Origin of the sequence: Pseudomonas frederiksbergensis, from assembly GCF_003732705.1 — a bacterium.
GTDB classification, from domain to species: Bacteria; Pseudomonadota; Gammaproteobacteria; order Pseudomonadales; family Pseudomonadaceae; genus Aquipseudomonas; species Aquipseudomonas frederiksbergensis_F.
Map to the genome: position 1 here is coordinate 206,281 of NZ_MOBR01000006.1, position 56,621 is coordinate 262,901.

The following is a 56,621-nucleotide window of genomic DNA, read 5'->3' on the forward strand; positions in this document are numbered from 1 at the left end:
ACTCAGGCCCTGAAAGCAATATAGATCGGCTCCCTTTCCCCTCTCCCCAAGGGGGCGAGGGGACTGACCGAGGTGTCCTTGGTGCTACATCGACCTGAATTACTGAGTTGAACTCAGGCCTTGAAAGCAATATAGATCGGCTCCCTTTCCCCTCTCCCCTATGGGGAGAGGGCTGGGGTGAGGGGTGGCTTTTAAATTCACCGCATCATCCCGGCCTCTGCTACCAACCAATCCCGAAACGCCGCAATCCTCGGCTTCGCCGCACATTCCGGCCGATAAACCACGTAGTACGCCAGATCAATCGGACACGTCAGGTCGCCGAACGGCCGCACCAGACGCCCCGCCGCCAGATCGTCGCGCACCATCTCGCTACGCCCCAGCGCCACGCCCCGACTGTCGATCGCCGCTTGCAGTACCGCCGCCGAATTGTTGATACGTAAGCCGTGCCCGGTTTCAATATCGGGAAAACCGGCGGCATCGAGCCAGGTTCGCCAGGTCGGAAATCCGCTGTTTTGTTCCAGGGTCAGGTCGTGGAGCAGGGTATAGCGGGCCAAATCCCCGGGTTCCGTCAGCGCTGGCAATTGATCGCGCAGTGACGGCGAGCACACGGGGTAGATCTCCTCATCCATCAACCGCACGGCGGTCAAACCGGACCAGACCCCGGCGCCATAGCGCACGCCGACATCAATGCCATCTGCCAGGAAGTCCACGGACCGCTGGTTGGTGTCGAGCCGCAAGTCGGTGTCGGGACGCGCCTGCTGGAAACGCTCGATCCGAGGCAGCAGCCATTTGGCGGCGAACGCCGGGCTCACGGTGACGGTCAGCACGCCACTGTCGGACGCATCTTTGAGTCGCGATAGACCCATGCTCAAGCGATCGAACCCGGCGCGGATGTCCGGCAGCGCGGCGCGGGCGGCGTCGGTCGGCACCAGGCGAGTGGTGCCGCTGCTGGCGCGGTGGAACAACGGTACACCCAGCCAAGCTTCCAATACCCGTACCTGCTGGCCCACGGCGGCGGCTGTTACATTCAGTTCTATTGCCGCTTCGGAAAAGCTCTGATGTCTCGCTGCAGCTTCAAATGCCCTGAGTGCATTGAGGTAAGTGGGATATTTCATGGTTATCCACTAAAGCTTTTCTTTGTCGGGCTCAAAGATTATCTGGTTTGTCGGGGAATGTCGCGAGGCTGAAAATCAGTGCTCTTCTTCACTTCCCAAAGAGCGCATCCCATGTACGACTTTTCTTCGAAGGTAGCCATCATCACTGGCGGCGGTTCAGGTATCGGCAAAGAAGTGGCCGAGCAATTGGTCGCTGCCGGCGCCTCGGTGGTGATCGGTGGTCGTGATCAGGCAAAACTGGCCCAAGCTGCCGAAGCCATTGACCCGAGCGGTACCCACGTGCGTTTCGTCGCTGGCGACATCGCCGACCCTGCCACCGCCCAGGCACTGGTGGACGAGGCGACCCGCGCCTTTGGCGGCGTCGATATCCTGGTCAACAACGCCGGGGTGTTCAGCCCCAAACCGTTCCTTGAAGTCGATGAGCGCGAGTACGACGGTTTTCTCGACATCATCCTCAAGGGCAAATTCTTCATGGCCCAGGCCGCCGCCCGGGCGATGCAACTGCGCGGTGGCGGCGCCATCGTGCAAACCGGTTCCCTGTGGGCGATTCAAGCCATCGGGGCGACACCGTCGGCGGCCTATTCCGCAGCGAATGCCGGCGTGCACGCCTTGACCCGCAACCTCGCCCTCGAACTGGCCTCGCTCAACATCCGCATCAACACCGTCGCCCCAGCCGTGGTGGAAACCCCGGTGTACGGCACGTTCATGACGGCAGAACAGGTCAAGGAAACCCTGCCGACGTTCAACGCCTTCCACCCATTGGGGCGCAACGGTCAGCCGGCGGATGTGGCGCAAGCGATTCTGTTCCTGGCGTCGAACCAGGCGTCGTGGATCACCGGCACCGTGCTGCCGGTTGACGGCGGCGTCACTGCCGGTCGTAACTGAAAAAGGGGAGCGATCAATATGATGGATTGGAACGGTTACCGAGATCAGCTACTAGCCCGGGTCGGCGACTTCGCCAAACTGAGTCCGGACACCATTCGCGGCTTGCAGGTCATGGACGGTGCCGGCGCGAAGACCGGGCACCTGGACGCAAAGACCCGCGAGTTGATTGCGTTGGCGGTCGGCGTGACCACCCGCTGCGACGGTTGCATCGCGGTGCATACCCAAGCGGCAGTCAAGCATGGCGCCAGCCGTGAGGAAATCGCCGAAGCGCTGGGGGTGGCGATCGCGCTGAATGCGGGGGCGGCGGTGATCTATTCCGCCCGCGTGCTCGACGCCCACGCCGCCCTCAGCAATCTGTAAACCCAATCCCCTGTGGGAGCGGGCTTGCTCGCGAAGAGGCCCTGTCAGTCAGCATTGATGTTGAATGACACACCCCATTCGCGAGCAAGCCCGCTCCCACAGGGGATGCAGGTTGGACGGTAGAAACCGGGGACATCCTTTACGTTTTAAACCGGAGACATCCTTTACAGGTGTGAAATACGGTCAGGAGGTACCTGACCATGTCCTGGAATCGAGAGTCCCCAATGAATCAGAGAGTCAAACTCATCGGCGACTGGTTGACCGGCGCCTACTCCAAAAGTGAGCTGGCTCGGCACTACGGTGTCAGCCGGCCGGCAGTCATGCGCGGTTTTGCGCGGGTGCGAGCGGGGCGGTGTTCTATCTCAAGTCGGGCCATCTGAGGAGCGTGATTCATGAATAACCCTGAAAACAAGCCGCTCATGGTGTTGGCCGGTGTCGGCGAAGGCCTGGGGGCAGCGCTGGCGGCACGGTTTGTCGCGGGCGGCTATCGGGTTGTTGGCCTGTCGCGCTCGGCTCGCGAATGGGCGCTGCCCGGCTACTTCGCCATGACGTGCGACCTGACGAAAGAAGCCGAAGTGCAGGCGACCTTCGAGCAGATCGAACGCCAACATGGTCATCCGGCGGTGGTGATTCATGTCGTTGGCGACCTGCTGATCTCGCCGTTTCTGGAATTGTCCGCTGACGCCTTTGAAGGCGTTTGGCGTTCGATGGTGCTGTCGGCAATGCTCGTCAGTCAGCAAGCCATCGCTCGGATGTTGCCTGCCGGGCACGGCGCATTGTTGTTCGCCGGTGCCACCGCCAGCCTGCGTGGCGGCGCCCGGTTTGCGGCGTTCGCGTCGGCCAAGTTTGCCTTGCGCGGGTTGGCCCAGTCATTGGCGCGGGAGTTTCAATCGCAGGGGATTCATGTGGCGCACGTGGTGCTCGACGGAATAATCGGCGTTGCCGATGGCGCAGAACTGGACCCGGCCGCCCTGGCGGAAAGCTTCTGGATACTGGCTCACCAGCCACGCTCAACCTGGACCCACGAACTGGATCTGCGTCCGCAACTGGAGCGGTTTTGATGGGGCAGACTCAAGTAGTGATCGTCGGCGCAGGCCTGAGCGGTTTGTACGCCGCGCGACTGTTGGCCGAGGCGGGTGTGGACTTCATCGTCGTTGAAGCGCGTGAGCGGGTGGGCGGACGCATTCTATCGGCGGACTCGTTCGATCTCGGTCCGTCTTGGTTCTGGCCGGATTTTCATCCGCGCATGACGAGCCTCGTGGAACAACTGGGTTTACGCACCTTTGCGCAACCGGTCGAAGGCGACATGTTGGTCGAGCGCTTCAGGCTGGAGCCGCCACAGCGCCTGGCCGGGTATGAGTCGGGCAATGAGTCGATGCGGATTGTCGGAGGCACCGGCGCGTTGATCGAAGCGCTGGCGACACCGCTGTCCGCCAGTCAGTTGCGTCTCGGTCAACGGGTTGTCTCGGTGCAGCAAGTGGACGGCGGTATTCGCCTGCTGAGTGAAAGCACTCATGGGCAAACGACGGCATTGCACTGCGCCCATGTGATTCTCGCCATGCCGCCAAGGATCATCGCGCAAACAGTCTGCTTCGAACCGCCCCTGAACCCGCTGGATCAGCAGCGCTGGACCAATACGCCGACCTGGATGGCGCCACACGCCAAATACGTCGCCGTCTACGACGAAGCGTTCTGGCGGGATGACGGCCTGTCGGGCATGGCGCAGAGCATGGTCGGTCCGCTGGTGGAGATCCACGATGCGTCCGGTGAGGTGGGCAGGGCAGCGCTGTTCGGGTTTATCGGCATCGCGGCGGTTTCGCGGCGCAATCTCGGCGAGGTCGCGTTGATGCAGCAGTGTCTCGATCAGTTGATTCGTCTATTCGGTACCCAAGCGGCCACGCCATACGCCGAATTCTTCAAGGACTGGGCGGCAGACGAAATGACGGCGACTGGCGCCGATCAAGTCTCCGGGGCCCACGGTGCAGGTGTTGCGGGATTGGACCGGGTTCAGGGCGACTGGTCGCCTTACCTGACACTGGCCGGCAGCGAGGTGGCGAGGGAGCATGCCGGGTACATGGAAGGCGCGCTGGAAGCGGCGCAGTGGGCCGTCAGTCAGTATCGGCAGCTGACGGACGGGGTTCACGCCCAAATCATTCACCCCTAAAGCCGCCAGGCGGGCTGCCGTGACAGCTTGATTACGTTATACTCGCCGGCTTTCAAAAGTTCGCCAACGAGTGCTGCCCGCCATGGAAATCAACCCGATCCTTAACAGTATCAAGGACCTGTCCGAGCGCTCCGAAACTATTCGGGGGTATCTTTGACTACGATCAAAAGCATGAGCGTCTGACTGAAGTCAATCGCGAGCTTGAAGATCCGGCTGTCTGGAACAACCCGTCGTACGCTCAGGAACTCGGTCGCGAGCGTTCGCTGCTGGCGCAGATCGTCGAAACCCTCGACGAAATGCACACCGGCCTGGCCGATGCCAAAGAACTGCTGCTGATGTCCGCCGAAGAAGAAGACCAGGCCGCCGTCGATGACGTCGCGACCGAAGTCGAGCGTCTTCGCGAATCCCTGGAAAAACTCGAATTCCGTCGCATGTTCAGCGGTGAGATGGATGCCAACAACGCCTACCTGGACATCCAGGCCGGCTCCGGCGGCACCGAGGCCCAGGACTGGGCCAACATCCTGCTGCGCATGTACCTGCGCTGGGCTGACAAACGCGGTTTCGACGCGACCATCATGGAGCTGTCCGCCGGTGAAGTCGCCGGGATCAAGGGCGCCACGGTCCACATCAAGGGCGAATACGCCTTTGGCTGGTTGCGTACCGAGATCGGCGTGCACCGTCTGGTGCGCAAGAGCCCGTACGACTCCGGTAACCGTCGCCACACCTCGTTCTCGGCTGTGTTCGTGTCGCCGGAAATTGATGACAACATCGAAATCGACATCAACCCGTCGGACCTGCGCATCGACACCTACCGCTCCTCCGGTGCCGGTGGCCAACACGTAAACACCACCGACTCGGCTGTACGGATCACCCACGTACCGTCCAACACCGTGGTCAGCTGCCAGAACGAACGCTCCCAGCACGCCAACAAAGACACCGCGATGAAAATGTTGCGGGCGCGCTTGTACGAGCAGGAAGTGCAGAAACGCAACGCCGCCTCCCAGGCCCTGGAAGACACCAAGTCCGATATCGGTTGGGGTCACCAGATTCGCTCTTACGTGCTCGACGCGTCGCGAATCAAGGATTTGCGCACTAACATCGAACGCAGTGACTGCGACAAGGTGCTCGACGGCGATATCGACGAATACCTGGTAGCCAGCTTGAAACAAGGGCTTTAAGGCACGCCCTGCAGGATCATCCTGCAGGCGCGAGGCTCGCCCGCGAACCCCGGCGAATGCCGGGGGCAACGAACCTGTGATGGAATTTTTAAAGACATGAGCGACCTAGAACTCGACCCGCAAGCCCTGCAACAGGAAGAAAACTCCCTGATCGCCCTGCGCAAGGAAAAGCTGGCTGCCGAGCGCGCCAAGGGCAATGCCTTCCCGAACGACTTCCGCCGCGAAAACTACTGCGATGAACTGCAGAAGAAATACGCGGACAAGACCAAGGAAGAGCTGGCAGAGGCTGCAATCCCGGTCAAGGTTGCCGGTCGCATCATGCTCAACCGTGGCTCGTTCATGGTGATCCAGGACATGACCGGTCGCATTCAGGTTTACGTCAACCGTAAAACCCTGTCCGAAGACACCCTGGCCTCGGTGAAAACCTGGGACATGGGCGACATCATCGCAGCCGTTGGCACCCTGGCGCGTTCCGGCAAAGGCGACCTGTACGTCGAAATGACCGAAGTACGCCTGCTGACCAAGTCGCTGCGTCCGCTGCCGGACAAGCACCATGGCCTGACCGACACCGAACAGCGCTACCGCCAGCGTTACGTTGACCTGATCGTCAACGAAGAAGTGCGTAATACCTTCCGTGTGCGTTCGCAAGTGATTGCCCACACCCGCGCCTTCCTGATGAAGCGTGACTTCCTGGAAGTCGAAACGCCGATGCTGCAAACCATCCCCGGTGGCGCAGCGGCCAAGCCGTTCGAAACGCACCACAACGCCCTGGACATGGGCATGTACCTGCGGATTGCGCCGGAGCTGTATCTGAAGCGTCTGGTGGTCGGTGGTTTCGAGAAAGTCTTCGAAATCAACCGCAACTTCCGTAACGAAGGCGTTTCGACCCGTCACAACCCAGAATTCACCATGTTGGAGTTCTACCAGGCGTACGCCGACTACGAAGACAACATGGACCTGACCGAAGAACTGTTCCGCGAACTGGCGCAGCTGGTGCTGGGCAGCACCGACGTGCCTTACGGCGACAAAGTGTTCCACTTCGGCGAACCGTTCGTGCGTCTGTCGGTGTTCGACTCGATCCTCAAGTACAACCCTGAGCTGACCGCTGACGACCTGACCGACATCGACAAGGCCCGTGCCATCGCCAAGAAGGCCGGCGCCAAGGTGCTGGGCTTCGAAGGCCTGGGCAAGTTGCAGGTGATGATTTTCGAAGAGCTGGTCGAGCACAAGCTGGAACAGCCGCACTTCATTACCCAGTACCCGTTCGAAGTGTCGCCGCTGGCCCGTCGCAACGATGACAACCCGAACGTCACCGACCGTTTTGAACTGTTCATCGGTGGTCGCGAAATCGCCAACGCCTACTCCGAGTTGAACGACGCGGAAGACCAGGCCGAGCGCTTCATGGCCCAGGTGGCCGACAAGGACGCGGGCGACGACGAAGCCATGCACTACGACGCCGATTTCGTTCGCGCGCTGGAGTACGGCATGCCGCCAACGGCCGGTGAAGGGATCGGCATCGACCGTCTGGTGATGTTGCTGACCAACTCACCGTCGATTCGAGACGTGATCCTGTTCCCGCACATGCGGCCGCAAGCGTAAACGTTTCAGTTAAAAAGCCGCCTAAAACAGGCGGCTTTTTATTGCCTGTCTGGTACAAACGTATCAATTGGTTACTTTTGACGTAAGAGGGAATACCTGTCGTGAATCGTGCATTGGCTCAAGAAGGTGCAGTGGGTGTCGCCACTGCGGTCGCTGAAAGTGTTCAGTACCAGGGCCGCAAGGCTAGCCGACAGGGCAGCGAACAGCGTCGACAGGACATTCTCGATGCGGCCATGCGCATTGTCGTGCGCGATGGCGTGCGGGCGGTGCGTCACCGTGCCGTAGCGGCGGAGGCCGGTGTGCCGTTGTCGGCCACTACGTACTATTTCAAGGATATCGATGACCTGCTCACCGATACCTTCGCCCAATACGTGGAACGCAGCGCGGCCTACATGGGCAAGCTGTGGGCGAGTAACGAAGGGCTGCTGCGCGAAATGGTGGTCAGCGGCGACGGCACTCCGGAGTCGCGCTCGCAGTTGGCGGACGATATTGCGCGGCTGATGGCGGACTATGTCCACCGGCAACTGATCAATCGTCGCGAGCACTTGATGGCCGAACAGGCGTTCCGTCAGGAGGCGTTGCTCAACCCGCGCCTGGCCGTGTTGGTGCGCTCCCATCAGCAGATTCTGTTGCAGGGCACCTGCCTGCTTTTCGAAGTATTGGGTTCGCGCGAGCCACAACAGGATGCCAAAGTGTTGACGGCCATTATCGGACGGATGGAATATCAGGGCCTGCTCAACGACGCCGAGCCTGCGACCGAAGCCGAAATGCTCGGGATCCTTACGCGCTACATGCATCTGGTATTGGCGTCGGTCTGACTCTTGATCGTTCCCACGCTCCGCGTGGGAATGCCGCCCGGGACGCTCCGCGTCCCTTGCCCGGTGTGACGCAGAGCGTCACAGGATGCATTCCCACGCGGGAGCGTGGGAACGATCATCGTGCTGTATCGATAGGGAGTGTTGAATGAAAGCCTGGCGCGTCGTTGTGATCGCCTTGTCGTTCCTGCTGCTCAGTGGCTGTCTGGTGACCTTCAAGGACCCGCTGCCTTCGAGCGAACCCGTGCCCAAAGGGTTGCTCGGCAAATGGACCAGCACCAACGCCTGGGGCGAGCCGATGAACCTGGAGCTGACGCGCATTGGTGACAACCGCTACCAGGCCGTCAGCTACTTCAAGGCCAAGCCCCGTGAGCGCGAGGCCTATCCCTTCACCGTGTCGCGCCACGGCAGTCGCTGGTACCTGTCGGCGCCAGTGCCGGCCAGGTTCGGCGGCCACTTCACAATCGCCGGGTTCGAAGTCAACGAAAAGCACGAACTGGTGGTCTACAACCTCGACCTCGAACAGATCAACCAGGCCCTGGGGCAAAAAGCCCTCAGTGGCGAAGGCTTCCAGACTGACGACGGCGACGGTGTGTTGATCAACACGCGCATGGACCAAGTATTCGCTTACCTCGACGACCCGGCCAATTCCGATGTGTTCGTCGAAGCCGTGCGCTACCAGCGCCTGGCCAAAGCCAAAGCCACAGTCAAATAAAGCCAGCACCTAACGGTTTTTCTACAGGAGTTTCGGGTGGACGATTACCAGCAGACGATACGCATTTTGTCCGATCGCATAGTGCTGGCGCAGACGCCGATTCGCGTCCTCGATGCGGTCAAGTGGGATGACAACATTCGCAAGGGTTTCCTCAAGGCCAAGGGCAAGGAAATGCCGGCCGTGGACCGCGACTATTACCTGAACCGGCCGCTGTCCTTCGATTCCAGCAAAGTGAAACTGGAATTCCAGAACATCGAGCGCGACATCACCCGTCAGCTCGGCCAGTTCAACCCGGTCGGCCAGATCATGCGCCGCATGTGCAAGGAATACCGGATGGTGGTGCGCATGCTCGAAGCGCGCGGCACCGAGGATTTCGGGTTGATTTCCCAGGAACTGTACGGCGCTGCCTCCGATGCGTTCCACGCCGGCGACCCGACCCTGGCCGACCTCGGCCTGATGATGTCCGACTACCTGAACAACATCGATGGCCGTGGCGATCTGAAGGATGAACCGAAAATCCTCACCGCCAAGGACGCCGTGCACTTGCTGCAAACCCGCTTGAACAAGGTGTTTGGTGAAGCCGAGGAAACCATTCGAGTGTTCGAGTCCGACGGAATCGTCGCCGATGCGGCGGCCGGTGCCGATTACATCAAGATCCGCGCCGACGCGATGTTCAACGATCGTGATGTGCGCGCATTGGAAGTCCACGAAGGCCTGGTGCATGTGGGCACGACCCTCAATGGCTTGAACCAGCCGATCTGCACCTTCCTGTCCAAAGGCCCGCCGTCGTCGACGGTGACCCAGGAAGGCCTGGCGATCCTGATGGAAATCATCACCTTCGCCTCTTACCCGAGCCGCTTGCGCAAACTCACCAACCGTACCCGCGCGATTCACATGGTGGAGGAGGGCGCTGACTTCCTGCAGGTGTTCGAGTTCTTCCGCGAGCAAGGCTTCGAAATGGCCGAAAGCTACGGCAACGCCAGTCGGGTTTTCCGCGGCTCGGTGCCGAATGGTCTGCCATTTACCAAAGACTTGTCCTACCTCAAGGGCTTTATCATGGTTTACAACTACATTCAGTTGGCCGTGCGTAAAGGCAAGCTGGAGCAGATCCCGCTGCTGTTTTGCGGCAAAACCACGCTTGAGGATATGCGGACCTTGCGCCAATTGGTGGACGAAGGCCTGGTGGTGCCGCCCAAGTATTTGCCGGACCAGTTCCGCGACTTGAACGCACTGTCGGCGTGGATGTGCTTCTCCAACTTCCTCAATCACCTGAGCCTGGACCGGATCGAAGCCGACTACTCCAATATCTTGTGAGAACCACACTGATCGTTCCCACGCTCTGCGTGGGAATGCATTCCGTGACGCTCTGCGTCACAGAGGACGCGGAGCGTCCATGGCGGCATTCCCACGCGGAGCGTGGGAACGATCAATTTCACCCATCCCTGCGAGGTTTCAACGGATGAGAATCCTCGGCATCGTCTGCCTTCTTCTGACCTTGAGCGGTTGCAGCTCGCTATTGTTCTACCCCGAACCCGGCCAACCGTTTACCCCGGACAAGGCCAAGCTCGAATTTCGCGACGTCACCCTGACCACCGCCGACGGCCTCAAACTGCACGGTTGGTGGCTGCCAGCGGCCAAAGGCGTCGAGGTCAAAGGCACTGTGCTGCACTTGCATGGCAATGGCGGCAACTTGTCTTATCACCTCGGTGGGAGCTGGTGGTTGCCGAAAGAGGGTTACCAAGTGTTGCTGGTGGACTACCGCGGTTATGGCCTGTCCGAAGGTAAACCGAGCCTGCCAGCGATCTACCAGGACATCGACGCCGCGTTCAAATGGCTCGACCAGGCGCCGGAGGTCAAGGGCAAGCCGCTGGTCATTCTCGGCCAGAGCCTCGGTGGTTCGATGGCCGTGCATTACCTGGTCCAGCACCCGGAACGCCAGCCTCAAATCAAAGCACTGGTCCTCGACGGCGCCCCCGCCAGCTACCGCGATGTCGGTCGATTCGCCCTGACCACTTCGTGGCTGACCTGGCCGTTCCAAGTGCCGCTGTCGTGGCTGGTGCCGGACGGCGACAGCGCGATCAACTCCATGGCGCAGCTCAAAGGCGTGCCGAAACTGATCTACCACAGCATCGACGACAACCTCGTGCCCCTTTCCAACGGCATCCGTCTGTATCAAGCTGCGCCGCCGCCGCGAGTGCTGCAACTGACCCGTGGCGGTCACGTGCAGACCTTCGCCGACCCGGTCTGGCGTCAGGTGATGCTGCGCTACCTCGAAGACCCGAAGCATTTCAATGGTCTGCGCCGCTTGGGCGAAATCCCGAATTACCCGGTGCCCGTGAATTCAAAAGATGAACCACCAGAGAGTCCGCAATGAGTGAAGAACGTAACGCCATCCCGCTGATCATCACCGGTATCTGCACCATCCTCGGCACCGTCGGGGTGTTGTGGTACTACGGCTACCTGCACTTCGCCAAGCCTGAGGATGCGTTGCTGCTCAACGAATTCACCATGCTCAAGACCGTGCCGGGTGAAGATTACAAAGTTGCCCTGGACCCGGCGCCGCAAGTCGCCCAGTGCATCGATGGCGTGCTGGTGCTGTTCGACACCGAGCAAAAAGGCCTGACCGGCGTGTTGATCAACGGCCAGAAAAAAGCCGTGCGCTGCATGGGTCAGGAAACCCCGCAGAAACTCGAACAATGATGATCCCGTAGGAGCGAGGCTTGCCCGCGAAGGCGGTTTAACATTCAACAAATGGGTTGACTGACACAACGCCTTCGCGGGCAAGCCTCGCTCCTACAGAAGTGCAAAAAAGCCCCGCCTGATCACTCAGGCGGGGCTTTTGTGTTTCAGCGTGACGCTTAATTCGAGCTAACCGCCGAACGTGGCACCACTGGCTGGTTGTCGTTGGAAATGGTCACTTCCACCCGACGGTTCATCGCACGGCCCGAAACGCTGGTGTTTTCCGCAACCGGGTATTCCTTGCCATAACCCTGGGCGACGATGCGCGCTGGATCAACGCCCATCTTCACCAGGGCGGTGCGCACGGAACCGGCACGACGCTCGGACAGCGTCTGGTTGTGGCCCGCGCTACCGGTGCTGTCGGTATAGCCTTCGACAATCACCTTGCGATCAGGGTTTTCCTGAAGGAATTGCGCCAGTTTGTTGATGTTCACCAAACCGCTGGATTTCAGATCAGCACGGTCGGTAGCGAACAGCACATCACCGAAAGTCACCAGAGTGCCGCGATCGGTCTGCTTGGCGTTCAGGCTGTCTTGCAGTTGCTTGATCTGCTGATCGCGAGCGTCCAGACGCGCCTGGGCACGTTGGGCGGCAGCGTTTTTCAGATTGTTTTCAGCGGTGCGCAGGGCGATGGTCTGCTTGGCCACTTCCACGCGCTGGTTGGTCAGGTAAGCCAGTTGGTCAACCTTGGCCTGGTCCTGTTTGTCCTGATAAGCCTTGTCAGCCTTGTCCAGGTAATCACTGGCGTCTTTGGTCTCAAGGGCCGCGACTTTGCTGGCTTGCGGGTTGGCTTGCAGGCCGGAGTAGTTCACGCGGGCCTGTTCCAGGTTCGCGTTCGGCGGGGTGGAGCAGGCAGCCAGGGCAACGCTTGCGGCCAGGAGAGCGGGGATCATCAATTGTTTACGCATAATGGTTCGTCCTTTCTATCGATAAGAGCTTCAGGCGTGTGGTCCGGATGCGCGCTTACTGCACAGTGCGCTGGCTTTCCTGACGCAGTTCCTGAACACCTTTCTGGGAATCCTTCACAGCCTGTTCGGCTTTCATCGCCTGGGCCTTGCGTTCAGCGACGCGCGCGTCCCACTCGGCTTGTTCGGCCAGGGTGCGGGCCTCGTCATACTTCTTGTCGTGCATGGCGATTTCGGCTTGTTTCAGTTTGTCCTGGGCGGACTTCATTTCCACGGCAGCGAATTCAGTACCACCGGCGCTGACGGCGCTGTTCACGGCGGATTGGGTCACGGCGTATTGCTCGGTCGGCGGGTTGCCAGCGCAACCGGCCAGTACGAAGGTGCTGCCGATCGCCAAGGCAGCCAGTTTCAGACCGCGCAGGTGGGTGAACGAGGATTTGGCAGTGCTGGTCTTCATGGTCTTCAACTCCATTGGATATCTCCTGAAAAACATCTAAATCCATCCTGGTGTGCGGAGCCGTAACCGAACTTTCACAGCGTGATTTGAAACGGCCGTACCAGGCGTGGTTACTGGGTACGACCCGAGGGGTTTTTCAAAAGTTCAGAGAAGATGGCCTATTGCCGAAAAAAACTTTGACCGAGCGGACAAGGCTCTAGGACGGGAACTTTCGCGGTGCGGGGTGGTATTCACGAGCTTTTGAGGGCTGGAAATCACGCTGTTTTTGAAGGGACTCACGACCCCTGTGGGAGCGAGCCTGCTCGCGAAAGCGGTGTGTCAGTCAACATGGTTTTGACTGGACTGACGCCTTCGCGAGCAGGCTCGCTCCCACAGTTTTATTGCTGCTGGATCAATGTTTCGGCTTGTCGTCGCTGGCCGACAAATCATGCAAATGACGACGCGATAGTGCGAGAAAACGCGGGGTCGAACCGACGTCTTCATACAGCGGATCGCCTTCTTCATCAGTGGCGACCACGGTCTGGCCTTTCACATACGGGAAGCTCGCTTCGAGCTCTTCCAGCGCCGCGCCGATCAGTTCGCCCAGCAGTTCTTCGGGATGCCGTTTCGGGTACATCTCGGTGATCGCTGCCAGCCGTGCGGCGGCTTCCACGTCCAGGTGAATCGCGTAGCCAGTGTCGGTCAGGCGACCCTTGGCGTTTTCTTCCCAGTGCTGGGCTAGCTCACGGATTTTCATAAAGACCTCATGGCGCACCTGCTCGTGGCAGGCAAGGTGAGTGTCCGGCTGTGGCTGCCGGTAAGCCGTTGTACGGCTTACTGTTGAGACTAGCTTTATCGCCTAAGGTTTAAAGTCCCTTCGTCGTTTGCTTGTAAGAAGCGCTTTACGGCGGCACTCTTGGACTTCAAAGCATGGTGTTAAAGCCGCCCGGATTTTTTGCTGGAGAACTGCTGATGACCGATATTGATGCACGCTTGCGCGAGGACGTTCACCTGTTGGGTGAGTTGTTGGGCAACACCATTCGTGAACAGTACGGGGACGGGTTTCTCGACAAGATCGAGCAGATTCGCAAGGGCGCCAAGGCCGACCGTCGCGGTTCGATGGACGCCGAACTCAGCGCCAGCCTCAACCAGTTGAGCGAAGACGAGTTGCTGCCGGTGGCGCGGGCGTTCAACCAGTTTCTCAACCTGGCCAATATCGCCGAGCAATATCAGCTGATTCACCGTCGCGAAGAGTCGCAACCGGCACCGTTCGAAGCGCGCGTGCTGCCGGAATTGCTGGCCCGCCTGCGCGCCGAAGGCCACAGCGCCGAATCCCTGGCCCGGCAAATCGGTCGGCTGGAAATCGAACTGGTGCTGACCGCGCACCCGACCGAAGTGGCGCGCCGCACCCTGATCCAGAAATACGACGCCATCGCCGCGCAACTGGCGGCTCAGGATCACCGTGACCTGACCAGCGCCGAGCGCGAGCAGATCCAGGCGAAATTGCAGCGTCTGATCGCCGAAGCCTGGCACACCGAAGAAATCCGCCGCACGCGCCCGACCCCTGTCGATGAAGCCAAATGGGGCTTTGCGGTGATCGAGCATTCGCTATGGCAGGCGATCCCGAACTATCTGCGCAAGGCCGACCAGGCGCTGCACGCCGCCACCGGCTTGCGATTGCCATTGGAAGCCGCGCCGATTCGCTTCGCTTCGTGGATGGGCGGCGACCGCGATGGCAACCCGAATGTCACGGCGTCTGTCACCCGCGAAGTGCTGTTGCTGGCGCGCTGGATGGCGGCTGATTTGTACTTGCGCGATGTCGATCACCTGGCTGCCGAGTTGTCGATGCAGCAGGCCAGCGAAGCCCTGAAAGCCAAGGCCGGCGACAGCGCCGAGCCATATCGTGCGGTGCTCAAGCAACTGCGCGAACGCCTGCGGGCGACCCGAAATTGGGCGCATGCCTCGTTGACGAAGACCACGCCGGCGCCCGCCGATGTGCTGCAAAACAACCGCGACCTGCTCGATCCGCTGGAGCTGTGTTTCAACTCGTTGCATGAGTGCGGCATGGGCGTGATCGCTGACGGTCCGCTGCTGGATTGCCTGCGCCGGGCCGTGACCTTCGGCTTGTTCCTGGTGCGCCTCGACGTGCGTCAGGATTCGTCACGCCACACCGCGGCCATGACCGAAATCACTGATTACCTGGGCCTCGGTCGCTACGAGGACTGGAGCGAGGAAGAACGCATCGCCTTCCTGATGCGCGAACAGAACAACCGCCGGCCATTGCTGCCGGCGTACTTCAAACCGTCCGCCGACACCGCCGAAGTGTTGGCGACCTGCCGGGAAATCGCCGCTGCACCGGGGGCGTCCCTCGGCTCTTATGTGATCTCCATGGCCGGCGCCGCTTCCGATGTGCTGGCCGTGCAATTGTTGCTCAAAGAGGCCGGGGTATTGCGGCCGATGCGTGTGGTGCCGTTGTTCGAAACCCTCGCCGACCTTGATAACGCCGGCCCGGTGATCGAAAAGCTGTTGCTGCTGCCGGGCTATCGCGCGCGCCTGCAAGGGCCGCAGGAAGTGATGATCGGTTATTCCGATTCGGCCAAGGATGCCGGCACCACGGCGGCGGCCTGGGCGCAGTATCGAGCCCAGGAACGTTTGGTCGATATCTGCCGTGAGCAACAAGTGGAATTACTGTTGTTTCACGGTCGCGGTGGCACCGTGGGCCGTGGCGGCGGTCCGGCGCATGCGGCGATTCTGTCGCAGCCGCCGGGGTCGGTGGCGGGGCGTTTCCGCACTACCGAGCAAGGGGAAATGATTCGATTCAAATTCGGCCTGCCGGACATCGCCGAGCAGAATCTCAATCTGTACCTGGCCGCCGTGCTCGAAGCGACCTTGCTGCCGCCACCGCCGCCGGAGCCGGCCTGGCGCCACTTGATGGATGAATTGGCCGCCGATGGCGTCAAGGCTTACCGCGCCGTGGTGCGGGAAAATCCGCAGTTCGTTGAGTACTTTCGCCAGTCGACCCCGGAACAGGAACTCGGTCGTTTACCGTTGGGCAGCCGCCCGGCCAAGCGCCGCGCCGGCGGAATTGAAAGCCTGCGGGCGATCCCGTGGATCTTCGGCTGGACTCAAACGCGCCTGATGCTGCCGGCCTGGCTCGGTTGGGAAGCGGCCCTGAGCAAGGCGCTGGAACGTGGCGAGGGTGAGCTGCTGGGGCAGATGCGCGAGCAATGGCCGTTCTTCCGCACCCGCATCGACATGCTGGAAATGGTACTGGCCAAGGCCGACGCAGACATCGCCCGATCCTACGATGAGCGGCTGGTCGAGCCCGATTTGCTTCCTTTGGGTGCGCATTTACGCGACCTATTGTCGCAGGCCTGCGCGGTGGTCCTTGGCCTGACTGGCCAGTCGCAGCTACTGGCACATAGCCCAGACACCCTGGAATTCATTCGCCTGCGCAACACCTACCTCGACCCGCTGCATCTATTGCAGGCCGAGTTGCTGGCCCGTTCGCGGCAACAGGAAGTGGCGCAGGGCAGCCCGGTAGAACAAGCGCTGCTGGTGTCTGTGGCGGGGATTGCCGCCGGTTTGCGAAATACCGGCTAAGGTTTTCCTCTTGGGGCCGGGCACTTGGCACTCCGGCCCCGTGCCTGTGGGCGAAGGGCTGGAAAAGGTCTGGCAGGCGACAGTTAATGACGGGGTTGCGACTTGGGGTACCCCACCTAAAGGTCACGACAGGCGCGGGTTTCTCCGACTTTCGGCGGCTTGTGTGGTCAGGGCCTGCTGTGTATCTTGATCAGCCTTTGGCCGTTTGGGCGGCCACGACCCTATTTTTGAGATTGGCCCCACGAGGCGAATCTGACGTTATCTATATAAAAAATTGAGGAGCACATCGATGCGCGTCATTCTGCTGGGAGCTCCCGGGGCCGGTAAAGGTACTCAGGCTAAGTTCATCACCGAGAAATTCGGCATTCCGCAAATCTCCACTGGCGACATGCTGCGTGCAGCGGTCAAGGCCGGCACCGAGCTGGGCCTGGTTGCCAAGAGCATCATGGACAGCGGTGGTCTGGTCTCCGATGACCTGATCATCAATCTGGTCAAGGAACGCATCAGCCAGGCGGATTGCGCCAACGGTTTTCTGTTCGACGGCTTCCCGCGCACCATTCCCCAGGCTGAAGCCCTGGTGAAAGCGGGCGTTGAGCTGGACCACGTGGTCGAAATCGACGTTAAAGACGAAGACATCGTCCAGCGTATCGCCGGTCGTCGTGTGCACGAGGCTTCCGGCCGCGTGTACCACATCGTCTACAACCCGCCGAAAATTGCCGGTAAAGACGACATCACCGGTGAAGAGCTGGTGCAACGCAAAGACGATACTGAAGAAACCGTGCGTCATCGCCTGTCGGTCTACCATGCGCAGACCGAGCCACTGGTGAAGTTTTACCAGGAGCTGTCCGCAGCTCAAGGCAAGCCGAAGTACAGCCACATCGAAGGTGTGGGCTCGGTTGAAGCGATCACCGGCACGGTGCTTGAAGCGCTGAGCTGAAAAGTCTGAATCGCTTCATCTTCTACGGCCCGCTTGCGGGCCGTAGTTGTTTATACTGACGCACTTTTTCTGACCTCTCTTACGGAAACATCGATGAGCACCTTGCTGGCCCTGGACACCGCGACTGAAGCTTGCTCTGTTGCCTTGCTGCATGACGGCAAGGTGGCGAGCCATTACGAGGTGATCCCGCGCCTGCATGCGCAAAAACTGTTGCCGATGATCCAGCAACTGCTGGCCGACGCCGGCACCACCCTGCAAGCGGTGGATGCCATTGCGTTTGGCCGTGGGCCGGGCGCCTTCACGGGCGTGCGGATCGCCATCGGTGTGGTGCAAGGTTTGGCCTTTGCCCTGGAGCGCCCGGTGTTGCCGGTGTCGAACCTGGCTGTGCTGGCCCAGCGTGCTTATCGCGAACACGGCGTGAGCCAGGTCGCGGCGGCCATTGATGCGCGGATGGATGAAGTGTATTGGGGCTGCTACCGCGAAACGGCGGGGGAGATGCGGCTTGTGGGCAATGAAGCCGTGTTGGCGCCGGAAGTGGCGGCGTTGCCGGCGGATGCAAGCGGCGAGTGGTTCGGCGCGGGCACCGGTTGGGGGTATGCCGAGCGTATCGGCGTCAGCCTGACCGGGCAGGATGCGACGATGTTGCCTCACGCTGAAGACCTGCTGACCCTGGCGCGATTTGCCTGGGAACGCGGTGAAGCGATTGTGGCGGATGAGGCGCAGCCGGTTTATTTGCGGGATAAGGTGGCGACGCCCAAAGCGCGTTGATGCTTCCAGACCGAGTTGGTTTCTTCGCGGGCAAGCCTCGCTCCTACAGGTCGATGTGATCCGTAGGAGCGAGGCTTGCCCGCGAAAGCGATCCAACAGACACCGCCAATCGTCAGTTTCTAACCCCCAGCCTTAAACCTTTTTCCTTTTATGTGTTCTAGTTATCACTCGACAGTTTGCGAAGTGGTCCATGCGCCACTAAACTGCCATCACTGATACCGAGCATGCACTTATGCGTATAGACGGCCTTTCCTCTCAGTCGTACCCCATCAAGCGAAAGCCTCGCAAAGGCAATATCGCGCTGGATGAGTCCGTCGATGACATCGACGGTGAGCTGGAAATCCCGACTGAAGAGCAACTGGCCGCCCGCGCCGCCAAAGCCTCCGCGCAACGCTTGAGCAATCTCCCCGCCCGTCAGCAAGACATGATTTACCACCGTGCCATGAGTAAAAGCGTAGCGATGGCGTTAGCCAGCTACCTGAGCACCGCCGGTTTTGTCGATTGGGACGCTGATGTGCTGGGTCTCGACCTGTACATCTGATGTTGCTGCCTTACTACCTCGGTTGCCCGTCCTGGAGTGAAAACGCCTGGCGCGATTATCTCTACCCGCAAGACGCCAAACCCGCCGAGTTCCTCAATCTCTATTCCCAGGTTTTCAACGCCGTTGAAGGTAATACGACCTTCTACGCGAGCCCGGCTGCCACCACTGTGCAGCGCTGGGCCGAGACCATGCCCGAACACTTTCGCTTCACTGCCAAGTTCCCTGGCGACATCAGCCACAGTGGCGACCTTCGCGAACAACTGACCGCTGTCGACACCTTCCTGCAATTGCTCAGCCCATTGGGTGAGCGGGTTTCCCCTGTGTGGCTGCAGCTTTCCAAAAGCTTCACACCACAACGACTGTCGGAGCTGGCCGGTTTTATCGATGCCGTGGACCGACCCTTGGCGGTCGAGGTGCGGCATGACGAATTCTTTGCCAAGGGCGATGCCGAGCGCATGCTCAATCGCCTGTTACTGGATCGCGGTGTCGAACGCATTTGCCTCGATCCCCGAGCGCTGTTCAGTTGCATCTCGACCGATCCTTCGGTGCTCCACGCCCAATCGAAAAAGCCCAAGGTCCCACCCCGACCCGCAGCGTTCACCCAATTCCCTCAGGTGCGATTCATCGGTCATCCGCAACTGGAGGCCAACGATCCGTTCCTGGTGCCCTGGGTCGAGAAAATCGCCCAGTGGATTGAAGAGGGGCGCACGCCCTATATCTTCCTGCACACCGCCGACAACCTGCTGGCGGCGAAACTGGCGCAACGTTTTCACGCAAAACTGATGCTGCGTTTGCCTGGCTTGCCGCCGCTGCCTGAGCTATACAGAGAGCCCGCCGCCGAGCAACTTGGCTTGCTCTGAGGCGGTTTCCTTCCTCTTCTCAGGAGCCTGCCAATGGATGCGCAAACCCTTCGAGCCCAGGCGTTCAAAGCACTGCATGAACGCGCGGGGGCTTTTGTCATTCCCAACCCGTGGGACGCCGGCTCGGCGAAGATGCTCGCCAGCCTGGGTTTCGAGGCGCTGGCGACCACCAGTGCCGGTTACGCTTTTTCCAATGCGCGCCCTGATGGCGGATTGTCGCTGGACGACACTCTGGCCAATGTTCGGGCGATTGTCGCGGCGACTGATCTGCCCGTCGCCGTCGATCTGGAAAACGGCTTCGCCGACGATCCGGCCGAATGCGCACAAAGCATTCTGCGTGCGGCCGAGGCCGGTGCGGTCGGTGGCTCAATCGAAGATGCCACTGGCCGTGAAGACGCGCCAATCTACTGCTTCGAACATGCCGTGGCGCGTGTCGAAGCGGCCGTGAAAGCGGCTCGTAGCCTGCCTTTCCCTTTTATGCTGACGGCCCGCGCCGAGAATTTTCTGCACGGCAATCCTGATCTGGATGACACCATCCGCCGCTTGCAGGCATTCGCCGAAGCAGGGGCCGACGTGCTTTACGCGCCGGGCCTGCGCAGTGCTGAAGACGTGTTGGTAGTGGTTCGCGCCGTGGCGCCGAAACCGGTCAATGTGTTGATGTCCGGCGGGCTCAAGTTGACGGTCGAGCAATTGAGCGAGATGGGCGTCAAGCGCATCAGCGTCGGTTCGGCGCTGGCCTTGGCGGCATATGGCGAGTTCTTCCGCGCGGCTGAAGAGATCAAGACGTCCGGCACCTTCAGCTTCACCTCGCGCTCCATGCCCTATGCGAAGGCCAATCAGTTCTTCAAAGGCTGACGATGCGGGTTGCCAAGGGATTGTTGCTCGTGGCGTTGGTGATTGGGGCGGTGGGTTTGAGCGTCTGGCGCGGCTGGATCGACGTGCCGGCGCAGTGGAATCCTTGGGCGCCACTGGATGTGAAAGTTGCGCCGAATTTTCTGACCCGCTACAAACTGATGCGCTTGCGCGATGATCCACAGCTGTGCGATCAAGCCCTGAGCAGTTCCGGTTTGCGGGTCACCCGCCAGGCTGATAGCCCGGACGCGGCGTGCCCGTTGACCAATACCCTGCGTGTCCAGGGCGGTGAGGTGGCCCTGAGCAGCAGTTTCCTCGCCAGTTGCCCGTTGGCGGTGGCGTTCGCCCTGTTTGAACGCCACGCCCTGCAACCAGCCTCTCAGGCGGTTTACGGCCAGGTTGTGACGCGGGTCGATCACCTCGGCAGTTTCGCTTGCCGCAACCTGTACAACCGCGAGAACGGCGCCCGCAGTCAGCACGCCAGCGCCAACGCCCTGGATATCGCCGGTTTTCGCCTGGCCGATGGCCGAACCATCCGCGTGCTCAAGGATTGGCCAAAAGATAATGAGGACGCGCGGTTTCTACGCCAGGTCCGCGACGGCGCCTGCGACATGTTCAGTGTGGTGTTGAGCCCGGACTACAACGCCGCCCATCGCAATCACTTTCATGTGGATGTGGGGCCGTGGTGGGTGTGTCGCTGAAGGATGCCGAGGGATCAGGCGGCGATGCGCAGGTTTTGCAGAACGATTGGGCGTGCCCAGCCGTTATCGAAATCGAGTTGTTTCTGCTGTTCAACCAGTTCTTCGGGCGAGAACGGTGGGAACGGTTTGTCCAGCAAATGCAGTTCGAACTCGGCGATGGGCAGGTGCAGTGGACGCGGCTGCGGCGCCGGGCCCGCTGCTGGCACAGGCTGGCCAGCGGTGAGCACGATTGGGCGGACCCAGCCGCTTTCGAAGTTCTGCTGTTGTTGCTGGGCGACGATTTCTTCTGGCGGGAACGGCGGGAAAGGTTTGTCGGCCAGGTCCATTTCGAACTCGGCAATCGGCAGGAACAGCGGCTCAGGTGGCTTGACCTGGGTTTCTGTCACATCGCATTCGCGCTGGGAAATAATGTGCGCGTAGAGCTCGCTGCCAACGGTCGGCTCAACCGGGCTTTCCAGATCCACCGGTGGAAAGGTCCCGCACGCCGGCACCACATCGCTCGACTGTTCGGCCAGGGCCTGGGCGAAAAAATCTTGCCACAGGTGACTGACGCCGCTCAGTGCTTGGGAGTTTCGCAGGCCATAATCGCCATGACGCGATATGTAGCCAACGGATGTGGTTTGAATGTCTGACATTTTTCTCGGTCGACGCTCAGCTCTGGCAAAATGCTCGATAGTTTTGTTATCGGACGTTTTTGGCCGATCATTAATTTTTGAGCACCTTTTCCCATGATTGAACAACCCGCGGCCTGCCGCATCCATGTCGAGGCTTCGGCCCCGGCGTTTCAGCCACAGGCCGAGCAATGGGCCGAGCGCCTGGGCTTGCCCTTGCAGGTGGATGACGGCGAGTTTGCCTTGCAGGTGGGCGAACAGGGTTTGCAGCTGCAACAGCTGGGGCCTGACGCGCCGGGGCCGGTGCGGGTGGATTTCGTCGAGGGCGGCGCGGCCCATCGTCGGTTATTCGGCGGCGGCACCGGGCAGATGATCGCCAAGGCAGTCGGCATCGCCCAAGGCGTGCGCCCACGGGTGCTGGATGCCACGGCGGGGCTGGGCAAGGATGCGTTCGTGCTGGCCAGTTTGGGTTGCGAGATGAGCCTGATCGAGCGTCAGCCGCTGATCGGCGCGTTGCTGGAGGACGGCTTGGCCCGTGGCGCGGAAGATTTCGACGTGGCGCCAATCGTGGCGCGGATGCGCTTGCTCAAGGGCAATTCGATTGATGTGATGCGCAATTGGGAAGGGGAGCCGCCGCAGGTGATCTACCTTGATCCGATGTTCCCGCACCGTGAGAAAACCGCGCTGGTGAAGAAGGAAATGCGCCTGTTCCGCCCGTTGGTGGGGGATGACCCGGATGCGCCGGCCTTGCTTGAAGCCGCGTTGGCCCTGGCCAGCCATCGGGTCGTGGTCAAGCGCCCGCGCAAGGCGCCGTGCATTGCGGGGCCCAAGCCCAGTCATGCGTTGGATGGGAAATCCAGTCGGTATGACATTTATCCGAAGAAGGCGCTTAAGCCCTGATTCAGCACTGAACCTGATCGTTCCCACGCTCTGCGTGGGAATGCAGCCCGGGACGCTCCGCGTCCCATTCAAAGCCGAACGCGGAGCGTCCATTGAGGCATTCCCACGCAGAGCGTGGGAACGATCATCAGGCCGTCTCAGGCCGATAAGCCCGCATAAACAACCCTACCACCTCCAGCACATGCTCCTCGGCCGCTTCCCCGGTCAACGGCTCGCCGCAGCCATACAGCAACCGAAAATTCCCCGCCCCTTTGAGCAGGCAAAAGAAATGCCCGGCGGCGTTGCGCGGTTTATCAATGCTCAATTCGCCGGTCTGATCGATCCTGCTCAGCAACCGCTCCATGCCATTCAACATGCGCTCCGGCCCGGCCTCGAAGAAGATCAGCGACAGCTTCGGGTCCTGGCTACCCAGGCTGATCATCAAGCGATGCAGGTTCACTGACTCATCGCTATTGACCAACTGGTGAAAGCCTCGGGCGATGTTCAACAGCACCGTTTCCACCGCAATGCCGTCCGGCAATTCGAAGAACAGTGGCGGCAATTGCTCTTCGCACTTGGCCACCACGGCGGCGGAGAACAACGTCTCCTTGTCGTTGAAATGGCTGTAGACCGTCAGTTTCGACACCCCGGCCTCGGCCGCCACGGCATCCATGCTGGTGTTGGCGTAACCATTACTCAGAAACAGAATTTTCGCCGCCTCGAGGATGGCCTGGCGCTTGGCCAGATCCTTGGGGCGGCCCGGACCATTGGATGCTGAAAGATTGTTCGACATTCTTCGCTTTTAATACTGGACTGGTGAGTTTGCTATTAATAACATACCCGCCAGTATAATTATTCCAAGCACCATTAGCGAAAGGTCCTTCACCATGTTCCGCTATGCCTTGCCCCTCGCGTTGCCAGTCAGTCTGGCTTTTTTATTGTCGGCGTGCGGTCACGAAGAGGCGCCGCAAGTCAGCGTGCGACCGGCCATGGTGGTGCAGCCACAGCCTTCGGCCCAGGCGATGGAAAGCTATCCCGGTGAAGTTCGCGCCCGTTATGAGCCGGATCTGGCGTTCCGCATTGGCGGTAAAGTCAGCCGACGACTGGTCGAGGAAGGTCAGCGGGTCAAGGCTGATCAACCCTTGGCCGAACTCGATCCCCAGGACGTCCGCCTGCAACTTGAAGCCACTCGCGCTCAAGTCACCGCCGCCGAAGCCAATCTGAACCTGGTGCGCGCCGAACGGGATCGCTACAAGACGCTGATGGACCGTCAGATGGTGAGCAAGTCTGCGTACGACAATTCCGAAAACCTTTACCGATCCGGTGAAGCGCGCCTCAAACAAATCAAAGCCGAATTCAACGTCTCGACCAATCAGGCGAGCTACGCCGTGCTGCGTGCGCCCCAGGATGGGGTGGTGGCCAAACGTGCGGTGGAAGTCGGCCAAGTGGTTGCTGCCGGGCAAACCGTGTTTACCCTCGCCACCGATGGCGAGCGTGAAGTGTTGATCAGCCTGCCGGAGCAAAGTTTTGGTCGATTCAAGGTCGATCAGCCGGTCTCGGTGGAGCTGTGGACTCAGCCTGATCAACGTTTTACCGGGCGCATCCGAGAGCTGTCGCCCGCGGCCGATCCAAAATCCCGGACCTTCGCGGCGCGTATTGCCTTCACGTCCGGCAAAGTTCCGGCCGAACTCGGCCAGAGCGCCCGGGTGTTTATCCAGACCGCGCAAGTCGTGCCGCTGTCAGTGCCTTTGTCGGCAGTCACCGCCGAAAACGGCGCCACGTACGTGTGGGTGGTCGGCGCCAATAACACCTTGAAAAAAGTCCCGGTCCGGGTCGGTGCCTTCGGTGAGAAAACCGTTCCGGTGTTTGAGGGCCTGAACGCCAGCGACTGGGTGGTGGCCGCCGGGGTTCATGTGCTTCATGACGGGCAGCAAGTACGCCCGGTGGATCGCTCCAACCGCGTGGTCAATCTGGCGGACAAGGAGTAATCCCCGATGGGTTTCAATCTTTCCGAATGGGCGCTGCGTAACCGCCAGATCGTACTGTTCCTGATGCTTTTGCTGGCGATCGTCGGCGCACTTTCCTACACCAAGCTTGGCCAAAGCGAAGACCCGCCGTTCACCTTCAAGGCCATGGTGATTCGTACCAATTGGCCGGGGGCCACAGCCCAGGAAGTCTCGCGACAGGTCACCGAGCGCATTGAAAAGAAGCTGATGGAAACCGGCGAGTACGAGCGCATCGTCTCGTTCTCCCGTCCGGGTGAATCCCAGGTGACGTTCATGGCCCGGGATTCGATGCACTCGGCGCAGATCCCGGAGCTGTGGTATCAGGTCCGCAAAAAGATCAGCGACATCCGCCAGACCCTGCCGCCGGGCATTCAAGGGCCGTTTTTCAACGATGAATTCGGCACCACGTTCGGCAACATCTACGCCCTGACCGGCGACGGTTTTGACTACGCGGTGCTCAAGGATTACGCCGACCGCATCCAGATTCAGCTGCAACGGGTCAAGGATGTAGGCAAGGTCGATCTGCTCGGCCTGCAGGACGAGAAGATCTGGATCGAACTGTCCAACGTCAAACTCGCCACCCTCGGCTTGCCGCTCGCCGCAGTGCAGCAGGCGCTTGAAGAGCAGAATTCGGTGTCCACCGCTGGCTTCTTCGAAACCAGCAGCGAGCGATTACAGCTACGGGTCACCGGGAATTTTCAGACAGTCGAACAGATAAAAAGCTTTCCGATCCGGGTCGGTGATCGTACGTTCCGCATCGCCGATGTCGCCGACGTGCGTCGCGGTTTCAACGATCCACCGGCGCCGCGTATGCGTTTCATGGCCGAGGACGCTATCGGTCTGGCCGTGGCGATGAAGGACGGTGGCGACATTCTGGTCCTCGGCAAGGCCCTGGAAGTCGAGTTCGACCGCATCCAGAAAAACCTCCCCGCCGGTATGCAACTGCGCAAGGTTTCGGACCAGCCTGCCGCGGTGAAAACCGGTGTTGGCGAGTTCGTCCAGGTGCTGGTCGAAGCCCTGGCGATCGTGTTGCTGGTGAGTTTCTTCTCCCTCGGCGTGCGCACCGGCATGGTCGTGGCGCTGGCCATTCCGCTGGTGCTGGCGATGACGTTCGCCTGCATGTATTACCTCGGCATCGGCCTGCACAAGATTTCCCTCGGTGCTTTGGTGCTGGCCTTGGGTTTGCTGGTGGACGACGCGATCATCGCCGTGGAAATGATGGCGATCAAAATGGAGCAGGGCTTCGACCGCATCAAGGCCGCCAGCTATGCCTGGACCAGCACCGCGTTCCCGATGCTCACTGGCACGTTGATCACGGCGGCCGGGTTCCTGCCCATCGCCACCGCGCAATCGGGCACCGGTGAATACACCCGCTCAATCTTCCAGGTAGTCACCATCGCGCTGTTGGCGTCGTGGATTGCTGCCGTGGTGTTTGTGCCGTACCTGGGGGAAAAACTCCTGCCGGACCTGGCGAAGATTCACGCAGCCAAACACGGCACCACGGGCGGTCAGCCCGACCCTTATGGCACGCCGTTCTATCAGCGCGTACGACGCTTGGTGGAGTGGTGCGTGCGCTGGCGCAAGACCGTGATCACACTGACGGTCATCCTGTTCATCGCCTCCATCGTGCTGTTCCGCTTCGTGCCGCAGCAGTTTTTCCCGGCCTCGGGTCGGCTGGAACTGATGGTCGATCTGAAACTGGCCGAAGGCGCGTCCCTGAGCAACACCACCGACGAGGTTAAACGCCTTGAAGGTCTGCTGAAGGATCACGCCGGCATCGACAACTACGTGGCCTACGTCGGCACCGGTTCGCCGCGATTTTACCTACCGCTGGATCAGCAACTTCCTGCGGCGAGCTTCGCTCAGTTTGTGGTCCTGGCCAAGACCATCGAGGAGCGCGAAACCCTGCGCACCTGGCTGATCGAAACCCTCAACGAACAGTTCCCGGCGCTGCGCTCGCGGGTTACGCGTTTGGAAAACGGCCCGCCGGTTGGCTATCCGGTGCAGTTCCGCGTCACCGGCGAGCACATCGAAGAAGTCCGTGCCCTGGCCCGTAAAGTGGCGGAAAAAGTTCGCGAGAATCCCCACGTGGTCAACGTCCATCTGGACTGGGAAGAACCGAGCAAAGTCGTGTACCTGAACGTTGATCAGGACCGCGCCCGGGCCCTCGGCGTCAGCACCGCCAACCTGTCGAAGTTTTTGCAAAGCTCCCTGACCGGTTCCAGCGTCAGCCAGTACCGCGAAGACAACGAGTTGATCGAAATCCTGCTGCGCGGCACCGTGCATGAGCGCACCGAACTGTCGCTGTTGCCGAGCCTGGCTGTGCCCACCGACAACGGCAAAAGCGTCGCGCTGTCGCAGATTGCGACCCTGGAATATGGCTTCGAAGAAGGCATCATCTGGCACCGCAACCGCCTGCCCAACGTGACGATTCGCGCGGACATCTATGGCAAGGAGCAACCGGCGACCCTGGTGCAGCAGATCATGCCGACCCTCGACCCGATCCGCGCCGAACTGCCGGATGGCTACTTGCTGGAAGTCGGCGGCACCGTGGAAGACTCGGCTCGCGGGCAGAACTCGGTGAAGGCCGGTGTGCCACTGTTCATTGTGGTTGTGTTGACGTTGCTGATGCTGCAACTGCGCAGTTTCTCACGCACGGTGATGGTGTTTCTGACAGCGCCACTGGGGCTGATCGGCGTGACCTTGTTCCTGATGGTGTTCCGCCAGCCGTTCGGCTTCGTCGCCATGCTCGGGACCATCGCCTTGTCCGGGATGATCATGCGCAACTCAGTGATCCTGGTGGACCAGATCGAACAAGACATCGCCGCCGGGCTCAAACCGTGGCAAGCGATCATCGAAGCCACGGTGCGGCGATTCCGGCCCATCGTGCTGACGGCACTCGCCGCGGTACTGGCGATGATCCCGCTGTCACGCAGCGTGTTCTTCGGGCCGATGGCGGTGGCAATCATGGGCGGGTTGATTGTCGCGACGGCGTTGACGTTGTTGTTCCTGCCGGCGCTGTATGCAGCGTGGTTCAGGATCAAGAAAGACCCCGCGTAATCCCGGCGGCCCCCGGGCCGCCTGCTCTTTACCGCCGAACACTGTTCAAAATTGTGGGAGCGGGCTTGCTCGCGAAAACGGTGCGTCAGTCAACGTTGATGTCGACTGACACGCCGCCTTCGCGAGCAAGCCCGCTCCCACATTGGGTTTCCTTGTTCCTACACCTTTTTCAGAATGCTTTGATATTGAGTCGCAGACGGCCAAATGCTGTACTCCTGACTCGGTTTTGATGAGTTTTTGAGACAGTCATAATGAAAAAGCCCCCCGCGCTCAAGGGCAGGTCAGACCCGGTGTTTGACTTGTTGGCGCAATCACCCCACAAGGAACGCCTCAAGGATTACCTTGCACTGCTAAAGCCTCTGGACGATCAGGGGCGCTACCTGCCATTCGATGAATTGCGTTATCGCTGGGCGCCGGGGCTGGATAGCCATCTCTGTTGGGCGCTGGTCAAGAAGGCCCGTACTGCCCAGTACGCCAGACTTCTGCCACTGGGCGAGCCCGTCCAGTGGGGCAACTTCGTATTGACACCCGTCGCGCAAAAAGCGATTTCGGCGGTCGATCGGCAAGCCAGCACCGCAGCGTTGGAATACATGACCCGCCAGCTGGGCGAACGCGCACATTTCAGCTACTTGCTCAATGACCTGATCGAAGACGAAGCCATCAGCAGCAGTCAGCTGGAAGGCGCGGCGACCACCACTCGGGTGGCCAAGGACATGCTCAAGCGTAAACGCCAGCCGCGTACGCCGGATGAACGAATGGTCATCGGCAACTACAAAATGATGAATTTCGCTTGGGAAAAGCGTTATGAACCCTTGAGCGTCGAGCTGATTGCAGCGATCCATCGGGTGGGGGTCGAAGGTATCGATGACTCGCAATATGCGCCGGGGATATTCAGGGCTAACGACGACGTCGTGGTGCAGGACGGTGAGGGTAATACCGTACACACACCGCCGCCCGCTGCGGGACTGGCGTCACGCTTGCAAGCGTTGTCGAAGTGGATCAACCAAACCCACAACGATCCCTTTCACCCGAACTATGTTCATCCATTGATCAAAGCCGTTGCGCTACATTTTGCCCTGGGCTACGAGCATCCGTTTCGCGACGGCAACGGTCGTGTCGCCCGGGCGCTGTTTTACTGGTTGATGTTCAAGAATGACTTTTCGGCTTTTCGCTACATTGCCATCAGCACGCTGCTGCGCAACGCACCGGTGAAGTACGGACGCTCGTATCTGTACACCGAAGCGGATGACCTGGACGTGACGTACTTCATCGATTTCCAGTGCTCGGTCGTTTTGCGGGCGGTGACTGGCTTTACTGAGGTCTACCGCAAAAGCCTGGCTTATGGTGGGAGCGAGCCTGCTCGCGAAGGCGTTGTGTCAGTCAGTACACGCTCGACTGGGCGACCGCTTTCGCGAGCAGGTTCGCTCCCACAGTAGATCTCCAGTGAATATGACATTTGCGTACGCCAGTGAACCCTTGTGGGAGCGGGCTTGCTCGCGAAAGTGGTGTGTCAGTCAAAGTTGATGTCGACTGACACGCCGCCTTCGCGAGCAAGCCCGCTCCCACAGGGTTTTGCGCTGGGGTTTAGAGCGTACCGAAGACTTTCTTGGCCAAACTGGTCGCCGCTGCCGCCGGGTTCTGGCGGATGGTTTCTTCCTGTTTGCCGATCATCTCGAACAAGCCGTTGAGGGTCTGTTCGGTCACGTAGCTTTCGATGTTGGCGCTTTTCGCGTCCAGTACGCCCAGTGTCGCGGCTTGGCCGGCGAACGAGTTGTATTGCTTGGCCAGGCCAACCTGGTCGGTGGCTTGCTTGACGATCGGCAGGAACTTGGCGCGGATCTGTTCGCGGCTGGATTTGTCCAGGTACTGGGTGGCGGAGTCTTTGCCGCCGCTGAGGATGCCCTTGGCATCGGCCACGCTCATTTTTTTCACCGCATCCACAAGGATCGGCTGGGCCTGGGTCACGGCGGTTTCTGCCGCTTTGTTCATGCTGGTTTCCAGTTGATCAACCTGGGCGCCCATGCCGAAGGCTTTCATTTTGCTGGCGACTTTGCCCAGTTTGCCCGGCAGTTCGATCTTCACGTCCGGGTTATTGCTGAAACCGCCCGGTGTGCCGAGTTGTTTGACGGCCAGTTGCGCGCCTTGGGTCAGTGCGTCCTTGAGGCCGCCAGTGGCATCGTTTTGCGACAGGTCATTGAGGGACAACGCCAGGGCGCTGGCGGAAATCATCAAGCCTGCGCACAGGCCGGCGAAGCGAAGGGTAGGGCGGAGCATGGCGGCTTCCTTGTACGAATAAGGGAAATTAGCGAACGGCGTCGACGCGGATTTTCAGTGGCTGCGGATCATTGCGATCGAGTTGCACTGCATGGTTTTCGGTGGTGATGAACATCAGTTCACCGTTCACCTCAATGCGTGCGCTGACCGAATAACGATGACCGGGTTTGATCTGCGCCGGGTCGTAGCTCAGGTGAAACGGCAGCGGGACCTGGCCTTTGACCGGGCCTTTCTGCTCATTCAGTACAACGGCGGGCGCATCGGCCAGGGACACGTCCTGCAGGCTGACGCTCAAGGTGGCGCTCGGCGGCAGGGCGATGCGTTGCAGGTAGAACACTTCGCCATCGAGGCTGGTTTTGGCGCCAGGGTGCAAGGTTTGGCAGGCACCGAGCAGAGTGGTCAGGCAAACAAGCATCAGTTTTTTCATCGAGGGCCTCTAAAACGTTGGCGCCAGCAGGAACCTGGCGCCCGGGGAATTTAGCGGATTTTGCGGTGCACGTCGAAACTCAAAAAAACGGCTTGCCGACAAATGCTGATCAACGGGACGAAGCTTCTTTAAATCCGAAAGGCACTAATACCGCGAGATCAGGGTAGACAGAGATATCCCGGCCAAACCTGTTTTCCATGCCTTTCAATGTGTAACGTTTGCCGGGAATCACCTGCGCCGGATCGTAATTTAGATAAAACGACGTGGCTGTTTCTTCATCGCACTGTAGACGAACAAGTTCAGCGCCCGGCTCATTATGTTCATGGGCGCGGATAGTAATTGCTTGATCGCGCTCGACGGGTTTCGGCTGTTGCGCCTCGACATAAAGTTGCCCGATCGGACTCAAGTGAAGTGTCTGGTAGTGGGGTGCCTTGGCGACCGTGACGAAGTAATCCAGGTCCAGCAACAAGGGGGTGCGATTATGGCTTAGTTGTACATTGACCTGATATTTGACGCTCACATCTTCATAGTTGTGCGGGAATGAAAAATTCCACTGTCCGTCCGCGATGTCGGGATGAATCCAGTTCATGACGGTGATGGGGCGGGAGGTATTAATGATTTGAATGTTGATGCGGGTCTCACGCTCGCCCTCCGTCGGCACGGAATAAAAAGGCGGGAGCTTGAATGTCAGGGTGATAGTCGAGTTGTTATCCATCGCGATGTCCTTATCGTGATAATGAAAAAACTCAATTTATCCGTTAATTAACTAATAAGGAAACGTCCGTGTTTCCTTGTTAGTTGTCGGGAAGTTACAACGGGCTGGCGTCCGCCGCATCTTCACTGCGATGCAATGCCACTTGACGGATCGACAAGCGAATCTCCGCCGGCAATACACGTTTCGCCGCGCCTTCCGCCAACTCACCCAGCAACTCGTGATAACTCAACTTGCCTGCCTCATCACGCTTGAGCACCTCCAGATCGAGCAGGGTCTGGATGAAGTGGCGGAACAGGCTCTTGTCGAAGAACTCCGGGGCGTTCAGGCCATGGAGGATCGACAGGCGCTGGGCCATGACGGTGCAGAGGTCTTCCAGTTCTTCGGCGCTGATGCTGTTCTGGCCGCTGTTCAACAGCAGGGAAACAGTCATGTAGAAACGTTGCAGAGTCTGGGCGATGCTTTTTGACAGCAAGGTCAGCAGTACGAAATGTCGCGAACTCGGCGCCGGGCGCAGGTACACATCGTTCTCGAAACGCAGCAGGCCTTGTTCGACAAAAGCTTCCAGCCATTGATCGACCACGCCGTCCAACTCTTCCATGGACCAGCGAATGAACAGCTCCGATTGCAGGTACGGGTACAGCGCGCGGGTGTAGCGCAGGATCTGTTCGCGGCTCATGCGCGAGGCGCTCTGGAAGAAGCTCGCGAGCAACGCCGGCAGGGCGAAGATGTGCAACACGTTGTTGCGGTAGTAGGTCATCAGGACCGCGTTCTGCTCGTCCAGGTACAGAATCTTGCCCAAGGCATCGCTCTGTTCGGACAGCAGGTCCATGTCCTTCACATGCTCGATCAGCGCCCGACCGTCACCTTCCGGCAACGTGGTGTGCGGCGAGTAAGGGACCTTGCGCAGCAGCGCCAGATACAAATCGAGCACCCGCGCCATCGCACGATCATCCAGGGCCAGACGACTGGTGGACAGCAGCGCCAGGGCCACGAGGTTCACCGGGTTGATCGCTGCTGCTTCGTTCAGATGCTGTGCGACTTTCTCACCGAGGCGGTTAGTGGTTTCGTTGAGCCAGGCCGGTTTGAATTGCGGACCGAGTTCCTGTTGGCGCCAGTCCGGCTGTTCGCTGTCGAGGAATTCCGCCAGTTTGATCGGTTCGCCGAAGTTCACCGCCACTTGGCCGAAACGCTGCTTGAGGGCGCCGATGACTTTGAAGATGTCGAAGATTGATTCTTTCTTCTTGCTCGCGCCACGCAGTTCGCCGAGGTAGGTCCGGCCTTCCAGGACGCGCTCGTAACCGATGTACACCGGGATGAATACAATCGGCATGCGCGACGAACGCAGGAAACTGCGCAAGGTGATCGCCAGCATCCCGGTTTTCGGTTGCAGCATGCGCCCGGTGCGCGAACGGCCGCCCTCGACGAAATATTCGACCGGGAAACCTTTGGTGAACAGGGTGTGCAGGTATTCGTTGAACACCGAGGTGTAGAGCGGGTTGCCCTTGAAGGTACGGCGCATGAAAAACGCGCCACCTCGGCGCAGCAGGCTGCCGATCACCGGCATATTGAGGTTGATCCCGGCGGCAATGTGCGGCGGGGTCAGGCCGTTGCGGAACAGCAGATACGAAAGCAGCAGGTAATCGATGTGACTGCGATGGCACGGCACGTAGATCACTTCGTGACCCTGGGCGACTTTCTGCACACCTTCGATGTGGTTGACCTTGATCCCGTCGTAGATCTTGTTCCAGAACCAGCTCAGCACCACTTCCAGGAAACGGATCGCGGTGTAGGTGTAGTCCGAGGCAATCTCGTTGCCATAGCGCAGGGCCTGGGCCTTGGCTTTATCCGGGGAGATGTTCTCGCGCTCGGCTTCGTCGAGGATCGCTTGTTTGACCAGCGGCTGATTGAGCAAGCCTTTGACCAGGTTGCGGCGGTGGGAAATGTCCGGGCCGATCACCGCGGCTTTGAGGTTGCGGAAGTGCACCCGCAGGATCCGCTGGGCCATGCGCACGGTGCGCTCGTGGCCCTTGTTGTGGTCGATCAGTTCGCGCAAATGAATCGGTGCCGAGAACTGCACCCGGGTTTTGCGCCCCAGCACGATGATGCTGAGCAAGCGACGCAGACGCCCGGTGACCGCCCAACTGTCGGCGAACAACAGCTTCCACGGGCTCGACTCGCTGTCCGGCGATTGGCCCCAGAACACGCTGACCGGGATGATCTGCGCATCTTCGGCGGCGTTCTGGCTCAGGGCGCTGACCAGGCGGGTCAGGGTCGGCGGCGCGCCGCGCTTGTCCTGGCGGCCGAGCCAATCGGGCTCGGGGGTCAGGTAAAAAAACGCGGCAGGTTCAATCAACGCACCGACAGAGACCGGCAGCACCGGGCGCGGCAGGCCGGCCTTGGTGCACTCGGTGTCGACCACGGCCAGGTCGGTCAGCGAAGGGTTTTGCAGGACGTAGAACACCGGACGGCTGCGGTCGAGGTTGAGGGTAAGGGACGACTGGTTGATCGTCTCCGAGCGAACCCAGAGGTACAACAGTCGGCGCAGGGTGCCAAACACAAGACGGCGGAACGGGGAACGGGTCATACGGCTTCTGCGTGAGTGAATAAAACCGAGCAAATGCTCGGGCGGTCGATAGTGTGCCGTATTCGCCGAAAATCGGCAAAAAAGCGGTCAAGTAATCTTGAGTTGAGAGTTTTCGCGGCTGTCATATACTCGACCGCTCAAAATAAAAAGAAGAGGGACTGATACATGGCTACGCGCGAAACCGGCAGTGTGAAGTGGTTCAACGACGCCAAGGGCTATGGCTTTATTCAACGCGAGGACGGAGTGGACGTGTTCGTGCACTACCGCGCGATTCGTGGCGAGGGCCACCGTTCGTTGGCTGAAGGCCAGCAGGTTGAATATGCCGTGGTGACGGGGGAGAAGGGGCTGCAGGCTGAGGATGTGGTGGGGCTGTAAACCCGATTCCCGGATTACGCATGACCTGACCGATCGTTCCCACGCTCTGCGTGGGAATGCATCCCGGGACGCTCCGCGTCCCTTCAACGGCCGAACGCGGAGCGTCCGTTGAGGCGTTCCCACGCGGAGCGTGGGAACGATCAATAAGGGCTGTGGTTACGCGGTTTTCCAGGTGATTTCTTCTTCGCCGTCGGCGCTGATGCGCATCCAGCGATCGGCTGTCTCTTCACCTTCTTCCTCGACCCAAGTCCCCGGTGCGCAACGTACTTCCACGTTCAGTGCGGCAAACGCTGCGCGGGCGCAGGCGATGTCGTCATCCCATGGGGTCTGGTCGCTTTCCAGGTACAGGCTGTTCCATTTGCCCACGGCTTTCGGCAGCCAGGTCACGGGCACGTTGCCGGCCTTGCACTTGTAGGTCTGGCCCTTCTTGACCCACTCACTGCACGAGCCCAGTGCTTCGCTAAGCCACTCTGCGACGGCTTTGTAGTCGACGTCGGCGTCTTTCAGGTAAATCTCGATATCGGGTTGGCGCATGGATGTCCTCACTGCGGTCTTGAAAAATCCATTCGCGGATTTAGCCGGCCTCAAGCTGTTGCTCAAGACCAAAAATTATTGAAGTACGAAGTAATCGTAACGCATCGATACAGTGACCTCGAACGGCTCGACCTGCTCGATGACCGCCGCCCGGCGCTCGGCACTGGCGCGCCAGCCGTGGGGCGTCATGGCCAACAGGTTGGCACGATCCTGACCACTTTCCAGTAACAGTTTGAACTCCAGGGTTTCGCTGTGCGCCAGCGCCATGCCTTCCGGCACCAGGGCCAGATGCTTGTCGTCGGTGTATTCACGCACTTCGTCGTACAGGCTTTCGCGCAATTCCATCAGGTGGCCGCTGGTCGGCCCGACTTTCATCAAGCCACCGCCAGGGCTGAGCAAGCGCTTGGCTTCTTCCCAATCCAATGGACTGAACACGCTGGCGAGAAACTGGCAACTGCCGGACGCCAACGGCACCCGCGCCATGCTGGCGATCAACCAGGTCAGATCGGGGTTGCGTTTGCAGGCGCGTTTGACCGCTTCCTTGGAGATGTCGAGGGCGTAGCCGTCAGCATTCGGCAAGGCTTCGGCGATTTGCGCGGTGTAGTAACCCTCGCCACAACCGATGTCGAGCCAGCGCTGGGGCGCGTATTGCGCCGCCAGCTCTGCCAGGCGCTTGGCCACTGGTGCGTAATGGCCTGCGTTCAAGAAATCACGCCGGGCCTCGACCATCGCCAGGTTATCCCCAGGGTCGCGGCTGTTCTTGTGCTGCACCGGCAGCAGGTTCAGGTAACCCTGGCGCGCGCGGTCGAAACGATGCCCGGCGGGGCAGGCCACGCCGTTGTCCACCGCATTCAGCGGTTCGCTGCAGATCGGGCAAGCAAGCATCAGGCGAGCAACTTGATCAGGGTCTGGTAGTAGATTTCGGTCAGCACATCGAGGTCGGCGGCCAGCACACGCTCGTTGACCTGGTGAATCGTCGCGTTGACCGGCCCCAGCTCAACAACCTGGGTGCCCATGGTCGCGATAAAGCGCCCGTCGGACGTGCCGCCGCTGGTGGAAGCCTTGGTTTCGCGACCGGTGATGTCCTTGATGCTCGACGCCACGGCATCCAGCAGGGCGCCCGGTTCGGTGAGGAACGGCAGGCCCGACAGCGCCCAATCCACGTGCCAGTCCAGGCCATGCTTGTCGAGGATGTCGGCCACGCGTTTTTGCAGGCCTTCGACGGTGGATTCGGTGGAGAAGCGGAAGTTGAACACCGCTACCAGATCACCGGGAATCACGTTGGTCGCGCCAGTGCCGGAGTTGACGTTGGAAATCTGAAAACTGGTCGGCGGGAAGAAGTCGTTGCCGTGGTCCCAATGCTCGGCGGCCAGTTCGGCCAGGGCCGGGGCGGCGAGGTGGATCGGGTTCTTCGCCAGATGCGGGTAGGCCACGTGGCCTTGGATACCGCGTACGGTCAGCTTGGCGCCGAGGGAGCCGCGACGGCCGTTCTTGACCACGTCACCGACCAGCGTCGTACTCGACGGCTCACCGACGATGCACCAGTCCAGACGTTCCTTGCGCGCAGCAAGACGTTCGATCACAGCCTTGGTGCCGTGATGCGCCGGGCCTTCTTCATCGCTGGTGATCAGGAAAGCGACCTTGCCCTTGTGATCCGGGTAGTCGGCGACAAAACGCTCGGCGGCCACGGTCATCGAGGCCAGACTGCCTTTCATGTCCGCTGCGCCACGACCGCACAACATGCCGTGTTCATCGATCACTGCGTTGAACGGGTCAATCTGCCACGCCGTCACCGGGCCAGTCGGAACCACGTCGGTGTGGCCGGCGAAGCACAGCACCGGACCGTCGTGTTTACCGTGGGTAGCCCAGAAGTTATCCACATCTTCGATGCGCATCGGCTCCAGTTGGAAACCGGCATCGCCCAGGCGCTGCATCATCTGCTTCTGGCAATCGGCGTCGACCGGCGTCACGGACGGACGGCGGATCAGGTCGATGGCGAGTTGAAGGGTCGGCGAAAGGTCGGCGTGGGCCGTCATGGAAAACTCCGGAAGCTAATTGTGTAGGAGCAAAGCTTGCTCGCGATGAACGATGATGAGGTCTTTCTGTTACACCGAATCGCATCAATCGCGAGCAAGCTTTGCTCCTACAGGATTTGGTGCTGGGCGCGCAAAATGGCGGTTATCTTAAAGCAAAACGGCGGCCATTGGCCGCCGTTTAGTGCATCTGCGTGGATTTAGACGGCTGGTAGCGGCTCAGGCTCGGCAGCCGGTTTCGGCAGCGAAGACAGGAACGCCATGATCAGCGCCGCCAGATACGGCAGCGACTGCACCAACAACATGATCACCCAGAAGCGGATGTCGTTGCTCGGCAGGCCCTGCACCAGGAAGATCCCCAGCGCCGCGCCCCACAGCAGCAGCATGATGAACACCTCTTCCCGTGCCTCCGAAATCGCCACCCAGAAGCCGTGGTTATCGGCGTTTTTCGGCGTACGGAAGAACGGAATGCTGCTGGTGAAGAAGCCGTACAGCACCGCTTTGGCGATGGTGTGCGACAACGCCAGACCGGCCAGTGCGGCGCAGAATGCATCCTTCAGATTGACCCCGACCGCACGGCGATACAGGAAGATGATCTTGGCCACCTTGAACACGAACAGCGCCAACGGCGGGATCGCAAAAATCAGCAACGGCGGATCGACCCGCTGCGGAACGATGATCATCGCCGCCGACCACAACAGGGCGCCGACGGTGAAGAAGATGTTCATGCCATCCGCGACCCACGGCAACCAGCCCGCGAGGAAGTGGTAACGCTGGCCACGGGTCAGCTCGGTGTCCTTGCCGCGCAGCAAACTGGCGGTGTGACGCTTGATGATCTGAATCGCGCCATAGGCCCAACGGAAACGCTGTTTCTTGAAGTCGATAAAGGTATCCGGCATCAGGCCTTTGCCGTAGCTGGTGTGGTAATACGCCGCCGACAGGCCTTTTTCGAATACCCGCAGACCCAGTTCGGCGTCTTCACAGATGCACCAGTCGGCCCAACCCAGTTCCTCGAGCACCGAACGGCGGGTCATGGTCATGGTGCCGTGCTGGATGATCGCGTCACGGTCGTTACGGGTGACCATGCCGATGTGGAAGAAGCCTTTGTATTCCGCGTAGCAGAGCTTCTTGAAGGTGCTTTCGTTCTGGTCGCGATAATCCTGTGGCGACTGCACCACAGCGATTTTCGGATCGGCGAAGTGCGGCACCATGTGCTTGAGCCAGTTCGGATCGACGCAGTAGTCCGAGTCGATCACCGCAATCACTTCGGCATCCTTGGCGGTGTGCGGGATCAGGTAGTTCAGTGCGCCACCCTTGAAGCCGGCGAGCGGGGCGACGTGGAAGAACTTGAAGCGCGGGCCGAGGGTTTCGCAGTAATCGCGCACCGGCTCCCAGACCGCCGGGTCCTTGGTGTTGTTGTCGATGATCAGGACTTCGAAGTCCGGATAGTCGAGGTTGGCCAAGGCGTTGAGGGTCTGTTTGACCATCTCCGGCGGTTCGTTGTAGCACGGTACGTGAATCGACACTTTCGGTCGGTAGTCCGAATCCCCCACGACCGGCAGGAATTCTCGCCGGCGCTTGTGGGTCCAGACCGCTTCGGCCAGTTCGTGGGCTTCGGTCAGCAATACGATAAACACCCCGAGCGCGCCGAGGGCGAGCAAGAAGCCCACCGTCAGGCTGAACCAGGTGCTGTATTGCTGGCTGTAGTCGTAGCCGATCCACACCAGAACCGAACCGCACAGGAACGCGATAAAGGTCAGGAAGGTGCGGCCACGCTGGCGCAGGGCCGAGCCGTCGATCATCAGCAAGGTCAGGGAGAGCAGGGCCAGTACTGCCGAGCCGATCGCCAGCACGCGCCATTGCGGGATCGCAACAACCGGGCCTTCGAAGTTGAATTTCTGCTGACGCGCGGCGTTGAACACGCCCCAATACGCGCCCACCGAACCTTCGTCAGTGGCCTTCCACGGCTGGTCAAACGCTTCGATCACGAAGTAGTTGAAGCCTTGGCGGTTAAGCTTGTTGACCAAGGTGCGCAGGTAGATCGCCTGATCCGCCGGGCTCGAATCGGTGCCGCCACGCATACGGCCGTTGCTCGGCCAGCCAACCTCCGAGAGCAGCAGTGGTTTTTTCGGGAACATCTTTTTCAGGTCCCGGGCACGGTCGAGGACGAACTGACCTGCCTTGTCCACCGGGATGAATTCCCAATAAGGCAGAACGTGCGCGGCGATCAGGTCGACGTGCTTGGCCAGCTCCGGGTGTTCTTCCCAGACGTGCCACTGCTCGGACGTGGTCACCGGCACTTTCACGGCAGCGCGGACGCGGTCGAGGATGACGCTGAGGTCCTTGGCGGTAATTTCCTTACGGAAGATCGCCTCGTTACCTACAACCACGCGAACCACGCTGCGTGAGGTATTGGCCAGTTCGATGGCGCGCAGGATCTCGCGCTCATTGCGTTCCTGGTCCGGGCTGATCCAGATCCCCAGGGTCACCCGCAGGCCGAACTCTTCCGCCAGTTTGGGAATGTCCTCCAGCGTGCCGTCGACCGAGTAGGTACGGATGTTGTCCGTCAGCTTGCTCATGATCTCCAGGTCGCGACGCATTTCATCGTCGGTCGGGTACTGGTCTTTCTGTGGGTACTGGCCTTGTTGAAACGGCGAGTACGAAAAACCGGAGATCTGTTCAGGCCAGTTGGGGGCGGTGACCGGGCGGTTGATCAACGCCCAGAAGCCGGTAAACAAGGCAGCGATGGCGAGCACCACAACCAGGTTGAGTCCAAATTTACGCGATGACATAGCTATTTCAGGTTCCAAAGGCTGTGGAACGAAGGAACGGGTCGGCGGTTGGCCAAGGGGCGCGCATCCTACACCGTGCTTTCACTTACCGTACAGCAGGCAGGGAAAAGCCTGACGTTGGGCAATCCGGTTTCACATAAGTTCTTACACTTGTCGCTTGTAGCTTAGAACTTGTGGCTGCGTAGCCCTATAATGCGCGCCGGTTTTTGGGGTAATGGTCATGAGTACAGAAGATCCGCGGTTTGCCGGCATCGCTCGGTTGTATGGCATTGAAGGCCTGGAGCGCTTGCGCGCGGCCCATGTGGCGATCGTCGGCGTCGGCGGCGTCGGTTCCTGGGCGGCGGAAGCCATTGCCCGGTGTGGTGTGGGCGAGATTTCGCTGTTCGACTTGGACGACGTCTGCGTCAGCAATGCCAACCGTCAGTTGCATGCGCTGGACAGCACCGTCGGCAAACCCAAGGTCGAGGTGATGGCCGAGCGCCTGCGCGGGATCAACCCGGATTGCACGGTGCACGCGGTGGCGGATTTCGTGACCCGCGAGACCATGGCCGAATACATCACGCCGAACATCGATTGCGTGATCGACTGCATCGACAGCGTGAACGCCAAGGCTGCGCTGATCGCCTGGTGCAAGCGCCGCAAGATTCAGATCATCACCACGGGCGGCGCGGGCGGGCAAATTGACCCGACGCTGATCCAGGTCTGCGACCTGAACCGGACCTTCAACGATCCGCTGGCCTCGAAAGTGCGTTCCACGCTGCGCCGCGACTACAACTTCTCCCGCACTGTGACTCGCCATTACAGCGTGCCGTGTGTGTTCTCGACCGAGCAACTGCGCTACCCGAAGCCGGATGGCAGCATTTGCTTGCAGAAGAGTTTTGTCGGTGATGGCGTGAAACTCGACTGCGCTGGCGGATTTGGCGCGGTGATGATGGTGACGGCGACGTTCGGCATGGTCGCGGCGACCAAGGCTGTGGATAAGATTGTGGCGGGTGTGCGGCGGCCGGCGGATCGCATCAAACCCGAAGCTTGAAGTAGCCCCCTGATCGATCGTTCCCACGCTCTGCGTGGGAATGCAGCCCGGGACGCTCCGCGTCCCATACAGAGCCGAACGCGGAGCGTCCGTTGAGGCATTCCCACGCAGAGCGTGGGAACGATCAGTTACTGAGCCAACTCATTCATTCGCTGTAACACGGCATTCAAGCCATTACTGCGCGACGGTGACAACTGCCGGCTCAATCCAAGCTGATTGAACCAACCCGGCAAATCCACCTGCTGCAACTCAACCGCCGACAACCCATTGACCCGCGCCAACAGCAACGCCACCAACCCGCGAATCAACCGCGCATCGCTGCTGGCGCTGAACTGCCAGTGGCCATCCTGCAACCTACCTACCAGCCATACCTGGCTTTCACAGCCATGCACCCGGTTAGCCTCGACTTTATCCACATCGCTCAACGCCGGCAGGCGTTCGCCCCATTGCATCAGCAGTCGCGCCCGCTGTTCCCAGCTTCCGGCCTGCTGAAAGGCTTCCAGCGCCGTAACGGCATCGGCCGGCATACTCATCGCAGCAACTCCAGCGCCTGATCCAGCGCTTCAAAGAACCGCTCCAGATCCTCGGAATCGTTGTACAACGCCAGCGACACCCGAATCGCCCCGGCCAGCTCGAAGCTTTTCAGCAACGGCATGGCGCAGTGGTGACCGGCGCGCACGGCGATCCCCTGTTCCGTCAGCAAATGCGCCAGATCGGAGTTATGCACACCTTCGACGACGAAGCTGGCCAATGCCAATTGCGGTTTGCCCAGTAACCGAATGCCGTTGCGCGCTTCGAGACCCTTCAACAGATAGTCATGCAGCGCCGCTTCATGGGCGGATACGGCGTCCTGATCCAATCCAGCGAGGTAATCCAGGGTCGCCCCCAGGCCAATCACACTGGCAATCGGTGGCGTTCCGGCCTCGAAACCCAGCGGTGCCGGGCGGAAACGGGCGTCGTGGTAGTTGGCGTCCAGCACCATTTCGCCGCCGAATTGCCACGGACGCAACTGTTCAAGGGCTGCATTGCGCCCGAACAGCACACCGAGGCCATCGGGGCCGTAGAGTTTGTGACTGGAAAACACATAGAAGTCGCAAGCCAACGCCTGCACGTCATGCCGGCCGTGGACCACGCCTTGGGCGCCATCGACCACGGTCAGCGCGTTGTGCGCCTTGGCCAGCGCCAGCAACTGGGGCAACGGTTGCCAGACGCCCAGTACGTTGGACAACTGACTGACCGCCAGCAACCGGGTCCGCGGGCCTATCAGCTGCGCGGCGGCGGCAAGGTTGATGACACCGTCGGTATCCAGCGGCAGGATCACCAGTTTCAGGTCGCGGCGCAGGGCCAGTTGCTGCCAGGGCAACAGGTTGGCGTGATGCTCCAGGGCGCTGATGACAATTTCATCGCCCGGATTGAATTGATGTTCCAGGCCATAGGCCAGGAGGTTCAGCGCGGAAGTCGCGCCGTGGGTAAAGATGATCTGCCCGCAATCGCCGGCATTAAGCCATTGCGCGACTTTGCTGCGGCTGTCCTCGAATGCCTGGGTCGCATGTGCGCCCGGCAAGTGCTGCGCCCGATGCACGTTGGCTGCGCCATTGGCGTAGTAATGCGTCAGGGCATCCAGCAGGGCTTGAGGTTTTTGCGTGGTGGCGGCGCTGTCCAGATAGGTCTGGTCTTGCCGTTGCAATGCGGCGATGGCCGGAAAATCGGCACGCCAGGGAGAAGGAATCATCATGCTATCGGGCCCTGTTAAACATGGGCGGGGGAACGCCAGACCTTGACCTTGATGTTGCCCTTGTAGGAGCGAGGCTTGCCCGCGAAGCTTTTGGCGGCCTCAAGGGCCCCTTCGCGGGCAAGCCTCGCTCCTACAAGGGCAGGGCACAGGTGATCTTTTTGACGCTCTGCTTAGTTGTGAGCGTGCAGCGCTTCGTTCAGTTCGATGGCCGATTTGTGGGTTTTGCATTCCACGGCACCGGTCTCCGAATTGCGGCGGAACAGCAGGTCAGGTTGACCGGCCAGCTCACGGGCCTTCACGACTTTGACCAGTTTGTTGTGCTCGTCCAGCAGCGCCACTTTAGTGCCAGCGGTCACGTACAGGCCGGACTCAACAGTGTTGCGGTCGCCCAACGGGATACCGATACCGGCGTTGGCGCCGATCAGGCAGCCTTCGCCGACTTTGATCACGATGTTGCCGCCGCCCGACAGGGTGCCCATGGTCGAGCAACCGCCGCCCAGGTCCGAACCCTTGCCGACGAACACGCCAGCGGACACACGACCTTCGATCATGCCCGGGCCTTCGGTGCCGGCGTTGAAGTTGACGAAACCTTCGTGCATCACGGTGGTGCCTTCGCCCACGTAAGCGCCCAGGCGGATACGTGCGGCGTCAGCGATACGCACGCCGGCCGGTACCACGTAGTCGGTCATTTTCGGGAACTTGTCCACCGAGAACACTTCCAGCAGCTCGCCGCGCAGACGGGCTTCCAGTTGATGTTCAGCCAGTTCGGCGAGGTCGATGGCGCCCTGGCTGGTCCAGGCGACGTTCGGCAGCAGCGGGAACACACCGGCCAGGTTCAGGCCGTGAGGCTTGACCAGACGATGGGACAGCAGGTGCAGCTTGAGGTAAGCCTCAGGCGTGGAAGTCAGTTGCACGTCTTCAGCCAGAATGGTGGCGACCAGCGGCTTGTGGCTTTCGGCCAGACGGGTCAACAGCGCGGCTTGGCCGGTATCGACGTTTTTCAGCGCTTCAGCCAGTTGCGAGGCCTGGGCGGTGGTGAAAGCGATGGCCTGGTTGCCTTCGGTGTAGCCCAGGACTGGCGCGATGGCCGCGACCAGCTCGGCCGACGGGTTAAGCAGTGGCTGTGCGTAAAACACTTCCAGCCAGGCGCCTTGACGGTTTTGAGTGCCGACACCGAAGGCCAGGCTGAACAGGGAATTGGACATGTTGAGACCTCTAACAAAAAGGAACGGGCTGCCTTACTTGAGTGCGGCCGCGTAGATATCTGGCTTGAAGCCAATCAGGGTTCGGTCACCGAGATCAAGCACCGGGCGCTTGATCATCGAGGGTTGTGCGAGCATCAGTTCGATGGCTTTCGCTTGGTCGAGATCGGCTTTGCGTTCGTCGTCGAGTTTGCGAAAGGTCGTGCCTGCACGGTTCAACACCACTTGCCAGCCGTGCTCGTCGCACCATTGGCTCAGGTGTTCACGGTCGATTCCGGCCGTTTTGTAATCATGAAAGTCATAGCTGACAGCGTGTTCATCGAGCCAGGTGCGCGCCTTTTTCATGGTGTCGCAGGCTTTGATGCCGAAAAGGTGCAACGTTTTACTTGAAACGGTCAAGGAATTGCCCCCTTTACAGGTGCTGGAAAAAAATGGTGACGGATTATGCCATGGCCTTCCGGTTAAAACGCAAAACCTGTGGGAGCGGGCTTGCTCGCGAAGACGAAGTGTCAGTCGCCATCAGCGTTGCCTGACACACCGTCTTCGCGAGCAAACCCGCCCCCACACTGGATTTGTGGCGTTTCAGGGCGATGCGATAGTGGTGCGGCGGCCGGCTATCAGTCTAGGCGGCTAATATGGCACTTCAATGCTTTCGATGACTGGGGAGACGCTGCTGATTGGCTGTCGCGCAATACGCTTGAAAGCGCTGCGGGCGCAGCGCTTGGAGTTTAACTGCCCGAGCCGTCAGCACCGGATCAGTGATGACGTGCTGCGGGAGATGTGGAGTGAACGGGGTTTGAATTATTCGAATCGGGGGGGGGCAGATAGCGGCCCCCGATTTTCAAGCACTCGCTTAAAGATCTTTCCAGGGCAGATCATCCGGATCTACCGGATAAGTGGATTTTGCCATTTCTATATCCAGCTTACTCAATACGGTATTTATGCCGACTTCCCAGACACCGTCGGTCAGCTCTTTATCAATCGCGTAGTGCATGATGGAGTTCTTATCGTATTCGGTGTCAACGATCGCACCCGAATAGGGCGTCAACACTTGTTCATCTACCTGCTGTTCGTCCCATTCGTAGTGCTCGGAATAATGGGCGTAAACTTTCTCCCGGTTCCAGGGAATGGTTGCGTCGCGATGCAGGTGCTCGTGCAGGTAGCCAAGTGCGTGACCCATTTCATGGAGTACGGTCGACTCAAAGTTTTCATCGCTTGGGGTGGTTTCAAGGTACATCGTCGCTTCGTCTTGATCAAAAGTCAGCGCATCGGTGCCGATCAATGATTTGTTGTCGTCGCTGTCGGTTGTGATTCGGATATCCGCGTCGCCATTGGGCACTATGACGAACTTTAGATTTACATGTTTTATCCAATGGGTGATGGCCTTGGAAAAGGCGAGTAGGAAACTTGACGAAACATCTTCAAGAAACTTGATTTTCAGTTCGCGACCTGGCTTCCATAATTTTTTGTAGTCGCCCATGCCCAATATGGATAAATCGTTGTTTGAGGCGTTATTCGGGTTTTCTGTAATGGCTGCACGGTAGGATGCCAGTCGATCTTTTGGAGGGATTATCGAACAGGGTTTTGTTTTTTTCATAAGGGTCTCATTAATTTAAAGTTGTCTGATTCGCTGATTATCCGGATGGATCGGCGCGAAGTAGTAGAGGGCTTGATTCAAGCGAAGCGGATCTTGGGGCAGGTCAACTAACGCTCATTTAATGGAGGGTTATTCGTTTTCTGCAGGGTAGGGATAGGCCTCGGCCATGAACGCCTTGTCCTTTTCACTGAGCACCAGATTGAGGTCAATCTTGAAGTCGCCATGGGTCCATTCCTGACGGATCGCGTAGTGCATGATCGACTTCGGATCATAGGCGGAATAACGGACGTCGCTGGCGTCCAGGCGCTGGAGATAATGTCCGTCAAGCACGGTGCGTACGTAATGATCCTCGTCACTGTGTTCATCTACGCCATGGGCCGCGTAGAACGCGCCTCGGTCCCACGGAATAGTTGTCTCGGGATGCAGGTGTTCGTGCTGGGCGCCCAGTACGTGGCCAAACTCGTGCATGACATTGGCGGCGAAAAAGGCTGGCGCGCGCAAGTCCGGAGACAGACCCATGGTCGGCTCCTCTTCCTGCAACAACGCATCGGTGCCGACCAGCGACCAGTAAGTACCGGGTGTGCAACTGATACGGATATCGCCTTCATGCCCTTCGACAAAATCAAACTTCAGGTTGATGTGCGGCAACCAATGGTTGGCGGCAGCAATGGTCGCGTCCTTGAAGGTTTGATCGCCGTCCAGGAAGGCTATGCGCAAAGTTCGGCCCGGTGCCCAGAAGCGGGTGTGCCTGGCGACCGCACGTTTACCCCGTCGCGATGCAGAAGCAACGCGGTTGGCAGGGTTTTCGGCGACGGCAGCTTCATAGGACGCATTGATGTCATCGGCTTTTATAATCAGGCAGGGTACTTCTTTAAGCATATTTAAACTTCCATGTTTGTTGGGGCGTCAATGCCGCGTGGTAACGACAGTCGTCTCGGTTTCGCAGGTTGCTTGTTTTTCAAAGTGGCGAGTTGCCTGGCTTTGGATACGCCTTGCGCATATTTCGTCTGTCGAGTTTGCTTATTCGCGTGTTGCGACGAACCTCCCAATCGCCGAGTGTCAGCTCATTGTCGACAACGTAGTGCATGATGGAGTCTTTGTCATAAGGACCAAGAAGAAGATCAGTGCTCAACGACGAAAACAAATTGCCGTCGACTTCTTCCTCAGTCCATTGGAAGTTGTCTTTGTAAAATTCATAAACTTTGGGTTTGTCCCAGGGGATATTCGCCTTGGGGTGCTGGTGTTCGTGTTGCAGTCCCAGCGCATGGCCGAATTCATGGAGGACGGTCAATTCAAAGTCGGGGTCTTCGCAGTCAACGGCCAGGCGGAGGGTAGGCTCGAGTTCAGGAGCAAGTGTTGCATCGGTACCGACATAGGATTCGTTGGTTTGCGCATCGGTTTTAATGCGGATATCACCCTTCGCTGCGTCGTTGAAGGTAAAGGTCAGGTTGGTGGAGGGTTCCCATTGCCTGATGATTTTTTCGATTGTTTTTTTGATGTCCTCGGGAACTTCGTTGATAAAAGTAATATTGAGCGTCCTGCCATTCCCCCAGAATTTGTTCCATTGACCGACCGAGCGTTTGTGTCTTCCGCTATGCGATACAGTATTCCCGTTAAGCGGATTTTCCGCTATCGCTGATTCGTAAGAGGCTATGGGATTGTCCGGTTTTATAACTTTGCAAGTATTCATTGCTGACGTCCATGTGCGCAAAAAAATGGTCGGTATTTAACGAGCAATGAAAGGCTAAGCGAGATGAAGGCGCTTGTTAAGTTTAATTTGGTTGAGGCTGTTGCTTGATGTTTACAAACCCGCGCGGCATTGCACCGCGCGGGTTGTTATTTGATTATTTATTGGTAATAAACGCGCGAATTCGTTCTGCTGCTTCAACACATTCTGCCAACGGAGCAACCAACGCCATCCGGATTCTTCCGGCGCCAGGATTGAAACCCTCGACATCGCGGGACAAATAAGAACCCGGCACCACCGTCACGTGCTCTTTGACGAACAGATCCCGACAGAACGCCTCGTCATCGCCTTCAACATTCGGCCACAAGTAGAAACCGCCATCCGGGCGTTGCACGTCCATCACCGGGCTGAGAATTTCCAGTACCGCGTCGTACTTCTCGCGATACAGCGCACGGTTGGCGCGCACGTGCACTTCATCATTCCACGCGGCAACGCTGGCCAGTTGCGTCTGAACCGGCATCGCGCAGCCGTGGTAGGTGCGGTAGAGCAGGAAGCCTTTGAGAATGTCGGCGTCACCGGCGACAAAGCCTGAACGCAGGCCCGGCAGGTTCGAGCGCTTGGACAGGCTGTGGAACACCACGCAACGCTTGAAGTCCTGGCGGCCCAGTTCCACGCAGGCACTGAGCAGGCCGGGTGGCGGGGTTTGTTCGTCGAAGTACAGTTCGCTGTAGCACTCGTCGGCGGCGATCACGAAGTCGTGTTCGTCGGCCAGGGCGATCAGTTTCTTCAGGGTTTCAACCGGGATCAACGCGCCGGTCGGGTTGCCCGGCGAGCACAGGAACAGGATCTGGCAGCGTTTCCAGATGTCTGGGGATACGGCATCGAAATCCGGGTTGAAGCCGTTTTCGTCCAGGCACGGCAGGTAATGTGGCTTGGCACCGGCTAGGAACGCCGCGCCTTCATAGATCTGATAGAACGGATTCGGGCTGACCACCAGGGCATCTTCGCCACGGTTCACCACGGTTTGGGTGAAGGCAAACAGCGCTTCACGGGTGCCGTTGACCGGCAGCACATTGCGCGCAGGGTCGAGCCAGCTGCTTGGCACGTTGAAACGACGTTCGCACCAAGCCGCGATGGCTTCACGCAGGGCCGGGATGCCGAGGGTGGTCGGGTACACGGCCATCTGATCCAGATTGTTGGCCAGGGCTTCGGCGACAAAACTTGGCGAACGGTGCTTCGGCTCACCGATGGACAGCGCGATCGGGCGCTTGTCCGGGTTTGGCGTGACGCTGCCGAGCAGGGCGCGGAGCTTCTCGAACGGGTAGGGCTGCAACTGGTTCAGAGCGTTGTTCATCGGTGCGGGGTCTCTTTGAATGTGGGAGCGAGCCTGCTCGCGAAAGCGGTGTGTCAGTCAATGTTGATGTTGAAGCTGACGGCCTCTTCGCGAGCAGGCTCGCTCCCACAGGGAAAGTTTGTTAGTTCAGATACTCAGTCGCGACAATGCAATTCCGGGTTCGTGGCTGACGCTGAGCTGCTCGACGATCGCATCCTGCAAACGGCTGCACAGCAACGGGTCGGACAGCGGCTGGTTGTGGGCGTCGGTAATGAAGAATACGTCTTCGACCCGCTCGCCCAGGGTCGCAATCTTGGCGTTCTGCAGCGACAGGTCGAACTCCAGGAAAATCGTGCCGATCCGCGCCAACAGGCCCGGGCGATCCGGCGCGCTGAGTTCCAGTACGGTCACCGGGCGCTGGGCGTCGTTGTGGATCGTCACCTGTGGCGCAAACGCGAAGTGCTTGAGCTGGCGCGGCACCCGGCGCTGAATGATCGTCGGGTAGTCATCCGGGTTGCGCAGGGCTTCGGTCAGGCCGTCGCGTATCTGCTTGACCCGCGTCGGGTTGTCGCCGATCGAGTCGCCATCGGTGTCGAGCACGATGTAGGTGTCGAGGGTGAACTGGCTGCTGGAGGTGATGACCCGGGCGTCGTGAATGTTCAGGTTGAGCTGGTCCATCGCGGCCACGGTCACGGCGAAGAAGTCGTGCTGATCCGGCGCATAGATGAAGATTTGCGTGCCGCCCTCGAATTCGCGCTGGGTGGTTTCCTTGATCAGCACCAGCGGCCCGCCATCGGCAGGTTGCTGCAGGATCGCGTCGCTGTGCCAGGCCACGTCGCCGGCGGTATGGCGCAGGAAATAGTCATCGCCCAATTGCGCCCAAAGCTGCTCGACGTCGTCCGGGTCGGTGCCGCCGCGCACCAGGATGTCCAGGGCGGCGCTCTGGGTCTGGCGGATCTGCTCTTCGCGATCCACCGGGTTTTCCAGGCCGCGGCGCAAGGCACGCTTGGTTTCGGTATAGAGCTGGCGCAAAAGGCTGGCGCGCCAGGAATTCCACAGCGTCGGGTTGGTGGCGTTGATGTCGGCGACGGTCAGCACGTACAGATAGTCGAGATGGGTTTCATCGCCGACGATCTGTGCGAAATCGTGGATCACCTGCGGATCGGACAAGTCCTTGCGCTGGGCGGTGGTCGACATCACCAAGTGGTTCTGCACCAGCCAGACGATCAGGCGGCTGTCCCACGTTGGCAACTGATGACGCTGGCAAAACGCTTCGGCGTCCACCGCTCCGATGTCCGAATGATCGCCGTGCCGACCCTTGCCGATGTCGTGGTACAGGCCGGCCAGGTAGATCAGCTCGGGCTTGGGCAGTTTGCCCATGAGCTTGCTGGCCAGCGGGAATTTTTCTGACACTTGGGTGTACTGCAACTTACGCAGATGCTTGATCAGATTCAGGGTGTGGGCGTCGACCGTATAGATGTGGAACAGGTCGTGCTGCATCTGCCCGACAATGAAGCCAAACTCCGGCAGGTAGCGCCCGAGAATGCCGTAACGGTTCATCCGCCGCAGGTTGCGGTGGATGCCGATCTTGCACTTGAACAGCTCGATAAACAGGCTGGTGTTGCGAATATCGTTGCGAAACTCATCGTCGATCAGGTGACGGTTTTCCCGCAGCAGACGAATGGTATCGGCCCGAACGCCTTTGATTTCCGGCTGTTGTGCCATCAGCACGAAGATTTCGAGCATGGCGAACGGCGTACGGCGGAACACGTTGTCGTTGCGCGCCTCGATGTAGCCATCGTGCAGCTGGAACCGCGAGTTGATCGGCTGCGGCGGCGCTTCATCTTCCGGCGCGAGGATGACTTCCTCGAAGTGCTGGATGATCAGGTCGCTGAGCTGGGCGATGCTCATGACCACCCGGTAATACTGCTGCATGAAGTTTTCGATGGTTTGCTTGGCGTCATCGCCTTCGAAACCCAGCAACCCGGCGATGGAGCGCTGGTGATCGAACAGCAAACGGTCCTCGGAACGCCCGGCCAACATGTGCAGGGCGTAACGGACCTTCCACAGGAATTCCTGGGACGAGGCCAGCAGGGCGTTTTCGCTCTCGACCAGAAAGCCTTCGCCGGCCAGGGCCCGCAGGTTCAGGGTGCCGTATTCGCGACGGGCCACCCACAAAATTGTCTGGATATCCCGCAGGCCGCCAGGGGAGCCTTTGACGTTGGGTTCCAGGTTGTATTCGGTGTCGTTGTACTTGTGGTGACGGGCCTTTTGCTCGGCGCGTTTGGCCAGGAAGAAGTCCTTGCTCGGCCACATGTGCGCGGTGCTGGTGACGTCGAGCATGCGCTGGCGCAAGCGCTCGGGGCCGCAGATGGTGCGGCTTTCCATCAGGTTGGTGACCACCGTCAGGTCGGCGCGGGCCTCAACGGCGCATTCGTCCACCGAGCGCACGCTCTGACCGACTTCCAGGCCAATGTCCCACAGCAGCGTCAGAAAACGCTCGATGGAATCACGGAAAACTTCGTGGTCGGCGCTGTCCAGCAGGATCAGCAGATCGATGTCGGAATACGGGTGCAACTCGCCGCGACCGTAGCCGCCGACCGCCACCAGCGCGATGTCGGCATCTTCGCTCCAGTTGAACTGCTCCCAGGCCTTTTGCAGGATGTTATCGACGAACCATGCGCGATCCTCGATCAACCGGCGAATGTCGCGGCCGCTGCGAAAGCGCCCGTCGAGCACCTCGCGGGCCTGGCGAATCGCCTTCTTGAAGGCTGCGATCGGGCTAGCCTTCAGGGCCAGTTCAGCCTGGAACTGGCCACGGTCGAAGAGTTCGGGATCCACCTGCGGCATCGATTGGCTTTCCTTTCTATAAGGCTGTGAACAGTGCGGGTCGATCAGGCCGAAACGCGGGGGATGGTGTCATCGGCGCGCAGGGTGAAGATCTCGTAGCCGGTGTCGGTCACCAGCAGGGTGTGTTCCCACTGGGCGGACAATTTGCGGTCCTTGGTGATCGCGGTCCAGCCGTCGCCCAATACCTTGGTGTCGGCCTTGCCCTGGTTGATCATCGGCTCGATGGTGAAGGTCATGCCAGCCTTGAGTTCCATGCCAGTGCCAGCGCGGCCGTAATGCAGGATTTGCGGCTCTTCGTGGAACACCTTGCCAATGCCGTGGCCACAGAACTCGCGAACCACCGAGAAGCCGTTTTTTTCGGCGTGTTTCTGGATCACTTCACCGATGTCACCCAGGCGGCAGCCGGGTTTGACGATCTCGATGGCCTTGTACATGCATTCCTGGGTGACCTGGGACAGGCGCTCGGCCCAGACCGGCACGGTGCCGACGTGGAACATGCGACTGGTGTCGCCGTGGTAACCGTCCTTGATCACGGTCACGTCGATGTTCACGGTGTCGCCATTCTTCAGCGGCTTCTCGTTCGGGATGCCGTGGCAGACCACGTGGTTGATCGAGGTGCAGATCGACTTCGGGAAGCCCTTGTAGTTAAGCGGGGCAGGGATGGCTTGCTGCTCATTGACGATGTAGTCGTGGCAGATGCGGTCCAGTTCTTCGGTGGTGATGCCCGGTTTGACATGTTCGGCAATCATTTCCAGCACATCGGCGGCCAGTTTGCCGGCGATCCGCATTTTTGCGATGTCCTCGGGGGTTTTGAGGGTGACGGTCATACAGGCTCTCTCTGCGCTCAACGGCGCTTACTAATTCGGGATGGGCATTGCGCGATCAAGCTTCGCGGCCCTGAAAAACGCGATTCTAACAGACGATCAGTGCAAATCTGAGCCTCTGTGCATCGCTTCTCTCTATAGATAGGCGCATTCTTGGGGGATTCCAAGGGCGCAGATAAAGGCGCGCGCCGGGAATTGAGAATCCGGGTTCCGTTTTTTGCAGCCCTGTGATATAAAATGCGCCGCTTTCCGGGGATACCCCGAAAGGCTTAAATCCACACACGTGTCGACACGATGACCTGGGTGCCTTCAGCTGATGCTGCTGGTTGGTCATTGGGATACGTGGAGGCCAAACCCGACTTATTAAGGAACTATCATGTCCCAAGTCAACATGCGCGATATGCTGAAGGCCGGTGTGCACTTCGGTCACCAAACCCGTTACTGGAACCCGAAAATGGGTAAATACATTTTCGGCGCGCGTAACAAGATCCACATCATCAACCTTGAAAAAACCCTGCCAATGTTCAACGAAGCTCTGACTTTCGTAGAGCGCCTGGCCCAGGGCAAAAACAAGATTCTGTTCGTCGGCACCAAGCGTTCCGCTGGCAAGATCGTTGCTGAAGAAGCAGCACGTTGCGGTTCGCCGTACGTCGATCACCGCTGGTTGGGCGGCATGCTGACCAACTTCAAAACCATCCGTGCTTCCATCAAGCGTCTGCGTGACCTTGAAGTGCAAGCCGAAGACGGTACTTTCGCCAAGCTGACCAAGAAAGAAGCGCTGATGCGCACTCGCGATCTTGAGAAGCTCGATCGTTCCCTGGGTGGTATCAAGGACATGGGCGGCCTGCCAGACGCACTGTTCGTTATCGACGTTGATCACGAGCGCATCGCGATCACCGAAGCCAACAAGCTGGGCATCCCGGTTATCGGCGTAGTCGATACCAACAGCAGCCCGGAAGGCGTTGACTACATCATCCCAGGCAACGATGACGCAATCCGCGCTATCCAGCTGTACATGGGTTCGATGGCTGACGCTGTAATCCGCGGTCGCAACCACGTTGCTGGCGGCACCGAGCAGTTCGTTGAAGAAGCTCCGGTAGCAGCAGCTGAGTAATTGACGCCTTGGCGTTGACTCAGTAAGCAAAAAGGGGGCTTGGCCCCCTTTTTGCCACCTCGAAAACCATTTGTCGGCAGCGCAGCTACAGCCTTGTAACGTGCAGCGGCTACAAGAAGGTTCGGGAAGAATTGAACGCCCGTTTGATCGGGTGGAATGGTTGATAACCTATCCAAGAGGATTTTTGAAATGGCAGAGATTACTGCAGCGTTGGTTAAAGAACTGCGTGAGCGTACTGGCGAAGGCATGATGGATTGCAAAAAGGCCTTGACCAAGGCCGGCGGCGACATCGAAAAAGCCATTGATGACATGCGTGCTTCCGGCGCTATCAAGGCTGCCAAGAAAGCAGGCAACGTAGCTGCTGAAGGCGCGATCGCTCTGAAAGAAGACGGCAAGTCCGCCGTTCTGCTGGAAGTGAACTCGCAGACCGACTTCCTGGCTCTGCAGGACGACTTCAAGGCATTTGTTGCTGCAAGCGTTGAAAAAGCGTTCGCCGACAAACTGACTGATGTTGCTCCGCTGATCGAAGCTCAAGAAGCTGCTCGCCTGGTACTGGTCGGCAAGGTTGGCGAAAACGTCAACATCCGTCGTCTGGCACGCGTTGAAGGTGACGTTGTTGGTGGTTACCTGCACGGCAACAAGATCGGTGTTGCAGTTGTCCTGAAAGGCGGCACTGTTGAGCTGGCCAAGGACATCGCCATGCACGTAGCGGCGACCAACCCTGAATTCCTGCTGCCATCGGAAGTTTCCGCTGAAGCAGTTGAGCGTGAGAAGGGCGTGTTCCTGACCCTCAACGCTGACAAGATCGCTGGCAAGCCAGAAAACATCGTTGAAAACATGGTCAAAGGCCGTATCAGCAAGTTCCTGGCTGAGGCATCCCTGGTTGAGCAGGCGTTCGTCAAGAACCCTGAAATCAAGGTTGGCGAACTGGCCAAGAAAGCCGGTGCTGAAATCGTTTCCTTCACCTACTTCAAAGTAGGCGACGGCATCGAGAAGCCGGTCGACAACTTCGCTGAAGAAGTTGCTGCCCAGCTGGCTGCTGCCAAGCAATAAGACGGTTTTTATAACTGTCGCCCTGAAGAGGCTGCCCGCTTACGCGCGCAGCCTCTTTTCAGATGGGGCACCAATTTTTATTGGTTTCCCGTTGGAACTGGCTTACAAAGCCATGTTCCGATGGCGCTGAAGCAGCGCCAAGCTAGAGTGAACGCCAGCTGTAAACAGCTCGCAAAGAATTTTTTAAAATACGCCGCAGGAGAGATTCGCAATGGCTCAGCAGGGCAGTGGTTATCAGGCTCGCTATAAACGCATTCTACTCAAGCTTAGCGGCGAGGCCCTGATGGGCTCGGAAGAGTTCGGGATCGACCCGAAAGTTCTGGATCGCATGGCACTGGAAGTGGGCCAATTGGTCGGCATCGGTGTGCAGGTCGGTCTGGTGATCGGCGGCGGCAACCTGTTCCGTGGTGCAGCGCTGAGCGCGGCCGGCATGGATCGGGTCACCGGTGACCACATGGGCATGCTGGCCACTGTGATGAACGCCCTGGCCATGCGCGATGCGCTGGAACGTGCCAATATCTCGGCCATCGTGATGTCGGCCATTTCCATGGTTGGCGTGACCGATCATTACGACCGCCGCAAGGCCATGCGCCACCTGAACGCCAAGGAAGTCGTGATTTTCGCGGCCGGTACGGGCAATCCGTTCTTCACTACGGATTCGGCAGCCTGCCTGCGTGCAATCGAAATCGATGCCGATGTCGTGCTCAAGGCGACCAAGGTCGATGGCGTCTATACCGCTGACCCATTCAAAGACCCGCATGCCGAGAAGTTCGATCATCTGACTTACGATGAAGTACTGGATCGCAAGCTGGGCGTGATGGATCTGACCGCCATTTGCCTGTGCCGCGACCACAAGATGCCGTTGCGCGTATTTAACATGAACAAGCCCGGCGCCCTGCTGAACATCGTGCATGGCGGCGCTGAAGGGACCCTGATCGAGGAAGGCCAACAATGATCAACGAAATCAAGAAAGACGCTCAAGAGCGCATGCAGAAATCCCTGGATTCTCTGAACCATGCATTTGGTCAGATTCGTACCGGCAAGGCTCACCCAAGCATTCTGGGCAGCGTGATGGTGCCGTACTACGGCACAGACACTTCCATCACCCAAGTGGCCAACATCACGGTAAAAGACTCCCGGACCCTTCAGGTCGTGGCGTTTGAGCGCAATATGCTCGCGGCAGTCGACAAAGCGATCCAAAGCGCCGGTTTGAATCTCAACCCGACCAACCTGGGCGAGTTGTTGCTGATCTCCATGCCTGCCCTGACTGAAGAAACCCGCAAGGGCTTCACCAAGCAGGCGCGTAGCGCAGCTGAAGATGCTCGTGTTGCCGTGCGCAATATTCGTCGTGATGCACTTGGCGACTTGAAGAAACTGGTCAAGGACAAGGAAATCAGCGAAGACGAAGAACGTCGTGCCGCTGCTGATATCCAGAAGCTGACCGACAAGGCTGAGGCCGATATCGACGCAGCGACCAAGCAAAAAGAAGCGGACCTGATGGCCGTATAAGGGTCGCGTTTTCATGGAAAAGACCAAGCAGACTGCGCCGTCCGCGGTGCCGCGCCATGTCGCGATCATCATGGATGGTAACAATCGCTGGGCGAAAAAACGCTTTATGCCGGGTGTCGCCGGGCATAAAGCGGGTGTGGATGCGGTTCGTGCGGTAATCGAGGTGTGCGCCGAGGCCAAGGTCGAGGTGCTGACCCTGTTCGCCTTCTCCAGTGAAAACTGGCAGCGTCCGGCCGATGAGGTCAGCGCCTTGATGGACCTGTTCTTCAAGGCGTTGCGTCGCGAGGCCAAGCGTCTCAACGACAACAACATCAGTCTGCGCATCATTGGTGACCGTTCGCGTTTTCACCCCGAGCTTCAAGCTGCCATGCGTGAAGCCGAGGCGATTACCGCCGGCACCAATCGCTTTATCCTGCAGATTGCCGCCAATTACGGCGGTCAGTGGGATATCGCGCAAGCTGCACAGCGTCTGGCGCGGGAAGTCCAGGCCGGGCACCTGCGCCCGGAAGACATTACCCCGGAACTGTTGCAAACCTGTCTGGTGACCGGCGATTTGCCGTTGCCGGATTTGTGCATTCGTACCGGCGGTGAGCACCGCATCAGCAATTTCCTGCTATGGCAGCTGGCTTACACCGAGTTGTACTTCTCCGACCTGTTCTGGCCGGACTTCAAACACGACGCCATGCGCACCGCGCTGGCCGATTTCGCTTCTCGTCAGCGCCGCTTCGGTAAAACGAGCGAGCAGATCGAGTCTGGAGCCCGGGTTTAATGCTTAAACAACGAATCATCACCGCACTGATCCTGCTGCCGATCGCCTTGTGCGGGTTTTTCCTGCTCGAAGGCTCCGGTTTTGCGCTGTTCATCGGGCTGGTTGTAACCCTGGGTGCATGGGAGTGGGCTCGCCTGGCGGGCTTCACCGAGCAGCCTATTCGTGTGGCCTACGCGGCTGTGGTCGCGCTGATGCTGTTTGTCATGCACGTCCTTCCCGGGCTCGCGCCTTGGGTACTGGGCGCCGCTGTGCTCTGGTGGGCGGTGGCGACGTATCTGGTGCTGACCTATCCGCGCTCCAGCGAACACTGGGCGAGTGCCGCCTGCAAACTGGTGATCGGCCTGCTGATCCTGCTGCCGGCCTGGCAAGGTCTGATCCAGATCAAGCAAGAGCCTTTGGGTAACTGGCTGATCATGGCAGTCATGGTGCTGGTCTGGGGCGCTGACATTGGT

Annotated in this window: 54 protein-coding genes and 2 pseudogenes (1 of these 56 running past the window's edge); 32 read left to right on the top strand and 24 right to left on the bottom strand. The window is 59.5% G+C overall.

Going from position 1 to position 56,621, the window contains the following annotated elements:
* Positions 1-197 precede the first annotated feature (197 nt).
* Entirely contained in the window at positions 198-1,115 is a 918-nt protein-coding gene (gcvA, locus tag BK667_RS05740) for a transcriptional regulator GcvA (protein WP_123597035.1), read from the bottom strand.
* A gap of 111 nt (positions 1,116-1,226) precedes the next feature.
* On the opposite strand from gcvA, the gene BK667_RS05745 reads away from it, so the two are divergent.
* The 13 genes and pseudogenes from BK667_RS05745 (at position 1,227) to BK667_RS05805 (ending at position 11,531) form a co-directional block, all read left to right on the top strand.
* Entirely contained in the window at positions 1,227-2,000 is a 774-nt protein-coding gene (locus tag BK667_RS05745; protein ID WP_123507973.1) for an SDR family NAD(P)-dependent oxidoreductase, read from the top strand.
* Positions 2,001-2,012: 12 nt separating this feature from the next.
* Positions 2,013-2,360 (top strand): carboxymuconolactone decarboxylase family protein, encoded by a 348-nt coding sequence (locus BK667_RS05750; RefSeq protein WP_375539162.1) that lies wholly within the window; start codon positions 2,013-2,015, stop codon positions 2,358-2,360.
* Positions 2,361-2,372: 12 nt separating this feature from the next.
* Positions 2,373-2,462 (top strand): annotated as a pseudogene (locus BK667_RS33800) (metal ABC transporter ATP-binding protein); the annotation flags it as partial.
* Positions 2,463-2,560: 98 nt separating this feature from the next.
* A pseudogene (locus BK667_RS05760) lies at positions 2,561-2,698 on the top strand (IS481 family transposase); the annotation flags it as partial.
* A 54-nt stretch (positions 2,699-2,752) separates the two neighbouring features.
* Positions 2,753-3,421, top strand: a complete 669-nt coding sequence (locus tag BK667_RS05765; RefSeq protein WP_123597037.1) for an SDR family NAD(P)-dependent oxidoreductase — start codon at positions 2,753-2,755, stop codon at positions 3,419-3,421.
* Positions 3,421-4,524, top strand: a complete 1,104-nt coding sequence (locus BK667_RS05770) for a flavin monoamine oxidase family protein (protein WP_123597038.1) — start codon at positions 3,421-3,423, stop codon at positions 4,522-4,524. Before BK667_RS05765 ends, BK667_RS05770 begins: the two co-directional genes overlap by 1 nt.
* An 82-nt stretch (positions 4,525-4,606) precedes the next feature.
* Positions 4,607-5,702 (top strand): peptide chain release factor 2 gene (gene prfB, locus BK667_RS05775; RefSeq protein WP_123507983.1). Its coding sequence is split into 2 segments (ribosomal slippage): positions 4,607-4,678 and positions 4,680-5,702, totalling 1,095 coding nucleotides; the frame shifts between segments, so codons are not numbered across the junction.
* Positions 5,703-5,798: 96 nt separating this feature from the next.
* A complete protein-coding gene (gene lysS, locus BK667_RS05780) occupies positions 5,799-7,301 on the top strand; it encodes a lysine--tRNA ligase (protein ID WP_123597039.1) in 1,503 nt (500 codons plus the stop codon).
* A 101-nt stretch (positions 7,302-7,402) separates the two neighbouring features.
* Positions 7,403-8,119: a TetR/AcrR family transcriptional regulator gene (locus BK667_RS05785; protein ID WP_123405670.1), complete on the top strand. Its 717-nt coding sequence runs from the start codon at positions 7,403-7,405 to the stop codon at positions 8,117-8,119.
* A 145-nt stretch (positions 8,120-8,264) separates the two neighbouring features.
* On the top strand, positions 8,265-8,831 hold the full coding sequence (locus BK667_RS05790) for a hypothetical protein (RefSeq protein ID WP_123507986.1): 567 nt from the start codon (positions 8,265-8,267) through the stop codon (positions 8,829-8,831).
* A 36-nt stretch (positions 8,832-8,867) separates the two neighbouring features.
* The gene (locus BK667_RS05795) at positions 8,868-10,145 is read left to right on the top strand and encodes a flavohemoglobin expression-modulating QEGLA motif protein (protein ID WP_123507988.1); all 1,278 of its coding nucleotides are present in this window, start codon (positions 8,868-8,870) and stop codon (positions 10,143-10,145) included.
* A 145-nt stretch (positions 10,146-10,290) separates the two neighbouring features.
* Complete coding sequence (locus tag BK667_RS05800) at positions 10,291-11,205, top strand: alpha/beta hydrolase (RefSeq protein WP_123597040.1); 915 nt, start codon at positions 10,291-10,293, stop codon at positions 11,203-11,205.
* Positions 11,202-11,531, top strand: coding sequence for a PA3694 family proteiin (locus tag BK667_RS05805; RefSeq protein WP_054047257.1), 330 nt, complete (start codon positions 11,202-11,204; stop codon positions 11,529-11,531). The genes BK667_RS05800 and BK667_RS05805 overlap by 4 nt, the downstream gene beginning before the upstream one ends.
* A gap of 158 nt (positions 11,532-11,689) precedes the next feature.
* On the opposite strand, the gene lptF is transcribed toward BK667_RS05805, so the two are convergent.
* The 3 genes from lptF to BK667_RS05820 all read right to left on the bottom strand — a co-directional run bounded on the left by lptF (position 11,690) and on the right by BK667_RS05820 (position 13,668).
* Positions 11,690-12,478, bottom strand: a complete 789-nt coding sequence (lptF, locus tag BK667_RS05810; RefSeq protein ID WP_123507992.1) for a lipotoxin F family OmpA-related lipoprotein LptF — start codon at positions 12,476-12,478, stop codon at positions 11,690-11,692.
* Positions 12,479-12,533: 55 nt separating this feature from the next.
* Positions 12,534-12,947 carry a DUF4398 domain-containing protein gene (locus BK667_RS05815; protein ID WP_123507994.1) on the bottom strand — a complete coding sequence of 138 codons (414 nt, stop codon included), beginning with the start codon at positions 12,945-12,947 and terminating at the stop codon, positions 12,534-12,536.
* Positions 12,948-13,323: 376 nt separating this feature from the next.
* Positions 13,324-13,668, bottom strand: a complete 345-nt coding sequence (locus BK667_RS05820; protein WP_123597041.1) for a pilin assembly protein — start codon at positions 13,666-13,668, stop codon at positions 13,324-13,326.
* A 215-nt stretch (positions 13,669-13,883) separates the two neighbouring features.
* Between BK667_RS05820 and ppc the strand changes: the two genes are divergently transcribed.
* The 7 genes from ppc (at position 13,884) to BK667_RS05855 (ending at position 21,173) form a co-directional block, all read left to right on the top strand.
* Positions 13,884-16,514, top strand: coding sequence for a phosphoenolpyruvate carboxylase (gene ppc / locus BK667_RS05825; RefSeq protein WP_123597042.1), 2,631 nt, complete (start codon positions 13,884-13,886; stop codon positions 16,512-16,514).
* A 289-nt stretch (positions 16,515-16,803) separates the two neighbouring features.
* Positions 16,804-17,451 carry an adenylate kinase gene (gene adk, locus BK667_RS05830; protein WP_123507998.1) on the top strand — a complete coding sequence of 216 codons (648 nt, stop codon included), beginning with the start codon at positions 16,804-16,806 and terminating at the stop codon, positions 17,449-17,451.
* 93 nt (positions 17,452-17,544) lie between these two features.
* Entirely contained in the window at positions 17,545-18,219 is a 675-nt protein-coding gene (gene tsaB, locus BK667_RS05835; protein WP_123597043.1) for a tRNA (adenosine(37)-N6)-threonylcarbamoyltransferase complex dimerization subunit type 1 TsaB, read from the top strand.
* A 232-nt stretch (positions 18,220-18,451) separates the two neighbouring features.
* Positions 18,452-18,760 (top strand): hypothetical protein, encoded by a 309-nt coding sequence (locus BK667_RS05840; RefSeq protein ID WP_123597044.1) that lies wholly within the window; start codon positions 18,452-18,454, stop codon positions 18,758-18,760.
* Positions 18,760-19,620, top strand: coding sequence for a DUF72 domain-containing protein (locus tag BK667_RS05845; RefSeq protein WP_123508004.1), 861 nt, complete (start codon positions 18,760-18,762; stop codon positions 19,618-19,620). Before BK667_RS05840 ends, BK667_RS05845 begins: the two co-directional genes overlap by 1 nt.
* 33 nt (positions 19,621-19,653) lie before the next feature.
* Complete coding sequence (locus BK667_RS05850) at positions 19,654-20,475, top strand: isocitrate lyase/PEP mutase family protein (protein ID WP_123597045.1); 822 nt, start codon at positions 19,654-19,656, stop codon at positions 20,473-20,475.
* Positions 20,476-20,477: 2 nt separating this feature from the next.
* Entirely contained in the window at positions 20,478-21,173 is a 696-nt protein-coding gene (locus BK667_RS05855; RefSeq protein WP_123597046.1) for an extensin-like domain-containing protein, read from the top strand.
* 14 nt (positions 21,174-21,187) lie between these two features.
* On the opposite strand, the gene BK667_RS05860 is transcribed toward BK667_RS05855, so the two are convergent.
* On the bottom strand, positions 21,188-21,808 hold the full coding sequence (locus BK667_RS05860; protein ID WP_123508010.1) for an energy transducer TonB: 621 nt from the start codon (positions 21,806-21,808) through the stop codon (positions 21,188-21,190).
* Positions 21,809-21,901: 93 nt separating this feature from the next.
* Here BK667_RS05860 and BK667_RS05865 point away from each other — a divergent pair, with 93 nt between their 5' ends.
* A complete protein-coding gene (locus tag BK667_RS05865) occupies positions 21,902-22,684 on the top strand; it encodes a class I SAM-dependent methyltransferase (RefSeq protein WP_123597047.1) in 783 nt (260 codons plus the stop codon).
* A gap of 127 nt (positions 22,685-22,811) precedes the next feature.
* On the opposite strand, the gene BK667_RS05870 is transcribed toward BK667_RS05865, so the two are convergent.
* A complete protein-coding gene (locus BK667_RS05870; RefSeq protein ID WP_123597048.1) occupies positions 22,812-23,456 on the bottom strand; it encodes a TetR/AcrR family transcriptional regulator in 645 nt (214 codons plus the stop codon).
* 94 nt (positions 23,457-23,550) lie between these two features.
* On the opposite strand from BK667_RS05870, the gene BK667_RS05875 reads away from it, so the two are divergent.
* The 3 genes from BK667_RS05875 (at position 23,551) to BK667_RS05885 (ending at position 29,165) form a co-directional block, all read left to right on the top strand.
* On the top strand, positions 23,551-24,651 hold the full coding sequence (locus tag BK667_RS05875) for an efflux RND transporter periplasmic adaptor subunit (protein ID WP_123508012.1): 1,101 nt from the start codon (positions 23,551-23,553) through the stop codon (positions 24,649-24,651).
* 6 nt (positions 24,652-24,657) lie between these two features.
* Positions 24,658-27,729 carry an efflux RND transporter permease subunit gene (locus tag BK667_RS05880; protein ID WP_123508014.1) on the top strand — a complete coding sequence of 1,024 codons (3,072 nt, stop codon included), beginning with the start codon at positions 24,658-24,660 and terminating at the stop codon, positions 27,727-27,729.
* Between the two features lie 251 nt (positions 27,730-27,980).
* Positions 27,981-29,165, top strand: a complete 1,185-nt coding sequence (locus BK667_RS05885; RefSeq protein WP_123597049.1) for a Fic family protein — start codon at positions 27,981-27,983, stop codon at positions 29,163-29,165.
* Between the two features lie 148 nt (positions 29,166-29,313).
* On the opposite strand, the gene BK667_RS05895 is transcribed toward BK667_RS05885, so the two are convergent.
* From BK667_RS05895 to plsB, 4 genes are all read right to left on the bottom strand, one after another.
* Positions 29,314-30,003: a DUF4197 domain-containing protein gene (locus tag BK667_RS05895; protein WP_123597050.1), complete on the bottom strand. Its 690-nt coding sequence runs from the start codon at positions 30,001-30,003 to the stop codon at positions 29,314-29,316.
* Between the two features lie 28 nt (positions 30,004-30,031).
* Positions 30,032-30,430 (bottom strand): YbaY family lipoprotein, encoded by a 399-nt coding sequence (locus BK667_RS05900; protein ID WP_123597051.1) that lies wholly within the window; start codon positions 30,428-30,430, stop codon positions 30,032-30,034.
* 109 nt (positions 30,431-30,539) lie between these two features.
* A complete protein-coding gene (locus BK667_RS05905; protein WP_123508020.1) occupies positions 30,540-31,145 on the bottom strand; it encodes a hypothetical protein in 606 nt (201 codons plus the stop codon).
* Between the two features lie 94 nt (positions 31,146-31,239).
* Positions 31,240-33,729 (bottom strand): glycerol-3-phosphate 1-O-acyltransferase PlsB, encoded by a 2,490-nt coding sequence (plsB, locus tag BK667_RS05910; protein WP_123597052.1) that lies wholly within the window; start codon positions 33,727-33,729, stop codon positions 31,240-31,242.
* Between the two features lie 165 nt (positions 33,730-33,894).
* Here plsB and BK667_RS05915 point away from each other — a divergent pair, with 165 nt between their 5' ends.
* The gene (locus BK667_RS05915; protein ID WP_123405723.1) at positions 33,895-34,104 is read left to right on the top strand and encodes a cold-shock protein; all 210 of its coding nucleotides are present in this window, start codon (positions 33,895-33,897) and stop codon (positions 34,102-34,104) included.
* Positions 34,105-34,260: 156 nt separating this feature from the next.
* On the opposite strand, the gene BK667_RS05920 is transcribed toward BK667_RS05915, so the two are convergent.
* The 4 genes from BK667_RS05920 to BK667_RS05935 all read right to left on the bottom strand — a co-directional run bounded on the left by BK667_RS05920 (position 34,261) and on the right by BK667_RS05935 (position 39,463).
* Complete coding sequence (locus BK667_RS05920; RefSeq protein ID WP_123508024.1) at positions 34,261-34,638, bottom strand: hypothetical protein; 378 nt, start codon at positions 34,636-34,638, stop codon at positions 34,261-34,263.
* A gap of 75 nt (positions 34,639-34,713) precedes the next feature.
* The gene (locus BK667_RS05925; RefSeq protein WP_123597053.1) at positions 34,714-35,523 is read right to left on the bottom strand and encodes a putative RNA methyltransferase; all 810 of its coding nucleotides are present in this window, start codon (positions 35,521-35,523) and stop codon (positions 34,714-34,716) included.
* On the bottom strand, positions 35,523-36,674 hold the full coding sequence (dapE, locus tag BK667_RS05930; RefSeq protein ID WP_054616014.1) for a succinyl-diaminopimelate desuccinylase: 1,152 nt from the start codon (positions 36,672-36,674) through the stop codon (positions 35,523-35,525). The genes BK667_RS05925 and dapE overlap by 1 nt, the downstream gene beginning before the upstream one ends.
* Positions 36,675-36,871: 197 nt before the next feature.
* A complete protein-coding gene (locus tag BK667_RS05935) occupies positions 36,872-39,463 on the bottom strand; it encodes a glycosyltransferase (RefSeq protein ID WP_123597054.1) in 2,592 nt (863 codons plus the stop codon).
* A 220-nt stretch (positions 39,464-39,683) separates the two neighbouring features.
* Here BK667_RS05935 and tcdA point away from each other — a divergent pair, with 220 nt between their 5' ends.
* Positions 39,684-40,496 (top strand): tRNA cyclic N6-threonylcarbamoyladenosine(37) synthase TcdA, encoded by an 813-nt coding sequence (tcdA, locus tag BK667_RS05940; protein ID WP_185058174.1) that lies wholly within the window; start codon positions 39,684-39,686, stop codon positions 40,494-40,496.
* A gap of 128 nt (positions 40,497-40,624) precedes the next feature.
* Here the strand turns inward: tcdA and BK667_RS05945 are convergent, their stop codons facing one another.
* From BK667_RS05945 to map, 10 genes are all read right to left on the bottom strand, one after another.
* Positions 40,625-41,029 (bottom strand): SufE family protein, encoded by a 405-nt coding sequence (locus tag BK667_RS05945; RefSeq protein WP_123597055.1) that lies wholly within the window; start codon positions 41,027-41,029, stop codon positions 40,625-40,627.
* Entirely contained in the window at positions 41,026-42,231 is a 1,206-nt protein-coding gene (locus BK667_RS05950; protein ID WP_123597056.1) for an aminotransferase class V-fold PLP-dependent enzyme, read from the bottom strand. Before BK667_RS05950 ends, BK667_RS05945 begins: the two co-directional genes overlap by 4 nt.
* Before the next feature lie 170 nt (positions 42,232-42,401).
* The gene (gene dapD, locus BK667_RS05955) at positions 42,402-43,436 is read right to left on the bottom strand and encodes a 2,3,4,5-tetrahydropyridine-2,6-dicarboxylate N-succinyltransferase (RefSeq protein WP_123508036.1); all 1,035 of its coding nucleotides are present in this window, start codon (positions 43,434-43,436) and stop codon (positions 42,402-42,404) included.
* Between the two features lie 33 nt (positions 43,437-43,469).
* Positions 43,470-43,832: an ArsC family reductase gene (locus BK667_RS05960; RefSeq protein ID WP_123597057.1), complete on the bottom strand. Its 363-nt coding sequence runs from the start codon at positions 43,830-43,832 to the stop codon at positions 43,470-43,472.
* Between the two features lie 454 nt (positions 43,833-44,286).
* A complete protein-coding gene (locus BK667_RS05970) occupies positions 44,287-45,030 on the bottom strand; it encodes a M12 family metallopeptidase (protein ID WP_123597059.1) in 744 nt (247 codons plus the stop codon).
* Between the two features lie 129 nt (positions 45,031-45,159).
* Positions 45,160-45,909, bottom strand: a complete 750-nt coding sequence (locus tag BK667_RS05975; RefSeq protein ID WP_123597060.1) for a zinc metalloprotease — start codon at positions 45,907-45,909, stop codon at positions 45,160-45,162.
* A gap of 79 nt (positions 45,910-45,988) precedes the next feature.
* Positions 45,989-46,720: a M12 family metallopeptidase gene (locus BK667_RS05980; protein WP_123597061.1), complete on the bottom strand. Its 732-nt coding sequence runs from the start codon at positions 46,718-46,720 to the stop codon at positions 45,989-45,991.
* 154 nt (positions 46,721-46,874) lie between these two features.
* Positions 46,875-48,071 carry a succinyldiaminopimelate transaminase gene (gene dapC, locus BK667_RS05985; RefSeq protein ID WP_123597062.1) on the bottom strand — a complete coding sequence of 399 codons (1,197 nt, stop codon included), beginning with the start codon at positions 48,069-48,071 and terminating at the stop codon, positions 46,875-46,877.
* Positions 48,072-48,197: 126 nt separating this feature from the next.
* Positions 48,198-50,900 carry a [protein-PII] uridylyltransferase gene (locus BK667_RS05995; RefSeq protein WP_123508100.1) on the bottom strand — a complete coding sequence of 901 codons (2,703 nt, stop codon included), beginning with the start codon at positions 50,898-50,900 and terminating at the stop codon, positions 48,198-48,200.
* 44 nt (positions 50,901-50,944) lie between these two features.
* Positions 50,945-51,727: a type I methionyl aminopeptidase gene (gene map, locus BK667_RS06000; protein WP_123508101.1), complete on the bottom strand. Its 783-nt coding sequence runs from the start codon at positions 51,725-51,727 to the stop codon at positions 50,945-50,947.
* Between the two features lie 373 nt (positions 51,728-52,100).
* Between map and rpsB the strand changes: the two genes are divergently transcribed.
* From rpsB to BK667_RS06030, 6 genes are all read left to right on the top strand, one after another.
* Entirely contained in the window at positions 52,101-52,838 is a 738-nt protein-coding gene (gene rpsB, locus BK667_RS06005) for a 30S ribosomal protein S2 (RefSeq protein ID WP_003219330.1), read from the top strand.
* A gap of 189 nt (positions 52,839-53,027) precedes the next feature.
* Positions 53,028-53,891, top strand: coding sequence for a translation elongation factor Ts (gene tsf, locus BK667_RS06010; RefSeq protein WP_123508102.1), 864 nt, complete (start codon positions 53,028-53,030; stop codon positions 53,889-53,891).
* A 211-nt stretch (positions 53,892-54,102) separates the two neighbouring features.
* Positions 54,103-54,846, top strand: coding sequence for a UMP kinase (pyrH, locus tag BK667_RS06015; RefSeq protein WP_003172271.1), 744 nt, complete (start codon positions 54,103-54,105; stop codon positions 54,844-54,846).
* Positions 54,843-55,400: a ribosome recycling factor gene (gene frr / locus BK667_RS06020; protein WP_007949335.1), complete on the top strand. Its 558-nt coding sequence runs from the start codon at positions 54,843-54,845 to the stop codon at positions 55,398-55,400. Before pyrH ends, frr begins: the two co-directional genes overlap by 4 nt.
* Positions 55,401-55,413: 13 nt before the next feature.
* Complete coding sequence (uppS, locus tag BK667_RS06025) at positions 55,414-56,169, top strand: polyprenyl diphosphate synthase (protein ID WP_123597063.1); 756 nt, start codon at positions 55,414-55,416, stop codon at positions 56,167-56,169.
* Positions 56,169-56,621 carry the 5' portion of a phosphatidate cytidylyltransferase gene (locus BK667_RS06030; RefSeq protein WP_123508104.1) on the top strand. 354 nt of this gene lie beyond the right edge of the window, so 453 of the gene's 807 nt are visible here — the first part of the coding sequence; the start codon lies at positions 56,169-56,171; its stop codon lies beyond the right edge, outside the window. The genes uppS and BK667_RS06030 overlap by 1 nt, the downstream gene beginning before the upstream one ends.

Coding starts and splice junctions, on each gene's coding strand:
- gcvA (WP_123597035.1), bottom strand. CDS start 1,115: ATGAAATATCCCACTTACCTCAATGCACTCAGGGCATTTGAAGCTGCA.
- BK667_RS05745 (WP_123507973.1), top strand. CDS start 1,227: ATGTACGACTTTTCTTCGAAGGTAGCCATCATCACTGGCGGCGGTTCA.
- BK667_RS05765 (WP_123597037.1), top strand. CDS start 2,753: ATGAATAACCCTGAAAACAAGCCGCTCATGGTGTTGGCCGGTGTCGGC.
- BK667_RS05770 (WP_123597038.1), top strand. CDS start 3,421: ATGGGGCAGACTCAAGTAGTGATCGTCGGCGCAGGCCTGAGCGGTTTG.
- lysS (WP_123597039.1), top strand. CDS start 5,799: ATGAGCGACCTAGAACTCGACCCGCAAGCCCTGCAACAGGAAGAAAAC.
- BK667_RS05790 (WP_123507986.1), top strand. CDS start 8,265: ATGAAAGCCTGGCGCGTCGTTGTGATCGCCTTGTCGTTCCTGCTGCTC.
- BK667_RS05800 (WP_123597040.1), top strand. CDS start 10,291: ATGAGAATCCTCGGCATCGTCTGCCTTCTTCTGACCTTGAGCGGTTGC.
- BK667_RS05805 (WP_054047257.1), top strand. CDS start 11,202: ATGAGTGAAGAACGTAACGCCATCCCGCTGATCATCACCGGTATCTGC.
- lptF (WP_123507992.1), bottom strand. CDS start 12,478: ATGCGTAAACAATTGATGATCCCCGCTCTCCTGGCCGCAAGCGTTGCC.
- BK667_RS05815 (WP_123507994.1), bottom strand. CDS start 12,947: ATGGAGTTGAAGACCATGAAGACCAGCACTGCCAAATCCTCGTTCACC.
- BK667_RS05820 (WP_123597041.1), bottom strand. CDS start 13,668: ATGAAAATCCGTGAGCTAGCCCAGCACTGGGAAGAAAACGCCAAGGGT.
- ppc (WP_123597042.1), top strand. CDS start 13,884: ATGACCGATATTGATGCACGCTTGCGCGAGGACGTTCACCTGTTGGGT.
- adk (WP_123507998.1), top strand. CDS start 16,804: ATGCGCGTCATTCTGCTGGGAGCTCCCGGGGCCGGTAAAGGTACTCAG.
- tsaB (WP_123597043.1), top strand. CDS start 17,545: ATGAGCACCTTGCTGGCCCTGGACACCGCGACTGAAGCTTGCTCTGTT.
- BK667_RS05840 (WP_123597044.1), top strand. CDS start 18,452: ATGCGTATAGACGGCCTTTCCTCTCAGTCGTACCCCATCAAGCGAAAG.
- BK667_RS05845 (WP_123508004.1), top strand. CDS start 18,760: ATGTTGCTGCCTTACTACCTCGGTTGCCCGTCCTGGAGTGAAAACGCC.
- BK667_RS05850 (WP_123597045.1), top strand. CDS start 19,654: ATGGATGCGCAAACCCTTCGAGCCCAGGCGTTCAAAGCACTGCATGAA.
- BK667_RS05855 (WP_123597046.1), top strand. CDS start 20,478: ATGCGGGTTGCCAAGGGATTGTTGCTCGTGGCGTTGGTGATTGGGGCG.
- BK667_RS05860 (WP_123508010.1), bottom strand. CDS start 21,808: ATGTCAGACATTCAAACCACATCCGTTGGCTACATATCGCGTCATGGC.
- BK667_RS05865 (WP_123597047.1), top strand. CDS start 21,902: ATGATTGAACAACCCGCGGCCTGCCGCATCCATGTCGAGGCTTCGGCC.
- BK667_RS05870 (WP_123597048.1), bottom strand. CDS start 23,456: ATGTCGAACAATCTTTCAGCATCCAATGGTCCGGGCCGCCCCAAGGAT.
- BK667_RS05875 (WP_123508012.1), top strand. CDS start 23,551: ATGTTCCGCTATGCCTTGCCCCTCGCGTTGCCAGTCAGTCTGGCTTTT.
- BK667_RS05880 (WP_123508014.1), top strand. CDS start 24,658: ATGGGTTTCAATCTTTCCGAATGGGCGCTGCGTAACCGCCAGATCGTA.
- BK667_RS05885 (WP_123597049.1), top strand. CDS start 27,981: ATGAAAAAGCCCCCCGCGCTCAAGGGCAGGTCAGACCCGGTGTTTGAC.
- BK667_RS05895 (WP_123597050.1), bottom strand. CDS start 30,003: ATGCTCCGCCCTACCCTTCGCTTCGCCGGCCTGTGCGCAGGCTTGATG.
- BK667_RS05900 (WP_123597051.1), bottom strand. CDS start 30,430: ATGAAAAAACTGATGCTTGTTTGCCTGACCACTCTGCTCGGTGCCTGC.
- BK667_RS05905 (WP_123508020.1), bottom strand. CDS start 31,145: ATGGATAACAACTCGACTATCACCCTGACATTCAAGCTCCCGCCTTTT.
- plsB (WP_123597052.1), bottom strand. CDS start 33,729: ATGACCCGTTCCCCGTTCCGCCGTCTTGTGTTTGGCACCCTGCGCCGA.
- BK667_RS05915 (WP_123405723.1), top strand. CDS start 33,895: ATGGCTACGCGCGAAACCGGCAGTGTGAAGTGGTTCAACGACGCCAAG.
- BK667_RS05920 (WP_123508024.1), bottom strand. CDS start 34,638: ATGCGCCAACCCGATATCGAGATTTACCTGAAAGACGCCGACGTCGAC.
- BK667_RS05925 (WP_123597053.1), bottom strand. CDS start 35,523: ATGCTTGCTTGCCCGATCTGCAGCGAACCGCTGAATGCGGTGGACAAC.
- dapE (WP_054616014.1), bottom strand. CDS start 36,674: ATGACGGCCCACGCCGACCTTTCGCCGACCCTTCAACTCGCCATCGAC.
- BK667_RS05935 (WP_123597054.1), bottom strand. CDS start 39,463: ATGTCATCGCGTAAATTTGGACTCAACCTGGTTGTGGTGCTCGCCATC.
- tcdA (WP_185058174.1), top strand. CDS start 39,684: ATGAGTACAGAAGATCCGCGGTTTGCCGGCATCGCTCGGTTGTATGGC.
- BK667_RS05945 (WP_123597055.1), bottom strand. CDS start 41,029: ATGAGTATGCCGGCCGATGCCGTTACGGCGCTGGAAGCCTTTCAGCAG.
- BK667_RS05950 (WP_123597056.1), bottom strand. CDS start 42,231: ATGATGATTCCTTCTCCCTGGCGTGCCGATTTTCCGGCCATCGCCGCA.
- dapD (WP_123508036.1), bottom strand. CDS start 43,436: ATGTCCAATTCCCTGTTCAGCCTGGCCTTCGGTGTCGGCACTCAAAAC.
- BK667_RS05970 (WP_123597059.1), bottom strand. CDS start 45,030: ATGAAAAAAACAAAACCCTGTTCGATAATCCCTCCAAAAGATCGACTG.
- BK667_RS05975 (WP_123597060.1), bottom strand. CDS start 45,909: ATGCTTAAAGAAGTACCCTGCCTGATTATAAAAGCCGATGACATCAAT.
- BK667_RS05980 (WP_123597061.1), bottom strand. CDS start 46,720: ATGAATACTTGCAAAGTTATAAAACCGGACAATCCCATAGCCTCTTAC.
- dapC (WP_123597062.1), bottom strand. CDS start 48,071: ATGAACAACGCTCTGAACCAGTTGCAGCCCTACCCGTTCGAGAAGCTC.
- BK667_RS05995 (WP_123508100.1), bottom strand. CDS start 50,900: ATGCCGCAGGTGGATCCCGAACTCTTCGACCGTGGCCAGTTCCAGGCT.
- map (WP_123508101.1), bottom strand. CDS start 51,727: ATGACCGTCACCCTCAAAACCCCCGAGGACATCGCAAAAATGCGGATC.
- rpsB (WP_003219330.1), top strand. CDS start 52,101: ATGTCCCAAGTCAACATGCGCGATATGCTGAAGGCCGGTGTGCACTTC.
- tsf (WP_123508102.1), top strand. CDS start 53,028: ATGGCAGAGATTACTGCAGCGTTGGTTAAAGAACTGCGTGAGCGTACT.
- pyrH (WP_003172271.1), top strand. CDS start 54,103: ATGGCTCAGCAGGGCAGTGGTTATCAGGCTCGCTATAAACGCATTCTA.
- frr (WP_007949335.1), top strand. CDS start 54,843: ATGATCAACGAAATCAAGAAAGACGCTCAAGAGCGCATGCAGAAATCC.
- uppS (WP_123597063.1), top strand. CDS start 55,414: ATGGAAAAGACCAAGCAGACTGCGCCGTCCGCGGTGCCGCGCCATGTC.